The sequence below is a fragment of the Mycolicibacterium madagascariense genome, assembly GCF_010729665.1.
GTDB lineage: Bacteria > Actinomycetota > Actinomycetes > Mycobacteriales > Mycobacteriaceae > Mycobacterium > Mycobacterium madagascariense.
The window spans coordinates 1,711,624-1,768,375 of the sequence record NZ_AP022610.1 but is presented as its reverse complement, the minus strand read 5'-3'; the positions used below and the strand labels follow the sequence as shown (position 1 = coordinate 1,768,375).

Sequence of the window (56,752 nt, the reverse complement as noted above, 5' to 3'; positions counted from 1 at the left end):
GAGCCGACGGAACGCCGCCCGTGCGCCCGACGCCGGCCCGAAGTAGCCCACCAGTCGCGCCAGGTCCTCGGGGAACGCATCGACGAGTTCGGACTCGGAGGCGCCCCGGTCGCGGCGGTCCTCGAGGTCGTTGAGGGCGTCGTCGAAACCCATCCGCCCGAAGTGGCCGCGGTACCCCAGGGTCTTGTTGACACCCGGCCGGGCCAGCGCATATCCCATCAGGGCCCTGACGTAGGCCCGACGGGCGACGTCGACGTCGTCGTCCACGCAGATGCGGACGTACTCGATCATCGCGACCTCGCTGGGATCGCGTCCCGCCGTCCGAGCGCCCGCGGCCACGGTGTCGCGGCTGGCGCTCACCTGCTCGGGGGTGCACCAGTTGAGGGCGGCGGCGTCCGCGGCCTCGCCGGCCAAGGTGAGCATGTTGGGGCCGAGGGCGCCGAGGGCCACGGGCACGCGAGGGGGCGGTGCGCCCAGATCGACGCCGTGCAGCGTGATGGCCCTGCCCTCGTGGTCGACCGTCTCGCCGGCGAGCAACCCGCGCACGGTGGTCAGCCACTCGCGCATGGTGGCGATCGGTCGCAGCCGGTCGTCGAGGCCCAGGGAGTGCCGGAAGGCGCGGTCCTGCAGTGCACCCGCACCCAGACCAAGGACGAACCGACCGCCGGAGATCTCGCCGACCGTGGCCGCCGCGGAGGCCAGCGAGGCGGGTGACCAGTAGCCGACCGGGATGACGGAGACGCCGGTGCCGATGCCCCCGGGCACGACGTCCGCGGTGGCCACCGACCATTGCGCACAGACGTGCATGGCATCGCGCCCGTTCGACGCGTTGGTCCACACACTGTCATATCCCAGGCGGGCGGCGTACCTGCCGAGGTCGCGATACTCGTCCCACGACAGGCCCAGGCCTCGGTCGAGTCCCACTCCGATCTGCACGTCCAGCCCCCTCGTCGCACGCCGGTCCCACGGGCCGACTCCGAAAGTCCTTGCACAGGATAGCTTTTGAGGGCGCCCTCGGTGGCACGTGGGCGGAACCACCAAGGGCTTGAGACGAAGGCAGTCCGGACTGTCTGCGTCCCGGCAGGATAGGTACCCGCTCGTGGTCGATGTACTCCTCTCACCGCGGGGTGATGATCGCGACGCGGCAGCGGGTTTGTGGCGGGAGCACCCGGGTATGCGACTACGACCGCCAGTCGTCCGCATCGTTCGGGCGACCACGATCGCGTCGATGCCCCGGCGGATCGTCCCCGAAGAAGGACTTCACCATGCGCATCGCCATCACCGGAGCGAGCGGAAACGTCGGAACCGCGCTGCTGCGGGCACTTCCGGCCGATCACGACGTGGTCGGCGTGGTGCGCCGACCCCCGGCTCCCCAGGGCATCTATGCACGTGCCGAATGGCACTCGGTCGACCTGTCCGATTCCGAGGCCTTGGCGAACCTGCGTCGGGTGTTCGACGGCGTCGATGCCGTAGTGCACCTGGCCTGGGGGTTTCAACCCACCCGCGACACCCGGTATCTGACCCGGCTCGGCGTCGGCGGGACGTCGGCGGTGCTGCAGGCCGCCCACGCCAACGGCGTCGGCCAGCTGGTCCACATGTCCTCGGTCGGCACCTATGCGGCCGGCTCCTACGGCGCCAGGGTCGACGAGTCGTGGCCGACCACGGGCATCCCGACCTCGGCCTACAGCCGCGACAAGTCCGCGGCCGAGACGCTGCTCGACGAGTACGAGAAGCGGGTCGGCGACGAGGCGATCGCCATCGCCCGGATGCGGCCGGGCTTCATCCTGCAGCGGGCCGCGGCCGGCGGACTGATGCGCTACGGCCTGCCGGGATACGTTCCCATGCAGATGATTCCGAAGCTGCCGGTGCTGCCGCTCGACAGCCGACTGTGCATACCGCTCATCCACGCCAACGACGTCGCCGACGCCCTCGTGCGCGTCGTCGAACGGCGTGCCTCCGGGCCGTTCAACCTCGCCTCCGAGCCGCCGATGGGACGTGACGACGTCGCAAAGGTGCTCGGCGCCAAGCCGATTCACCTGCCCGCCAAGCTGCTCGGCGCCCTCGTCGACGTCAGCTGGCGGGCCCGCCTCCAGCACATCGACAGGGGTTGGCTCGACCTTGCGTTCAGCGTGCCGCTGATGGACTGCTCGCGGGCACGGCAGGAGCTCGACTGGGCGCCGTCGTGGTCGGCGCCCGAGGCACTGGCCGACCTGCTCGACGGCGTCTCGCACGACGCCCACACCGACAGCCCACCGCTGCGGCAGCGCTCCATCGTCGACTCGCTGCGCCGCGACGTCACCCAAGGCCTGATCTCCTCGCGCCGGCTGCCCTGACCCCAGGTCGGCGTCCAAAGTTCCACTCCGAGAACCGAATCGAGAGCAGCCCGACGTGGTCGACACTCCGCCAGACATCGGTCCGCAGGTGCGCGCGATCGTGCGCAAGCTGCTGACCATCCTCGGGCCGCTGCTCGAGAGCGGCGCCGCGTTGATCCCGGGGGCCGACGCGCCACGGGGCCGATGCCAGCAGACGTGGTGTCCGGCGTGTGCCGTGGCGGCCGTCGCGGCGGGCGAGCAGCACCCCCTGGTCATGATCATCGCCGAGCACGGCGCCACCCTGCTGGCCGTGCTGCAGTCGGCATCGCACCCGGCGGAGGCGCCGTCGGCCCCCGCCGCCGGGCCGGTGGCACCCCCGCAGAGTCGATATCAACCGATCCCGGTCACGATCCAGGACTGACGCATCGCGGGACGCCTTCGCGGACGCAGCGTGGATCGTGGTGCAGAATGCCGGGTATTCGGTCACGAGCCCACCGTCGGAATGGAGGCCCCGTCATGCGGAGTGCCGATCGTGCCGCGGAGACGTCGTGGTCCGCCCGGGAATGCGAACTCCTCGCCGTCACGCTGCAGTTGCTTCAGGAGCACGGGTACGACCGGCTCACGCTGGAGGCGGTGGCGACGACCGCGAGAGCCAGCAAGGCGACCCTCTACCGACGATGGCCGACGAAGGCCGAATTGGTGTTGGCCGCATTCGTGGAGGGCACCCGGGAGAACAAGGTCGAACCCGACACCGGAACGCTGCGCGGTGACCTCATCAGCCTGGGTGAGTCCATCTGCGCTCACGTGAACACCCACGCGAGCACCATTCGCGCCGTCCTGGTCGAGACCTCGCGGATCGCCGAGCTTGATGCGATGATGCACGAGCAGTTCCTCGACGAGCGCAAGGCATTCATGACGCACGTGCTGGCCCGCGCCGTCGAGCGCGGCGAGATCTCCGCGAACGCGATCACCGAGGACCTCTGGGACGTGCTGCCCGGGTACCTGATCTACCGCACGGTCCTCACCGGCCGGTCCCCCGGTCCGCAGACCGTCGCACATCTCGTGGACGACGTCCTGCTCCCCAGCCTCACCCGACACGCGTGATGGCGTAGCGGTTGTGGTGTCCGGTCCCGTACCGTACTGTCAACTTGGTTGACATACGCGGGGGGCGGCCTTGAATCCGCGCGCGTCATTCTTTCGTCGAAGGGGTTCACGGATGCGGCGGCTCTCGCTCGGCGGCCTGCTGATCCGGCGGTGGATGATCGTCGTCGCCGTGCTGGTCATCGCGGTGGCGGGCTTCTCGGTCTATCGCCTCAACGGCATCTTCGGCTCGAAGGACGTGACGTCCACCCCCAGCGGTGGCGCCAACGAGATCGTGCCGTTCAACCCCAAGCACGTGGTGCTCGAGGTCTTCGGCGCGCCCGGCACGACGGCCACCATCACCTACCTCGACGTCAACGCCCAGCCGCAGCGGGTCGACGCCGCCGCCCTGCCGTGGGCGTATGACACCACCACCACCCAACCCTCGGTCTTCGTCAACGTCGCCGCGCAGGGCGACACCAACTCCATCGGCTGCCGGATCATGATCGACGACGCGGTCAAGGACGAGAGAACGGCAAACACCTTGAACGCGTACACCTTTTGCCTGGACAAGTCCGGATGAGCAATCACCTGGCAGAACGGGCAACGGTCACCGACCGGTTCGCGAAGTGGATTCGTCGGCTGTGCGTCCCCATCGTGATCTTCTGGGTGGCCGCGGCCGCCCTCACCAACGCCCTGGTGCCCCAGCTGGAGGCCGTCGGCGAAGAGCACAACGTCGCGCTGAGTTCGCCGGATTCGCCGTCGCTGCAAGCCTTTCAGCGCATCGGCAAGGTGTTCCACGAGTTCGACACCGACAGCGAGGCCATGATCGTGATCGAGGGCGACCAGCCCCTCGGCGCGGAGGCCCACCGCTTCTACGACGGCCTGATCAAGCGGGTCGAGGCCGATACCAAGCACGTTCAGCACGTCCAGGACTTCTGGGGTGACCCGCTGACCGCCGCGGGCTCGCAGAGCCCCGACGGCAAGGCCGCCTACGTGCAGGTGTTCCTGTCGGGCAACCAGGGTGAGGCGCTGTCGCTGGAATCGGTCGACGCGCTGCGCAACATCATCGCCCACACACCGGCACCACCGGGCATCCATGCCTACGTCGCGGGTTCCGCCCCGCAGATCGCCGACCAGTTCGAGGTGGGCAACGAGAGCACCGTGACGGTCACGCTGCTGACGGTCGGGGTGATCGCGGTGATGCTGCTGATCGTCTACCGCTCGATCGTCACGATGCTGCTGGCCCTGATCACCGTGCTCATCGAAATGTCCGCGGCCCGTGGGATCGTCGCGTTCCTCGCCAACTCGGGACTCATCGGCCTGTCGACCTATTCGACGAACATCCTCACGCTGCTGGTCATCGCCGCCGGCACGGACTACATGATCTTCCTGCTCGGCCGCTACCACGAACGGCGCAACGAGAGCCTGCACCGCGAGGTCGCCTACTACGACATGTACCGCGGCACGTCGCACGTCGTGCTCGGTTCCGGACTGACCATCGCCGGCGCGGTGTACTGCCTGTCCTTCACCCGCCTGCCCTACTTCCAGAGCCTCGGCATCCCGGCCGCGATCGGCGTGCTGATCGCCCTCGCCGCGTCGCTCACGCTCGGGCCGGCGGTCGTGGTGATCGGCGGTCGGTTCGGGCTGCTGGAGCCCAAGCGCAAGACCGCCAAACGGGGTTGGCGTCGGATCGGCACCGCGATCGTCCGGTGGCCGGGACCGATCCTGATCGCGACGCTGGCGTTGGCCTTCCTCGGATTGACCGCGCTGCCGGGCTATCAGACGAGCTACGACGTGGCGCAGTACATGCCCGCCTCGGCGCCGTCGAACGTGGGATATGCCGCCGCCGAACGCCACTTCTCCAAGGCGCGGCTCAACCCCGAACTGCTGATGATCGAGACCGATCACGACCTGCGCAACCCGACGGACATGATCCTGCTCGAGCGCGTCGCCAAGGCCGTGTTCCACACCGACGGCATCGCCCAGGTGCAGTCGATCACGCGGCCGCTGGGCACCCCGCTGGACCACACCTCGATACCGTTCCAGATCAGCTCGGGCAATGCGTCGTCGATCAACAACCTGCCGTTCCAGCAGGCCCGCGCGGCCGATCTGCTCAAGCAGGTCGGGGTCATCGACGACACGATCACCGTGCTGCGCCAGCAGTACGCCCTGCAGCAGCAGTCCAGCGAGGTCACCCACGAGCAGAGCGAGGCGTTCAAGCAGACCGTCGCGACGGCTCAGGACCTGCGCGACAAGATCGCCAACTTCGACGACTTCTTCCGGCCGCTGCGGGCCTACTTCTATTGGGAGCCACACTGTTTCGACATCCCGGTGTGCGCGGCGCTGCGGTCGATCTTCGACGCCCTCGACGGGATCGACGCGCTGACCGATCAGCTGGCCAACGTCTCGGGCAGCATCTCCAAGCTCGACGCGCTGCAGCCCAAGCTGCTGTCGCTGATCCCCCCGCAGATCCAGAACCAGCAGACCAACCGCGACCTGACGAAGACGAACTACGCCACCACCAACGGCATCTACAGCGGAACTCAAGCGGCCCTGCAGAATTCGACGGCGCTGGGCCAGGCCTTCGACGCGTCGAAGACCGACGACTCCTTTTACCTACCGCCGGAGGCGTTCAGCAACCCCGAGTTCCAACGCGGCCTCAAGCTGTTCCTCTCCCCCGACGGCAAGGCCGCCAGGATGATCATCACCCACGACGTCGATCCCGCGACGCCCGAGGGGATCTCGCACATCGACGCCATCCGGCACGCGGCGCAGGAAGCCATCAAGGGCACGCCACTGGCGGGATCGAAGATCTACATCGGCGGCACGGCGTCGACCTACCAGGACATCCAGGACATGGCGCACTACGACCTCATCATCGCCGCCGTGGCCTCGCTCAGCCTGATCATGCTCATCATGATGTTCGTGACGCGCAGCCTGGTGGCCGCGCTCGTCATCGTGGGGACCGTGGCGCTGTCGCTGGGGGCGTCGTTCGGCCTGTCGCTGCTGGTGTGGCAGTACCTTGCGGGCATCCAGCTGTACTGGGTCATCCTGCCGCTGGCGGTGATCCTGCTGTTGGCCGTGGGATCGGACTACAACCTGCTGCTGGTGTCCCGGTTCAAGGAGGAGATCCACGCCGGGATCAACACCGGCATCATCCGGTCGATGGCGGGCAGCGGATCGGTCGTCACCGCGGCCGGGCTGGTGTTCGCCTTCACGATGGCGTCGTTCATCTTCAGCGACCTCCTGGTGCTGGGGCAGATCGGCACCACGATCGCGCTGGGCCTGCTCTTCGACACGCTGATCGTGCGGTCGTTCATGACACCGTCGATCGCGGCGCTGCTCGGCCGGTGGTTCTGGTGGCCGGTGCGGGTGCGCAACCGCCCGGTGCCGGCGACGTTCGGCGACGAGGACACCCGCCAACTGTCGCTGTTCTAGGGCGGGCGCGTGGGCGCCGCAACGTCGGCGGTGGACAATGATGGACATGTCTCAGTCGCTGTCAGAAGAAGCCAAGGCCATGCTCGCCAAGCCCAACCCCGCGGTCATCGCCACGGTGCGGTCCGACGGGCAGCCGGTGTCGGCCGCCACGTGGTACCTGCTACGCGGTGACGAGGTCCTCGTCAACATGGACGAGGGACGCAAGCGGTTGGAGCACATCAAGAAGGACCCGCGCGTCTCGCTGACGGTCATCGATTCCTCCGACTGGTACACCCACGTCACGGTGATCGGTCACGTCACCCGGATCTACGACGACGAGGGACTCGCCGACATCGACGCGCTGTCGCAGCACTACACCGATCAGCCGTACCCCCGTCGTGACCGCGCGCGCGTGAGCGCACTCATCACCGTGGACCGCGTTCACGGGTGGGGCTCGCAGAAGAACAACAGCCAGCCGGGCTAGCGACCGGCGCCGCGTCACCTCTGGCGACGGCGCTCCCGGGCCAGTTCGAGTGCGCCGATCGCGGCGCCGGATATCGGGGCGTCGCGTCCGAGCGGGCTGGTGCCGACGGTGACGTCGGTCAGCGCGTCGCGCCGGATGCGTGCGCGAAGGGCGTCGACCAGCGAGGGCGACGCGGCGAGCGGACCGCCGAGGACCACCCGACCCGGATCGATCGTGGTGGTGACGTTGACGATCACCCGCGCCAGGTCGTCGAGGATGTGATCGAGCTCGGCGGTCCGGGGTCCGTCGTCGGCGAACAGGCGCAGCGCGCGGGCGGTGTCGATCGACCGGCCGTCGTCGGTGCCGATGACCGAGCTCGCGAGTCTGCGCATCAGGGTCTGGCCACCTTCGAGTGCGGTGAACGCGAGTTCGCCTGCCACGCCGCGGGTTCCGCGGTGGAGGCGATCGCCGAGCAGGAGTCCGGCGCCGACCCCGGCGCCCAGGTACACGTAGAGGAAGTCGCTGACGTCACGCATGGACCCCAGCCGGTGCTCGGCGAGGGTCGCCCAGTTCACGTCGTTGTCGACGTGGACGGACTCGTCCTCGCCGAGGCCCAGCGCCGCGCCGAAGGACGCGACGGTCCCCGTGAACGGAGCGTCCGGCACCTGCACGATCGTCGAGGTCGTGGGATCCACGGGCGCCGCGACCGACACCGCGGTCGCCAGGCGCGGCGTCCTCAGGTGCCGGCAGTACTTCGCGACGAGTCCACGGGCGTCGGCCAGGGCGGTGAACAGATCGCCGTCGGCGGGCGTGTCGAGCTGGTAGTCGCAGACGATCTGGCCCCGGTAGTTCAACACCCGCACGGCCACGTGCCCCCGCTCGAGGGCCACCCCGAGGGCGTGGCCATAGTGGGGGTTGATGTCGTAGAGCTGGGTCGGACGGCCGCGGTGGCCCGCGCTCAGCCCGAGGTCGACGATGATCCCCGCGGCGAGAAGCCGTTGTGCCGCTTCGGAAATGGTGGGCTTGGAGATGCCGGTGACCTTCGCGACGTGTGCGCGTGACACGGCACCCTCCGCGGACAGCACCCCGAGGAAGGCGTCGTCGGTCAGGTGGGCCAGGCTCGCGGGCAAGGCTTTACGCGTTGACTGTCGCGACACGGGCCTCCTCTCGACCCGTCCCATTCTGGCCTACCCCGCGCGCTAAGACCGCACCCCCGACCGCATCGGTCGAATGGCGCTGCGCTCAGGCGTCGTTCGTCGCGGGTCGGCGCGAGGAGGGCTAGAACAGCAGCAGCGCCGTGGTGATCAGCATGACGGCCGCGGTGCTCCCGTGCACACCCCAGGCGATCGCCCTGGACCCGCCGCTGCGCAGCACGATGGTGGCATCGGCGAGCGGAATGATCGTGGCGGCCAACATCACCCACCCGACGAGGTGGGTGGCGCCGGCGATCATCAGGATGCCGACGAACAGGCCGGTGGCGATGTCACGCACGCCCTTGACGCTGAGGTAGGCGCGCACGGCGGTCTCGTCCACGTCGGGGACTACGCCGTAACCGGCGGCGGCGACGCCGGGCGCGACGAGAAATCGTGCGCCGATGAACACGATGCCAGCGGCGAGCAGACCGGCGAGCACGTACCCGACGGTGGTGATGGTGGTCATGGCGGCGTCCTTTGGTCGTTGGTGTTAGCAACGCTAACCTTGTACCCGACCGCCGTCAATAGCGGCGCTAGATTTTCTAGCTGCGGTAACGGCTCGACTCTGCGGCCATGGCGCAAGAGTGCGGGAGGGACGGGGCGAATGGCGCCCTGTGCGCAGAGTCGAGCCTCGCCGATGGAGAGCCTGTCGCGAGAGCCATGGCCTCGACAGCGTCATCATTCGTTGACGACGTCGACAGACGTGTGCGAGGCGAGAGGCGTTGGCGTGCTACTTCTTGGTCCGGCGGCTCCCGCCGTGCCAGTCCTCCTCGACGCCCGTGGCCGCGGGGTCGACGCCGAAACTCGCGAGCTGCGGCCGTTCCCGCAGGCTGCGCTTGAGCTCGGCGAAGCCGGGGAAGCTCGCCAACCCGACGACGTGGTCCCAAAGGTGCACGGCCTCATCCGGTTTCGGCAGTCGGCTGATGACGGGCCCGAAGAACGCCACTCCGTCGGGCGGCTGGAAGTGGAGGATCGGGGTGCCGACGTCCTTGCCGGTCAGGCCCAGCGCGTGGTCGGTCTCGGCGCGCAGCACGTCGTCGAGGGCGTCGTCGTCGAGGGCGTCGGCGAGCTCGGTGGGCAGACCGAGGTCGGTCAGGATGGGCTCGAGGAATTCGCGCGAACCCTGGTGGGCGCCGGTCGCGGGACCGTCGGACGCGGTGTCGAAGATGCGACGCCCCAGCGCGAGGTAGAGCGGTCCGACCGCCTCGGGCCCGTGGTCGGCCCGGACGCGCGCGGCGACGCGGAGCAGTTTGAGTCCCGCGGTGTGCCCCGCCTCGTAGTCGGGTGGGAAGTGCGCGTCATAGTCGATGTGCGCGTTGAGTATTCGCAGCGAGATGAACCGCCAGTCGACGGTATAGTCGCGCTGCTCGGCCACCATTCGCACCCACTTGCTGGTCATCCAGGCGAAGGGACAGACGGGATCGAAGTAGAAGTCGAGATCGGCGCTCACCGTCACTGGACCGCCGCGTCGACGGCACGGAGGATGTCGGGCACCTCGCTCCTCGTGGTGTAGTTCGGATGCACGTCGATCCAGCGGATCACGCCCGCGGCGTCGACCACCACGACGGTGGGCATCGGCAGGGCCGCACCGCCATCGGCATTCACCTCGGTGACGTCCAGCCCGATCTTACGTTGTGCGGCAAGGGATTCCGCCGACGATTGGGTCAGGATGCCCAGAGCGCCCGCCAATTGGTTGCCCGGATCCGACACGACCGCGAACGTCAGTTCGTTCGACTCCGCGGCACTCAGCGACCCGTCGGGCTTCTGGGGGCTGACGGCGATCAACTCGACGCCGCGATCGGCGAGTGCCGGGACGAGTTGATCCTGGTAGGTCCGCAGCGCGATGTTGCAGTACGGGCACCACGCCCCACGGTAGAACACCACGACCGCGGGCTTGCCGTCGCGCACGCGCGCCAGCGACGTCGGCGCACCGTGGACGTCGAGCAGGTCGCCGTCGGGCATGCCGGTCCCGGGGACGGCGACGCCGGCGGGCACGCCGCGGGCATCGAGCTCGGCCTGATCGGCGGTGAACGCGGCCACCACGTCCGCGGGAAACCTCTCGGCCGCGCCCGCCGCCGTCGCTCGTGCCTGCTCCTCGATCGTGGGGGTGTGTGCCGTCATGGGCCTCGCCTTTCGCTGCAGAGTGGACTGATCACTCCACAAAACCCCCTTCGTTTTGGAATGTCAACTCCACTATCGGTACGCTGGTGCGATGTTCACCCGAAAGGGCCAGCTCACCCGGGACCGCATCGTGGCCGAGGCCGCCGCCCTCATGTTCGAGCGGGGGGTGGCCGGCACCAGCACCGAGGACGTCCAGTCGGCGGCCGGCGTCAGCGCGTCGCAGATCTACCACTACTTCGGCGACAAGCGCTCGCTCACCCGTGCCGTCATCGAATTCCAGACCGACGCCATCCTCGGCTTCCAGGAACCGCTCCTCGCCCGCCTCGACGATCTCGACGCGCTCCGCAGTTGGGCCGACGTCATCGCCGACCTCCAGCGCACCAACGGTTACCACGGCGGCTGCCCGCTGGGGTCACTCGCCAGCGAGTTGGCCGAAACCGATGCTGCGGCACGGGAAGCCCTCGCTCAGGGCTACCGGCGGTGGCAGCACGCCATCCGCGACGGCCTGCAAGCCATGAAGGACCGTCGCGAACTGCGGCCGGACGCCGACGTCGACGTGCTCGCCACGACGCTGCTGACCACGGTGCAGGGCGGGCTCCTGCTGGCCAAGACCCTGCGTGACGGCGAACCCCTGCAGACCGCACTGCACGCCGTGATCGATCACGTCGGGTCCTTCGCCACCGATCGCCAGCCTGCCGAAGGTTCGGCGACCTCGAGGCGCTGAGCGCGCCGCGGGGTGCGAGTCCCCTTGTCAGGCAAGGAAACTGTCGACCTCCAGGGTCGCGGCCCGCTCCCCACCGGCGTCGGTGAACGCGGTCAGCGCCCGAACCAGTCCCCGTCGCTCCCGCGGCGGCATCGTGCGGACGACCTCGGCGATGCGGCGACGCCGGTGCCCGGTGACGCCGGCCACCACGTCCAGGCCGCGGACGGTCAGGTCGACGACGACTTCGCGGCGCGAGTCGGGGTTGGGCTGGCGGTCGATCAGCCCCGCCGACACCAGGCGATCGACCATCCTGCCGATGGTGGAGGGAGCCACGTCGAGCAGGCCGGCCAGGGTGGCCAGGTTGACCGGGCCGCGGGCGGACAGGATCACCATGGTGCGGAACTGCGGAATGGTCAGCGTCTCATCGACATTCGCGATGGACTGCGCCGAGATCGCCACCAGCAGCCGTGAGGCCGTCAGGAGGGCGTCGGTGATGCCGTCCACCGTGTCGTCGGCGGCGGCATCGGAGTGATCGGGCATGGATGTCCTCTCGGCGACGGGAGCCCCGATTCGACCAGTACAGTGCAACTATTGCACACTGCAATGACGGCCGCGGTCCGGTCGCGATGGACACTTCTGGCTACTCTCGATGAGGACACCACGGCACACCCCAACACCGAGTCGGAGCCCGCGTCATGACGATGGATAGCCCGCCACCCATAGGCTCGGCATGGCTGACGACCTGGACGTCCTCCCCCGTGGCCGACCTGCTCATCGCCCTCGCACTGGTCGGCTACCTCGTCCTCGTCCTCCGACTGCGGCGCCAGGGGCAGTCGTGGCCACCGCTGCGCATCGTCTCGGCGCTCGCCGCGATCCTGATCCTCGTCCTGGTGGTGAACAGTGCCCTCGCCGTGTACAGCCACCACCTGTTCTGGGTGCACATGATCGTGCACCTGCTGCTGATCACGGTGGTGCCCGCGCTGCTGGTGTGGGCGCAGCCGATCCGGCTGGTGCGCGACGCCAGCGGAGAGGCGGTGCGCGCCCGCATCGACACCATTCGGGCCGGGCGCCTGTTCCGCGGGTCGATCTCCCCGCGCATCACCGTTCCGCTCTACGCCGCGGTCCTGATCCTGACCCACATCACCGGGTTCCAACAGGCCATGAGTGAGCACATGTGGATTCACGACGGCGAGATGGTGCTCTACCTCGTCACGGGATATCTGCTGCTGCTGCCCCTGGTCGGCAACGAACTCACCACCGAGCCACCGATGCCTCACCTGCTGCGGTTCGTCGTGCTCGCGATCTGCATGTTCCCCGACACCCTGGTCGGCATCGTGCTGATGATGACCAGCACACCGATCGCCCCCGCCTACGCCGCGTCGCGGGACTGGGGCCCCTCGGCCCTGGTCGACCAGACGACCGCCGGAGCCATCATGTGGTTCGGCGGGGACGGGTTGATGATGGTCCTGATGGTCATCGCCGGCGGCCGCTGGATCTCCGGGGGCGACGCCGGCGCCAGCCTCGGACCGTGGCTGGACCGCATCCGCCGACAAGCCACCCTCGGGGCCGACGACGACGGCTCGGTCGACCTCGACGACGACGAAGCGGCCCTGGCCGCCTACAACGCCCGACTGGCCGCACTGCACGAACGGAGCGCCCAGCCACGCCCGACGATCCGTCCCGGCGGCTGACGCCCGCTGCCGGCGGGTCGCGTCCTAGAGGGGGTAGACCGCGAGGACGCCGGTGGGGTCGTACCTGCGGCGCAGCTCGCGAAGTCGAATCAAGTTGGGGCCGAAGGCGGATGCGGTTTCGCGTTCGGTCTCCTCGAACCCGGGACGCACCTCGACGCTGTAGACGCCCATCGTCTCCGGGGCGAGCACCCGCAGCGTCCGGCGCGCCCACTCGTAGCAGGCGTCACCGTCGGACGCGTCCGACCAGATCGCGTTGAGCGGGACGTTCCATTCCCCGCCCCGCCCGAAGAATGCGGTGTCGCTGTCACCGACGTCGCCGAGCGCTCCGCCGGTGTGCTGAAAGTCGATGCGGCAGAACTTCGTTGGAGCACACCCGATCGCCTCCACCAACCCGTCGGCCAGTACCGGCCCCAACGTCGGACCGGTGAACACCGACTTGCCGTAGAACCATCCGCGGTCGGCCCCCGGTTCGGGCAGCGTGATCGGCGCGGGTTCCTCGCCGTGCGGACCGGGGATCGAGAACTGAGGCAGCCCATCGAGGTATCGCCCGCTGGTCTCCGACCTGAACGCACCGACGGACGTACTGGATTCGGCCACGCGGGACGTGGCGGCGCGGGCGACGTCGATGTCGGCGGGATCCTGGCTGCGACATGCGGTGTAGACCAGCAGCACCGGCTCGTTCGACCCACCGGGCACGTATCCGAGCACGGCGCCCATCGTGGTGTGCCGCGGCAGCTTCGGCGCCTCGGCGAAGTACGTCGCCAGGGCGTCGGTGCCGGTGACGAGCCGGTCGACGAAGACCGGCCCCTGCTCGACGGTGCGCATCACCACCGACGTGACGACCCCGAACGGCGGCGCACATCCGCGCACGGCCCACCACAGGTCGGCGTCCTCCCCGACGCTGTCCTGCGACAGCCGTACGACTCTGCCGCCGGGCAGGACGAGCTCCACCTCCACGAGCTGGTCCAGTGCCAGACCCACCTCGCGGGTCAGGTAGCCGACTCCCCCGCGCGTGATCAGACCCATGCCCGCCAACCCCACGATGCCCACGGGAATCGCGCGGCCGTGTGGCGCGACGGCCGCCAGTGCCGCGCCCACGGTGGCGCCGCCCTGGACCACCACGCGATCACCGCGCACCGCGACGTCGGCCATGTGCACCGACAGGTCGATCATGACCGCGGAGTCGTCCACGCAATTGGAACTGAGGCCACCGCCGCGAACGGTCACCCGGTCACCACTGTGCGCAGCGGTCCTCATGACGGAGGCGACGTCCTGCACGTCGCGCGGATGGACGACGGCCACCGGCGAACGTCGTGATGCGTCGGGGAAGAACACCCCGTCCAGCGATGCCCGGTATCCGGGCGTCCCGGGTCGGTGGACGCGTTCGCCGAGGACCGAGACGAGCCGGTCGGTGACGTCGTCGACGCGCGGATCGACGCTCACTGCGCCATCCCCAGTGCCCGCCGCACGTCGTCGTCGAATTCCTCGATGACGCGGCCGAATTCGTGGGCCAGAAGTGGTTTTCGCAAGATGAGCTCCTTCATGTCTCTGCGTTGGATCTGTAGGACGGTGACCTCTCCGACGGCGTACGCCGCGGTGGTCGACGGCTCGTCGGTCAATGCGGAGGCGCCGATGAGGTCGCCCTCCCTGAGGGTGCGGACGTCGACCATCGCGCCGTGCGCGTCGAGCGTGGCGACTCGAATGTGTCCGGTGACGATGAACGTCACGCGGGTGGGTATGTGGCCCGGGGCCTGAATGGTCTCGTCGGCCCCATAGCGCGCCAGGCGGGCCACCGCACTCAGCACCCGCCGATCGTCGTCGTCGAGATGCAGTGTGGGCGTGAACAATCGCAGTGCCGTGGTCATTCGGGTGGGGGTGGTGAAGTGGTCGTCGGCGTCGTCGAGGTGCAGCCCCGCGCGGCGGGAGGCGTACCAGATCCAATGCAGGAACGTCGCTTTGGCCGGGCTGCGCTCACCCGCCGAGGTCAGCGGTATCGACGTCCGGTACTTGCCCTCACCCACCGCGACACAGGCGGACGTGGCGCCGGGAGCCAGCTGAGGCAGGGAGTTCGCCACCTTTTCGAGCACTTCGCAGACGTCATTGGGAGGATCGTCGAAGCCGAACTGAACCACGACCGGCATGACGTGCTGACCCGCGGGTCGGCTGAGATTGTTGAAGGACGCCAGGGCCAGTACCGAATTGGGGATGATCTGGAGACCGCTGCCGGTGTCGATGTGGGTGGCCCGCCAGTTGACCTCCACCACGCGCCCCTGCGCCGACGGGGTGTCGACCCAATCGCCGATGCGGAACGGCTGTTCGAAGAGCAGGAACAGACCGGAGATGATCTGGCCGAACGAATTCTGCAGCGCCAGACCCAGGACGATCGACGTGACGCCCAGCGCGGTGAACATGCCCCCGACGTTGGCGCCCCAGATGTAGGACAGGATGAGCGCCAGACCGATGGCGATCACCACGAACCGGGCGACGTCGAGGAATATCGACGGAATTCGCTTGCGCCAGGACCCTTCCGGCGCCCCCTGGAACAGCGTCGCGTTCAGACCGGACAGAGCCAGCAGCAGCAGCACGAAGCCGAACGCGGTGGACACGATGCGGATCGGGGTGGCGTGCGCCGAGATCTCCGTCGCCTTGAGGAGCACCAGGAGCAACGCCCCCAACGGGAGGAGATAGTTGCGCACCACGCTCACCGGCAGCGCCAACGAGCTGCCCCGTCGCTGCAGCGCTGCCCGTACCTCCGTGAGGATCACCAACGCGATGGGTAGCCCGATGGCGACGCCGATCGCCCAGGCGAACCACGACGCATCCCACGTCGAGGTCACGACGACACCGCCAGACGCCACGTCGGCTGCGGGTGACCGGCGACGGTGATCGGGTCGGCTTCGGTGAACGACGCGCTGTCGTCCATCGCGTCATGAACGGTGGAGGTGACGAATACCCCCGCGTCCGGTGTCTCGGCCTGGACCCGGTAGACGAGATCGACTGTCTCGCCCCAGATGTCGTAGACGGGGCTCGCTCGACCGACCAGACCGCTGCTGACGGTGCCGCTGTGAATGGCCGCCTTGAGTTCGAGGGACGTCCCATCGGTCCCATTGAAGCGAACGACGATGCGATGCATCTCCAGGGCGAAGTCCACCGTCCGCCGGACCTGGTCGATGCGCGGCACGTTCAGGCCGCAGGTCGCCAGGTACCCGTTGCGCAGTGAGCGGACCCGTTCGATGCCCAGGCGTTGGGCCGCCAGGTCGAACTGATGGACCAGCTTGTTGACGATGAGCAGTGACTCCTCCGACGTCAGGTCTGCCGAGACGTCGTCGAGTCCAGCGACCTGGGCGAAGATCACCGTCACGTCCTGGTGGTCACTGGCGATGGTCTCCTCGCCGTCGCGGTAACGCGTCATCACCGTCTCGGGCATCATCGACGCCATCATTCGGTCGATCTCGCGCCTGTGCTCCTCGAGGAGGTCCTCCTTGATCGCCAGATTGCGGCTCATCTCGTTGAAGGCCACGGTGAGATCGCCGAATTCGTCCCGGGTTTCGACGGGAATGGTCGTCCCGTAGACGCCGGTGCTGACCTGCTCGGCACCCGCTTCCAGCCGTCGGATCGGCCGGACGAACAGACGGGCGAGCAGGAGGGCGGCCACCGACACGGCGAGGATGATGAGCACCGTGGACACCACCAGTTGCTTGGTGAACGCCGTCACGGGCGCGAACGCCTCCGACGTGTCTATCTTGGCGACCACGCCCCAGCGCAACCCGGGAATGTGGACGGGAGCGTAGGCCTGCAGCGACTCGTTGCCGAGATAGTCATCGGCGATCAACGTGCCCTGCTGGCCCTGCTCCGCGTACTTCGCCGATTGCGTCGCCACGGGTTGGACGAGCGTCGTGCCGTGTTGTCGTATCGCGTCGTCGGCGATGTCCGGTGGGGTGCCGGCTTCGACGACCTCGCGCCGGTACTCCTCCGGATTCTCGATGAACAGCCGGGTGTTGGAGCGCATGAGGTCGTCGGGCCCGACGATGATGGTCTCCCCCGTGTCGCCCATGCCGGCGTCCTTCCAGTGCCCGCCCATCGTCATCATCTCGTTGATCTTGGACACCGGAAATTGCAGTGCCATAACGCCTTTGACCTGTCCCGGCGGCCCCACCGGCGCCACGAACCACGCCGTCGGCTCGGTGGAGGGCCGATATTCGCCGAAGTCGGTGACCCCCACGTAGTCCTTGGAGCCGGCGTCGATGGCTCGTTGGAAGGCGCCGTTGAGATCGCTGCCCTTGTAGGGCCCGGTGAGGATGTTCGTCCCCAGATCGACACCCTTGTAGGCGGTGTAGATGACGTTGCCCCTGGTGTCGAGCAGCAGAGCGTCCTCGTACTTGAACCGCGTCACGAGCTCCCGGAAGAAGCCGTTGTACGCGGCGTTCGCCGCGGACCACGAACTCCCGTCGTGGGCATCGTCGTTGGCGATCACCGCATCCCAATCCACCTCGGGCTGATCGAGATAACCGAACGGCGCGGTGTAGTGCGCCTGCAGGTAGCGCGCCGCCGGCGTCGTCGGCACCAGCCCGGTGACGTCGAAGTCCTCGCCGGTCTGCTCCTTCTTGTCCTTGGCGAATCTCTTGGTGTAGTAGTCGTCGAGCGCCTGCTGCTGGGCCGGGCTGATCGTGGCGGAACTCAGGTCGTCGAAGCCGACGGTGAAGGCTTCGACCGCCTCCGTTGCCGTCGTCCCGCGTGAATAGACCACCAGCGAGTTCTCCAAATCGCTGATCCCGCCCTCCAGTTGCCGGGTCTGGGATTGCCGAATCTCGGTCAAACGGTCGAACACCGATGCGCGCAGCGAGCTCCGGCCGGACTCGTAGCCGATCACACCCACCACTGCCGAGGACAGCACGCTCGTCGCCAGCAACATGACGAGCAGCTTCGACTGAATGCTCACGCGCAGCCGGCGCCGCCGCGTCGGGGGCTCCGGCTGCGCCGGAGGCTCCCGCAGCATCGAATCACTCACCGAGCCGGGAGGGTCGTGACTCACCATCGTCATGGCAACGCAGCGTAATCGCACGAGGGGAATGTCGACCGTCTTCATGCAAGACGTAATGAGGTGCTCGACCATTCTCGGGGAGCAAATTTACAAAATAATTGCATTCCGTCCTTACAGTGGTTGCCGAACCCCGGCGTTCGGTGACCGGTCGCCTCAGCGCGTCGTCGCGCTGAGCACACCGGGTGCTCGAGTCGGGTAGGCGCGCGTGGACGAGTGGACGGAAACAGTGTCGTGAATCATGATCGAAACAAGGCACTTGCGAGCACTACGCCTCGAAGGACCGACACGACACCCGGCGTACGGTGACGGCGACCGTCGGCGGTGACGTGGGCACGCCCGCATCGGCGCGACCATCGGCGACGAGCGCACTGGCCCGCGCCAGTAGCTAATGTAATTCCCTCGGCGCCATGAGAATTATCGGAGCAAATCACGACCGCTTCGCGGATCGCCATTCCGCCGACGGTCCGACCCCCCCTGCCGAAAGGGCGCGCCCATGACCGAAGACATTGCCTCCAGCGCCGGCGCGGCTACGCGATCCGAGGGCGCGGCGACGCTGTTGATCGGGCAGTGCGTTCGGCCGGGGCGCGAAGAGGACTACCTGGCATGGCAGAAGAAGCTGGGTGCGGCGGCGGCGCGCTATCCGGGTTTTAGGGGCGTGGAGCTACGTCGACCGACCGAGGGGCAGCCCGAGTGGGTGGTCGTGTACCAGTTCGACTCTTCGGCCAACATGCAGCGCTGGGTGAACAGCGCCACCCGTCAGGAATTCCTCGATCGTGGTGCGGACCTGTTCGACGGTCCCGGCACCCAGCAGGTGATCGCCAGGGACGGGAGAGTCGACGACGAGCTGGTCACCGTGGTGGTCAGTCACCGGGTGGACCCGGATCAGGTCGAGGACTTCCTGGCCTGGCAACGGCAGGTCGACGAGGTGGAGAGCCGCTTCGACGGGTTTCGGGGGTCGGAGATCTTCCGCCCCGTGCCCGGTGTGCAGCAGGAGTGGACGATCTCCTACAAGTTCGACACCGCCGCCCATCTCGATGCCTGGCTGACCTCCGAGCAGCGCCAGAAGTTGTTGGCCGATCAACGTTTCTCCGACTTCACCCTGAGCCGCATCGAGCATTCCTTCGGCAACTGGTTCGACTACGGCGATGCCCAGAGCGCACCGCCGTCGGACTTCAAGACCTCGATCGCGGTGTGGATGGGGCTCTATCCGACGGTGGTGTTCCTGACGTTGTTGACCGCGCCGCTGGGCATGCCGCTGTGGTTGGGCATGCTGGTGGGAAATCTGTTGTCCAGCTTCGTGATGAGTTACGTGACGATGCCGTTCTACGGCATGCCGATCCTGCGCTTCTGGATGTCGCCGGCCAAGGACGCCCGCCAGCCGTGGACGAACGTCAAGGGGCTAAGCGTGGTGTTGGCGATCAATGCGGCGTGGGCGGTCGTCTTCTACCTCCTCACCGTCAAGTTCTGGACCCTGCCGTGACCGCGGGGCAGGACGCAGCGCCCCGCTTCGTCGTGCCGATCCTGCTGTGCGTCATCCCGCTGAGCCAGATCCCGCTGGACGTCTACACGCCCGCGCTGCCGCAGATGGTCACCGACCTGGGGTCGACGCCGGCCGCGCTACAGGCCACCGTGACCGTCTACATGCTGGGGTTGGCGATCGGGTTCATCCCGGTGGGCGTGATGGCCGACGCGTGGGGTCGCACGCGGGTGCTGGTGACCTGCCTGGCCGTGGTGGTCCTCACCAGCGTGCTGTGCGCGCTCGCACCCGGCGTGACGTTCCTCCTGGCCGCCCGCTTCCTGCAGGGACTCGCGGCGTGCGCGTGCATGGTGCTGTCCTACGCGGTGGCCGCCGATTGCTTCAGGGGTGCGAAGCTCACCTCGGTCTCCGGAATCCTCGGTGCGGCTTGGGGTTTGGCACCGGTGAGCGCACCGGCGGTCGGTGGCGTGCTGGTTCAATTCATGTCGTGGCGCGCGGTGTTCGCGTTGGTGGCCGTGCTCGCCGGTCTGGTCCTGACGGTGGTCGTCCTCGCACTCCCCGAGACGCTGGCACCGGCGGATCGGACGCAGATCGCCGTGCGGGCCACCTCGCACGCCGTCGTCCAGACGCTGCGTCATCCGGTGTTCGGATGCTTCGTGCTGGTGTTCGGGCTGCTGGCCTCGGCGCAGCTGGCCTTCGGCGTCGCGGGTCCGTTCCTGTATCAGGAGCAACTGAGCTTCGAGCCCGCCGCCTACGGCGCCATCGCGTTGGCCGTGGGGGCGGCAAACCTGGTGGGCGAGTTGGCATGTGGCTACTTCGCGGTGCGCACCAGCACCAGGCGGCTGGCGTTCAGCGCGTTGGCCCTGTTCGGCGCGGGCACCGCCGTGCTGGTGATCACCGGACTGACCATCGGCATCGACGCCTGGGCCTTGACCGTCGGCGCGGCGCTGGCGCTGGCCGGGTGCGGCGTACTGTGCCCGCAGGCCTACGGCCTGGCGCTGGGGCTGTTCACCAGGAACCTCGGGTTGGTCGGCGGAATCGCCAGCGCCGGCTGCTATCTGATCGTCAGCGCCGCCCTTGCGGCGGTGGGCGCCCTGCCCGAGAATGATCAGACCACCCTGGGCTGGCTCTACGCCGTCTGCGGACTCGTCGCCCTGGTGCTGCTGGCGTGGGCGACGTCTGCTCGTCGTGGCTCGAATACCGTTGTCCGGCAAGTCGATTCACTACCATCAATGAGGGAGCAACGTTCATGACGCAGGTCCATCTGGGGCACGTGTTCCACATCGCCGGCGCACCGCGGGTGACCGAGGCCGCGCAGGCCCTGGTGTCGATTCCCCACGGCGCGCTCGTCGTCGACGACGACGGCACCATCGTCTACTGCGGTCCGCACGACGAGCTGCCCGCCGAGTACGCCTCGGCGGCGGTCAACGATCACTCCGGGGGATTCCTGCTGCCCGGCTTCGTCGACACCCACATCCACTTCCCCCAGACGTTCGCCGGGGACTCCTACGGCGGCGGGCAGCTGCTGGAGTGGCTGAACCTGTGCATCTTTCCCTCCGAGAGCAAGTTCGAAGACCCCGACTTCGCCGCCCGGGCCGCCGTGGAGTTCTGCAATCGCCGCATCGCGGCGGGCACGACCGCGGCGATGGTGTTCGGCTCGGCCTTCCCCCACGCCCAGGACGCGCTGTTCGAACGCACCCGGGAAGCCGGGCTGCGGGTGGTCAGCGGCCGCGGCATCCAGACCGTCGGAGGGGACACCGCCAAACCCCTCATCACCTCCGAGGACGAGGCGATCCGCCTGACCCGCGCCGAGATCGACAAGTGGCACGCCGCCGACACCGGTGACGTCGCCACCGCCCTGCTGCACGTGGCGATCGTGCCGCGGTTCTCGCTGTCGGTGACCACCGAGACGCTCAAGAATCTCGGCGAACTCTACGACGAGGTCAAGGACCGCGGGGTCTACGTCCACAGCCACCTCAACGAGAACAACCGCCCCGGCACCGGCGAGGTCGACACCACCAAGCAGACCTACCAGGTGGACTCCTACCTCGACACCTACGACGGCAAGTTCCTGCCCGGCTCCACGGTCGGGGGCAAGAGCCTGCTGGGCCGGCGCACCATCCTGGCCCACTGCGTGCACTGCCAGGACGTCGAACTGGCCCGGATGGCCGAGACCGGCACCTCCATCTCGCATTGCCCTGTGTCGCAACTGTTCCTGGGCTCGGGCACGATGCCGTGGAAGCGCACCGTCGCCTCGGGGGTCAACATCTCCTCGGGCACCGACTTCGGCGGCGGCGACGAATGGCTCATCCCCCGCGTACTCGGCGACGCCTTCAAACAGCACATCACCGAACCCGGTGACGACGGCGTGTCCATGCACCCCGCGGAGATGTTGTTCGTGGGCACCCTGGCCGGCGCCCGTGCCTTGGACATGGAGGACCGCTTCGGCAACTTCGACACCGGCAAGGAAGCCGACTTCGTCGTCGTCGAGCCCGCCGAGGCACTCCAGGGCCTGCTGCACAACGCCTACCGTTCGGAGAACTCCGACCTCGCCCGCGACCAGACCCTGTTCGCCCTCCTGATGGGCCTGCGCGAGAGCTCCATCGCCGAGGTCTACGTCCAAGGACGAAAGCTCAACGCGCTGGCCGACATTGGGTGACCACCCCGTCACCCACCGAGGGTGCCGTGACCGCCGCCGGTCGACGACCGCGCGCGGTCAGGAGGCCAGTCCGTGGGCCGCGGCGACGGCGTCGATGCGCCGACGCACGGCGGTGGCGCCGACGTCGTCGGCCAGATGACGGGCGCGGGCGACGGCCGCGACCGACGGCCGCCCGTCCCGTCGTGCCTCCAGCAGCGCTTCGAGGTAAGCGGTTTCGGCGAACCAGCCCATGAAACCGCGCCGCTGATGTTCGGCGAGGGCCTCGTCGAGATGGACCGCGGCATGGTCGTAGCGGTCCAGCGCGATCGCCAGTTCGGCGAGGTGATGGTGGACGACCCCGAAGACCGCGGCCCACGAGATCGTGTTCTCGTCGGCGTGATCGACGAGCAGGTCGTAGACGATGGCACAGACCTCGGTGTTGCCCACCTGCGCGGCGACCCGGCCGATCGTGACGATCGTGCTCAACCACAGGTTGTTCACGGGTATCTCGTCGATGCGACGCCGGTCGTACCAGCCGACCAGTTCGACCGCCGCGTCGAGGTCGCCGACGTCGGCGTACGCAGTCGCGAGACACGCGCGGTAGGTGGCGACGACGTCGAACCGTCCGATGATGTCCTGCGCCACGGCCACGATCTCGCCCATGTCACCGCGCAGCGCCCGCAGGGCGAACAGCTGTCCCAGTAGGCGCCCGTAGGAGTAGGTCACTGCCGGTGAGGCCGGAATGTCGCGCAGCGCATCGAATTTCGGGTCACACGCCCGGAGTCGGCCGACAGCCAGCTCGATCCCGAAGTCGACGTTGCCCACCATCCAGGCCAACTCGGGATCGCGCGACACGCGGGCCTCGGTCAGGGTGGACCGGGTCTGCGCCGCGGCGGCGAGGTGTCCGTACTCGATCTGGTTGCGCGCGATCCACACCGCCACCAGGGAATCGACCCGCCGCGTCGGCGACTCGAGCAGTCCCATCAGCTCGACGTAGCACGCCCTGCGAAACTCGGCGTGCGACGGCACCCGCAGCACGACCAGCACCGCGAACAGGGCGGCGACGAGCGCATCCTGATCACCGCTGTGCCGCGCCGCCCCGATGGATCGGTCGAGCAGGTCGCGCAAGACCCGGGTATCGGCTACCCAGACCAGCTCGATGGCCAACTGCGCCAGCAGGTATGCCGCAGCCGGCCCGTCGCCGCGTCCTGCGGATTCCAGGACGCGGAGTGCGTCGTAGAGGGTATCGGTCCGCTCGTGGTCGTAGTGGATGTGGGCGTACAGGGTGCCCGGCTGGTCGTTCGCCAGCGTCGCGGTCACCTGTAATTCCTCGTCGCCCAACCGTTTGGCCATCGAGACCGCCTCGAACAGGGTGGGACGGAAGGCCGGGTCGCGCGCCTTGCGTTGCGCGCGACCGAGATCGATCAGCAGCCGACAGCGCGCGGCGGAGTCCCCGCGCGGAACCATCTGTTCCGTCGCGCTCGTGTAGAACACCACGGCGTCCTCGTAGGCGCCGATGGACATCGCGCTGTCGCCCGCCCGCTGGGAGAACACCGCTGCGCGTGGACGTTCGGAGTCCAGACCACGACTGAAGTGGTATGCCAGGCGCGAATGGTCGTCGGCGGCCGCGACGCTACCGAGGTGCTCCATCACGTGCGCGACGCGGGTGTGCAGCTGCGAGCGCCGTCTGCCGCTGATGCGCGCATAGACCGCTTCCTGCACCAGCGGGTGGCGCAACCGGATCTCGACGCCCGACGGCGTCTCCGTCACCAACCGGTTGCGCACCAACACGTCGAGTGCGTCGGCGAAGGCGATGTCGTCGACGTCGTCTGCGATGGAGCGCAACAGGGCGCGCGGCGCGGTCATGCCGATCACCGAGCACAATTGCAACAGCGCCAGGGCCGTGGGCGGTAGGAGGCGTTCGCGCTGGGCGACCGACTCGGCGACCGACGCCGGAAACGTCTCGACCGAACCCGACTCGCTGGAGTTGATCAGCGAGACCACGAACAGCGGCAGACCGTGGGTGCGCTCGTGGAGCGTGGCCGGATCGAGCGTGGTGTCCGCCGCGTCGACCAGCGCGCCGACCTCGGCCAGACTCAGCCCGCCCAGCTGAAGTCGTTGCACCCCACTGGATCGCGTCGGCGCCGACAACGTCGCGCGCAGATAGCCGACGTCGGCGTACTCGTCGCGGACCGTGGCGATCACGCACAGCCGGCTCTGCTCGGAGGCGTGGATCAGGTACCGCAGCACCGCCAGCGTGGCGGCCGAGGACCAGTGCAGGTCGTCGATGACCAAGACCGCGGGACCCGTCCTGACCGGCGAGGTCAACCAGTCCAGGACCGCGGTCATGACGACGTCGCGCTCGTCGACGTCGGACCGGGCCGGCGGCGCCTCCCCCAGGCGCCGCGCGACGCCGGGGACGAGACGCAGGATGTCGGTTCCGTTGACCTGCAACCACTCTCGGGCCTGCGCCGCACCCAGCGCGTCCAGTTCCCGACCCACGGCCTCGACGAACGGCTCGAAGGGCACGACCGCCTCGTCACTGCACCGACCGAAGAGGACGTGCGCCCCCGCGGCGCGGGCGCGTGCCACGACCTCGCGCGCGAGTGTGGTCTTGCCACTCCCGGCTTCCCCGGTGACGACGACGAACTGTCCGCGGCCCCGGTCGGCGCGCTCGATCGCTTCGCTGATGGCCCGCAACTCGGCACTGCGGCCGACGAATTCGGGATCGACGTCGGTCGCCTGCCGTGGCGCGACGGGGCCAGGTTCGTCGGCCCGCAGGATCTCCAGATAGAGCGCTTCCGTCTCGGCCGATGGCGCGACCCCGAGTTCGGTGTCGAGCACGTGCCGACAGCGGGCGGCGACCTGCAGTGCCCGTCCTCGTTCGCCGAGGGCCAGATAGCCGCTCATCACCGTCCGATAGGCGCTCTCGCGCAGCGGATCCAAGGCCAGCAGGGCCTCGGCCGATTCGACCGCGCGAGCGGGCTCGCCCAGGGTCAGCGATCCGCCGGCATCGATCTCCCACGCGCGTCGGCGAAGCTGGTCCAGTTCCGCGCGCACGTCGTTGGCCCACGATCCGGTGGCGCCGACCAGCGCGGGTTCGGCGGTGAGGGCCAGCGCCCGCCGCGCATCCGCGACCGCCGCGGCCAGGTCGCCGCCGGACGGCGCGCAGTAGCGCCGGACCAATTCGATGTCGGTGACCAGTCCGTCGGGCAGCGCCATCCGGACGCTGCCGCCACGGGACCGGACGCTGCCCGGCGGCATCGAGGCCAGCTCCATGGTGTCGCGCACGCGGGAGAGGACCCCCCGCAGTGCGGCGTACCAGGATTGGGGGCGATTCTTGGGCCAGAGGACGTCGGCGATCTCGTCCTGCGGAACGTCGCGATGTCGGTTCACGGCCAGGTAGGCCAGGACCTCGACGCACCGCGCGCCACCGACCGCTCGCGGCTGGACGACGTGTCCGCGGTGTACGACGCGCACCTCGCCGAGCAGACGAATCGCGGCGGTCTCGTCCAATCCCATCGTCATCAGACTAAGTCGTTGCTGGCGTCGACGGAGACCGAGCGGGTACGGGTCGGAACGTCTTCGCGGCGGACGCCGGCGCACGGAGCCGCGCGGCGTCTCGTCAGCATGGCTTCACGTGGTTGCCTCGAGCGTCGACGCGCTGGATGAGTTCTTTGCCCGTTTCGATGGTCGCGGCTAGCTCGTCATCTCGAGGACCCAGTGGGTCAGCGGTCCGCCAGCGGCGAAGCCCGGCCCCGGTCCGGACCCGACGACGCGGAACGCCGCGTCGGCCGCCTCGCGACCGACTTTGTTGCGCGCCTCGTCGGTCGCAGCGCCCTCGTCGGTGTTGAGCGAATCGAACTCGATGATCGTCTTTGCCATGGCTACCTCAGTTCGGTCGTGACGTACGAGCTCAGGTGTTGCCGACTCGTCAATTTTCGAAACCCCGGGCCGGTATGCGTTCGGGCACGTCCGTGAGCCCGCGGAGCGTCCTCGGCGCCTCCCGTAGTGGGCCCGCACCCTGACCTGCCCTTCCGTCCGCGACGGGATCGACGTCGGCGGTCGAACTAGTTAGCTCAGTTATCGATTGTGTGCTAAGTCACGGCGGCCGCGGTGTGCGGAGGGCGGAACCGGGTATAGCCTCGCCGTATAACTGAACTAAGTTCACATACTCCTGAGAGTGAGGTCCACCATGCACATCACCATCGACGAGACCAAGTGCTGCGCCGCCGGTCAATGCGTCCTCGCCGCACCAGACCTCTTCGACCAGCGGGAAGACGATGGAATCGTCATCCTCCTCGATGCCGATCCGCCCGCGGACCAGTACGACGCCGCCCGGCAAGCGGCTGCGGTGTGCCCGGCGGCGGCGATCGAGGTCGACGAATGACGGTTCGGCCCGGCGTCGTCGTCGTGGGCGCCTCAGCAGCCGGCCTTTCGGTTGCTGAGACGCTGCGCCGCGATGGCTACGACGGGACCGTCACACTCGTCGGCGACGAAGACCTCCTCCCCTACGACCGACCGCCGTTGTCCAAGGAAGTGCTCGCCGGGACGTGGCCCGACGGCAGGGTCGCGCTCCGAACCCCGGAGCGGATCGCCGCTCTGGACGTCGACTTCAGACTCGGTGTCCGTGCCGACTCGGTGGATACCGCAGGGCACTCGGTTCGACTGTCCGATGGGTCCGACGTCGCATACCGGGATCTCGTCGTCGCCACCGGAGTGCGGCCCCGGCGCCTGCCGGACACCGATGGCATCGCCGGTGTGCACCTGCTGCGCACACTGGAGGACGCCCGACGGCTGCGCTCCGAACTGACGGGAGGACCGCGGCTGGTGATCGTCGGCGCCGGGTTCCTCGGCGCGGAGGTGGCGTCGGTGGCCAGCACCCTCGGCGCATCGGTGACCCTGGTCTCCGACGTCGACGCCCCACTGTCGGACGTCCTGGGCGCGGAGCTCGGCGAATTGCTCGTCGGCGTGCACGCCGAGCATGGCGTCTCCGTCCGTGCGGGCGTCAAGGTCACGGGCATCGCGAGCGAGGGTGACCGCGTCACCGGTGTTCGGCTGGCCGACGGGACCACACTGCCTGCCGACGTCGTCCTGGTGGCGATCGGCTCCGTTCCCAACGTCGAATGGCTTGCCGGAAGCGGGGTTCCGACGGCGAACGGCGTGCTGTGTGACGAGTTCTGCCGGGCCGCACCCCACGTGTGGGCCGCGGGCGACGTGGCGTCGTGGTACCACGTCGGGCTCGGCGAGCGGATCCGCCTCGAGCACCGCACCAATGCCGCCGAGCAGGGCATGGCGGTCGCGCGCAACATCCTCGCCGGGGCCGACCCCGTGCCGTTCGTCCCGGTCCCCTACATCTGGTCGGACCAGTACGACCTCAAGATCCAGATTCATGGCCTCCCCCGCGGCGCGGATTCCTTCACCATCGTCGACGGCAGCCTCGACGACCGCGCCTTCGTCGCCGTCTACGGAAGCCACGGCAAGGCGCGAGCAGCGGTCGGCGTCAACATGATTCGTCCACTGCGTGCCGCCCGATCCCTGGTGGCAGAGCAGGCCGACCTCACCCAGATCCTCGAGCAAGGAGCAATCGCATGACCACCGACAGCGACATCGCAGCACCCGAGTCCAGCCCAACGGCGCTGCGGGCGGGCGTCATCGGGCTCGGCATGATCGGCGGCGGCGTCGCCGTCAGCCTGGCGCGCCACGGCCGCACCCCCGCGGTATACGACATCCGTCCCGACGCCACCGACGGACTACCCGGCGTCGAAGGCATCGCGCCGTCTCCGGCCGACGTGGCGCGTGACAGCGACGTCGTCGTGCTGGCGGTGGTCGACGCCGACCAAGCTCGAGAAGTTCTCTCCGCCGAGGACGGCGTGCTGGCGGCTGCCCACCCCGGTCTCATCGTGGTGCTGCTGAGCACCGTTGCCGTTCCCGTCGTGTACGAGCTGGCTAGGGAGTGTGCGAATCACGGTGTGACCCTGCTGGATTGCGGTGTCACCCAGGCGGTGCCGCAGGGCCTGGTGGCCATGCTCGGAGGAGATGACGCCACCGTCGCCCGCGCCATGCCGGTGCTGTCGGACTTCGCCAAGGACGTCGTGCACTGCGGCCCACTGGGGGCCGGGATGGCGACGAAGATCGCGCGCAACGTCATCACCTACGGTACGTGGCGCGCCGTCCACGAGGCCGCCACGCTCGTCGAGTCCGCGGGAGTGGACCCCCGCCACCTGATCGAGGCCGTGCACGCCGCCGACCCCGAGGGCAGCACGCTGTTCTCCTGGCTGCGCAACCAGCTGGCAGGTGAACCGGATACCGCCGCGATGGTGCCGCAGGTTCAGCGCCTCATGGACAAGGACCTCGCCGCCGCCCAGGAACTGGCCGCGCGCAGCGACATTCGCGTCCCACTCGTCGACGCCGCCCGGGCCAACGGTCGGGACACCCTGACGATCTCGCTGAAGGAGACCCCATGAGCGAGACCACCGAACTGGGACTCGAGACCATGGACGCGGTCTACGGTCCAGGTTTCTCGGCCACCATGCCGAAGGAGTCGAATCCCATGCTGCAGGACACGATCGACCATCTCTTCGGCGAGATCTGGAGCCGGCCAGGGCTCTCCATTCGCGATCGACGGCTCCTGGTGATCGGAGCCACCGCCGCCCTGGGTCGCGCCGACCTGATCGAGATCCAGGTCCGCGGCGCGTTGACGAACGGGGAGCTGACCCCCGGCGAACTGCGTGAGGCCGTGCTGCAGCTGCACTACTACGTCGGCTGGGGAAACGGCACACAGGTGAACAACGGCGTCGAAGCCGCCATCGCTGCGTACGAGAACGAGACCACCACGACCAATCACGAGGAGATCGACTCATGACGAACGACATTCGCGACATGCCCGTCGAGCGAGAACGCCTTCTCGATCCGCCGTTGGCGTACGACCAGCTGCGCGAAGAACAGCCCATCACCCGGGTCCGATTCCCCAGCGGCCGCATCGGCTGGTTGGTCACCCGTTTCGAGGAGGGCAGCCAGGTGTTCTCCGACCCGCGGATGAGTTCGCAACGGCCACGCCACGACGTCGCCGACGAGGACGACGTCGACCCCGACGCCAACGAATCGGCCGAAGCCCTTCCGCCGACGTTCAATTCGATGGATGCCCCCGACCACGGCGCCTACCGGCGGCTGCTGTCCGGGAAGTTCACGCCGAAGTCGGTGCAGGCCAACCTGCAGCCCTACATCGACACCATCGTCACCGAACACCTGGACGCCATGGCGGCGCTCGGGGCCGACGGCGCACCGGTCGACCTCATTCACGAACTGGCCCTACCCATTCCGAGCCTGGTGATCTGCGAGCTGCTCGGCGTGCCGTATGGCGATCGAGACCAGTTCCATCACGCCACCGAGGTCATGATGGACACGAGCAAGCGGCGCGCCGAGCGTGACAGCGGTGCGCACTGGCTCGTCGAGTACATCACCAAGCTCACCGCGGAGAAGCGAGCCGACCCGGCGTCGGAGGGCCTGCTCGCGGAGCTGATTCGCAAGAGCGAGGAGGACGGTTCGATCCTCACTGACGAGGACCTCATCGGCATCGGGGTGCTACTGCTCTTCGCCGGCCACGACACCACCATGGCGATGATCGGCCTGTCGGTGCTGACGCTGCTCACCCATCCCACCCAGCGTCGGGACCTCGCAGAGCACCCGGAGAAGATCGGCGCCGCGGTCGAGGAGCTGCTGCGGTACCTGACCATCGTGCAGTTCGGTTTGGGCCGTACCGCCAAGGAGGATCTGGAGATCGCCGGCCAGCCGATCGCCAAGGGTGACCTCGTCGTGGTGGCGATGCCGGCGGCCAACCGCGATCCCCGGGTCTTCGACAACCCCGACGAGCCCGACTTCGACCGCAAGATGACCAGACATCTGGCCTTCGGGTACGGGGTGCACCAGTGCCTCGGCCAGAACATCGCCAGAGCCGAGCTGAAGACGATCCTCCCCCAACTCTTCGAGCGCTTCCCGGGTCTGAGGTTGGCAACCCCTCTCGAGGAGGTCGAGATGGACACCTACGGAACCAACTACGGCGTGAAGAAGATGCTCGTCACCTGGTGACGGGTGCTGCTACGGGTGGGCTCGCCCTATGGTGGTTGGCGTGGCCGGCCACTCGGAGGAGCAACCAGCGCGGCGTCGTAGCCGACGTGGTGAGGGTGAGCAGCTGCGCGACGAGGTGCTGGCCGCCGTCAATCGGCTGCTCGACGAATGGGGTAGCGACGAGAAGCTGACGATGCGTGCGGTGGCCCACGCCGTCGGGGTCACTCCGGGCAGCATCTATCTGCACTTCGCCGACAAGACCGAGCTGGTCTGGGCGGCACTGGCCGACAAGTACCGGCAGCTGGCCGATCAGATGGCCGCCGCGGAGGCCGCTTCGGCCGCTACGGGACCCCGCGACCGGCTGCGTGCCCAGGTGCACGCGTACTGCCGATTCGCCATGGAGAACCCCGGCCACTACCGGCTGATGTACGAGGTGCGGCAGCCGGTCGTCGAGCGCGAACGGATGGGGCTGCACCCGGCGCGGTTGGTGTCGGCCAGGTTGCGCCGCGCCCTGGCCGCAACCGCCGACGCGGGCTACCCGTTGTCGCTGCCGCTCTATCAGGCCACCCACACGCTGTGGACGGGTCTGCACGGCCTGGTCTCGGTGCAGCACAGCCTGGCGATCGAGGGCTCGCCCGACCAACTCGCCGGAATGGCCGACGGGCTCCTCGACGTCGTGGTCAGCCCGCAGCGCCGCGAGGGGCCCGCCTACCCACCCGAGACCGACGTCGACCGGTACATCGCCGCAACGGTCATCGAGGTGAGCGACCAACCCTGACGACGCCTCCTGGCTAGGCGAGTCGACCCTCGACGAACACGCTGTCCGGGAAGGCCTCCTCGAGGTCGCTGTCGACGCGGCGACCGAAGCCGGCCATCAGATCCTCGGCGCCGATCCCGGTGGCGTCCCAACCGTGTGCCTCCAACCAGTCGGTGACCTCGGTGCGTTCCTCCTCGTAGAGCAGGTTGCCGGATTCGGTGATGTCCTTGCCGCCCAACTTGTTCGCGATCTCGCGATATTGCTCCATCTGGGCCTCCCGCCGGCTGAAGCTCTCGGCGCTGAAGAAGGCGTTGGTGAAGGCCTCCACGGAGATCCGACTGCCGGGAGCGCTCAGTGACTGCACGCGGTCGAACAGCAGGTCCTGCGCATCGGCCGTCAGGTAGGGCAGCAGTCCCTCGGCCGACCACGCCGTCGGCTGCTTCGGGTCGAACCCGGCCTCCACCAACGCCTTTGGCCAGTCCTGACGAAGGTCGATGCCGACGCCGACGTGCGTGGCGATCGACGAGACGCCATGGGAGTCCAGCGTGTCGAGCTTGAACGCGAGCACCTTGGGTTGGTCGATCTCGTAGACAACGCTGCCCTGCGGCCACGCCAACCGCCAGGCGCGGGAGTCGAGTCCCGCGGCCAGTATCACGCTTTGGCGGATGCCGGCGGCCGCCGCGGCGAGGAAGAAGTCGTCGAAGAACTTCGTCCGCGAGGCCATGTAGCTCTTCATCGACACCATCCGCTCGGCGAAGTGGGGATCGATCTCGGCGAGCTCGGCGGGCGGTTCGTCCTGGAGGTACATCTTCCAGATTCCGTCGCCTGCCGCCTCGAGGAACAGCTGCGCATAGGGGTCCTCGATGAGGGGGTTCTCGCTGTTGGTCTCCGCTGCCCGGCCACCGGCCACGCCGAGCGCGGTGGCGCCCACGCTCTCGTTGATGTCCCAGGTGTCGTCGTCGGTTCTGGCCACTTCGGTTCCCTTCATCGCCGGGTTACGGACTGTCTGCAACTAGCTTACCGGTCGTAAAGTAAGCTAGGGCGGCCGCCGAAGGAGCATGGATGGACCTACGCCGAACCGACACCCGTTCCCAGCTGCAGTCGGTAGCGCTGTCGCTGTTCGCCGAGAAGGGTTACGACGCCACGTCGTTGCGGGAGATCGCCGACGTGCTGGGAATCACCAAGGCCGCGGTGTACTACCACTTTCGCTCCAAGGACGAGATCCTGGTGAGTTCGATCGAGGACTTCCTCGGCCGACTCGACGAACTGCTGCGCTGGGGCACGTCGTCACCCGCCGGTGCCGACACCCGCGTCGAGGTGCTGCGCCGCTACGACGCGCTGCTGTCCGGGCCCACGGCGCTGCTCGCCCGGCTCGTGCGCGAGGGACTTCCGGCGATCCGGGATGACGCGCTGCGAACCAGGATCAGCGACTGCTACCTCGCGCTGTTCGATCTGCTGAGCCCCCCTGGTCCACACCTGGAGGGACGGCTGCGCGCCCGCGTCGCCCTGTCCAGCCTGCACCTCGGCACGACGAGCGACCCGGAGCACGCCGACGAGTCCGAGCGCCGGGCGGCGGCGTTGGCCATCGCCGAGGAGGTGCTCTCCCCGCGCCGTGGTGCTACTTGACGTTGGCGATGAGGTCTGAGGACATCACGGCCAGTTCCGGACCCCACGACGACCACCCATGATCACCGGTCGGCGGGAACTCGAAGTGACCATTGTGTCCATTGGCGTCGTTGTAATGGGCGAAGAACGCCCGATTGGTGCCCTGCGCCTGATCCGGATAACCGATCATCCCCGCCGGATCAGAGGTGGTCAACGTCGTCGGACTGAACACCCACAACCGAGTGTTGTTGTCCGCCAACGACTGAACGTGCGCATTCGGCGAATGCCACTTCCACCTCCCCAACTGCGGCAAACCCCACATGTTGCGCGTGTCCACCCCCGTACTGCATCAACCCCGCCGTGATCGCACCATCGATCCCCGTCCGCTCCGGCGTCAAGAACCCCGACATCGACCCCGCATACCGAAACCGATCCGGATGAAACGTCGCCAACGCCAGCGCCGCATACCCACCCTGCGACGCCCCGACCACACCATGACCCGCCGGCGCCACCACCGAAACCCCCCTACCACCAAGGGTTCCCATCGCATTGCCCTGCGTCACCCAATTACTGACATCCGGAGCCGCATCGAAGGCATCCAACAGGTACACCGCATGCGGCCCACCCCCAAGGAAGGCCACCGGGATGTCACGCCCCATCGCCGCCGACGGCACCATCAACGACTCATAACCCGGCGCGGCCCCCGCCACCCCCACCGACGAGCCCACCCCCACCGCCACCAACACCAACACCACCGTGCACGCCAACCGCACCAACACCGAAACAGCCCTCACACCAACTCCATCCGTCCACCCACGACACCCCGCGCGAGATGCAACTCGCGAAGCCTGGTGCGCAACACCGTCGCCCATCGATTCGCCGACAGTGACCGACCTGACTGTAGACGAGACCGATGAATGCGGTAACTGTTTAGCTGCTTAGGCTGGCGCCGTCCAGGGTCGGCGATCGCTCGTGCCGAAGGGCGATCGGGGACGGTGCGCCACCTACCGTTCGAGCCCTTGCTCGACGTCATGGCCTGGCTGCTGCATGGCGTCGATCATGGTGCGCACGCTACGACGACAGCGGCCACATTCGGCCCCGGCTCCGCAGGCCTCGGCGATCTGCCGTGACGTCGACGCGCCCGCGGCGATCACGTCCCTGACCGTCTGTGACGTCACGGCTCGACACAGGCATACGTACATCGCTACGGCTCACCCGGCCGCGTCGATCGACAGCACGTCCACCAGCCTGCCGACGAACGGCGGCGGGTATGGGCCCGATACGAGGCGCGGCATCCAACTCGCCGCCGCCACCGGGCAGGTGATCCAGTCAGCGGCGTGCGGGGCGTCGTTGAATTCGTGGAGAACGAACATCTCCCGGGGGGAGTCGAGCGCGCGGTAGGTCCACAGCTTGCGGACACCTGCACTTCGCAGGGTGTGCGTGGCGGTGCGGATCACGGCGCCGACTCCTTCGACCGATTCCACCGTGTTCACCACCGCCACGACGACGCCGGGCGGGACGTCAACCGGGGCAAGGAGATTGATCTTCTCCACCATCTCACCGGCGAAGACCATGGGGTAGTCTTCTACGCCCGCGACGTCGAACCACTCACGAATCGCCGGCGAGCGCATCAGCTTCGTCACCGGCTCGCGATGCCGTACGCCGATCGTGACCAGCACCAGGCCTGGCTGCTGCGTCGAGTGGTAGACCACGGCGTGGCGGGCTCCCAGCATCGCGAGCTGAGCCCGTCTCTCCTTGACCTGAGCCCACATACGCTCCGGATCACGTACTCGATAGATCGAGGCCAATACGAGCGAATGCGCGGCGCCGGGGTCGCTCATGCCGTGCTCCCCGCCATCGACTGGAGCCGATGAGGTAAGCGATGACGCATGGGGGGTCAATTCGCCGCGAGGGAGCGGCTGATGACCAGGCGCTGAATCTGGTTGGTGCCCTCGAAGATCTGGGTGATCTTGGCTTCGCGCATGTACCGCTCCACCGGAAAGTCGCGGGTGTAGCCGTAGCCTCCGAGCACCTGAACCGCGTCGGTGGTCACCTTCATCGCCGCGTCGGTGGCCACGAGCTTGGCCACCGAGGCCTGGCGGGAATAGGGCAGGCCGGCATCCCGGCGCCGGGCGGCATCGAGATAGGTAGCCCGCGCGGAATCGACGGCCGCAGCCATGTCGGCCAGCAGGAATCCTAGACCCTGGTGGTCGATGATCCTGCGGCCGAACGCAGTTCGCTCCTGCGCGTAGGTCACCGCCGTGTCGAGGGCGGCCTGGGCAAGGCCGACGGCGACCGCCGCGATGCCCAGCCGCCCGGAATCCAAAGCGCTGAACGCGATCTGCAGGCCCTGGCCCTCCTCCCCGATCCGGCGCCCGGCGTCGATCACCGCGTGGTCGTAGTGGGCGGAGGTGGTGGGCACGGCGTGCAGACCCATCTTCTCCTCGGGTTTGCCGAAGCTGAGACCGGGAGTATCGCTGTCGACCAGGAAGCAGGAGATGCCTCGAGACCCCTCGCCGGTGCGCGCGAAGAGGGTGTAGAAATCGGCGATGCCGCCGTGGGTGATCCATGCCTTCTCACCGGTCACGACATAACCCGCCGCACCTGCCACCGCCTTGCACGCCAGTGCGGCGGCATCGGATCCGGCCTGCGGTTCCGACAGACTGTAGGCGCCGATCGTGTTGCCGCCCAGCATATTTGGCAGCCAGGTGCGTTTCTGCTCATCGGTCCCGTAGGCGAACAGCGGATGACACGACAGCCCGTGCACGCTCACCGCGACCGCCACCGCGGCCCACCGGGCGGCGAGTTCCTCCAAGACCTGCAGATAGACCTCGTAGGGCTGTGCGCCGCCGCCCCACTCTTCGGGATAGGGCACGCTCAACAAACCAGCTTCACCAAGGGTGGCGAACAAGCCTTCGGGGTAGGTCTCAGACTTCTCGTGCTCATCGACGATGGGCGCCAAGAACTTATCGGCAACGTCGCGGGTGAGTTGGATGAGCTCACGCGCGTCGTCGGTGGGCAATAGTCGATCGACGGCCACGAATCCCCTCCGGACTGCAGTACTACGGCCCTCGTCACAGTACTGCGACGCGGACAGTACAGCAAACGTCCCGTCAGTACTATGCAACCCATGGAACGCCTGGTCCGACCCGACCTCACCCCGCGGCGCGTCACGCTCTTCGACGCGCTCGTGGACCTGTTCCTCAGCCGGGGCTTCGCGCATCTCACCCTCGAGGACATGGCGTCTCGGCTGCGCTGCTCCAAGTCGACCCTGTACACGTTGGCCGACAGCAAGGAGCAGCTCGTGCGCGTGGCCACCGTGCACTTCTTCCGCCGTGCGACCGAGGACGTCGAGGCTCGGGTCGCGGCGGAGTCCGGCGCACGAGAACGGATCACCGCCTATCTGTCGGCCGTCGGCGTCGCGCTGGGTGCGGCGTCGGATCGGTTCATGTCCGACCTGGATGCCTTTGCCCCCGCACGCGAGGTCTATCAGCAGAACACCCACATCGCGGCCCGCCGGGTTCAGGAGTTGATCGACGAGGGCGTCGCCGCGCGGGAGTTCCGCTCGGTGCACGCCGGCTTCGCCGCGGACCTCGCGGCGACCATGATGGTCCGAATACAGCAGGGCGGTGTCCGCGCTGCGACCGGTCTCGACCATGCCCACGCCTACCACGAGCTGGCGGCCCTGCTCACCGCCGCGCTCAGCGACGGAACCCACGACGCGACGAGGGTTTAGCGAGAAGGCCTGACCGCGATCGACGTTCGACGCCAGGCCGAAACGGCACGGACGCTACCGGCTGCTCAGCAGCATGGAGCCGGCCACCGGACCGCCTCCGACGCCGACGGCGACGACCTCCGGCGTCGTGGGCGCCTGCCGCTCGCCGCCGTCCCCCCACATCTGCACGCACGCCTCGTGCAGGAATCCCATGCCATGCAGGCGGCCACCCGAGAGCTGACCACCGCTGGTGTTGATGGGGAGTGCGCCGTCGAGCGCGATCCGCGCACCGTCGTCGAGGAATTCGCCGACCTTGCCGTGGTCGCAGAACCCCAGGGCCTCCAGCCACATCACGGTGAGGAACGAGAAGCCGTCGTACAGCTGCGCCATGTCCACGTCTGCGGGGGTCAGGCTGGTGTGCTGCCACAGCGTGGCCGCCGAATCGTGCGCGGCCATCGTGGTCACGTCGGCACGCTGGTCCCAGGTGGCGCGTTCGAACATCCCGGGGCCGACGGACTCGACCGTCAGCGGATGCCTCGGTAGGCCGTTGGCGGCGTCGCGGCGGGACACGATCACTGCGGTCGCTCCGTCACAGGGGACGTCGCAGTCATACAGGCACAGTGGCTCGGAGATCATCCTGGCGCCGAGGTAGTCGTCCATCGTCATCGGTTCGCGGTAGACGGCGTCGGGATTGAGGCCCGCGTTGGTGCGCGCGTTGATGGCGATGCGGCCCAAGTGTTCTCGCGTCAAGCCGTAGTCGTGCATGTAGCGCTGGGCGGGCATCGCCAGCCAGTTGGCCGCCGACAGCGCTCCGAACGGGGCCGTCCACTCCAGGTGCGGCGGAAGCTCGCCGCCGCCGAAGAGCACCGAGGCCCGACCGCCGCCGGCCTGCTGCGCCGCGGTGGACTCCCACACCGATCGATACACCACGACGTGGTTGGCCAGGCCGAGGCTGACCGCCATGCACGCCTCGATGGCGGGGCCGATCTGTCCCGCGGTCTCCATCGCCGAGACGTACCACCGCGAGCGCAGACCGAGTGCGTTGCGGACCTCTTGGACGGTGGCACCGGAGAAGCCCGCGTCGGGCACGCCCGGCCCGGGATAACTGGCGATGCCGTCCACGTCGTCGACGCTCAGCCCGGCGTCCTCGATGGCGCGCAGCACGGCTTCGAGCGTGAGGTCGAGGCCCGTTCGGCCCAGTCTGCGTCCGACCTGCGACTTACCCGCCCCGGTCAGGACGGCTCTGCCCTCGAACGGTCCGCTCATCGCGTCGTCTCCTCGTCTGCAGTGGTCATCAGAACACGAACCGGGCGATGAGTTCGGCGATTGCAGCCGGCTTGTCGGAGCCGTCGAGCTCGACGGTGTGCCGGACGGTCAGGTTCACGGTGTCGTCGGCGACCTTCGTGGCGTCCGCGAGTTCGGACCGGACCCGGACGCGACTGCCCGCCGTGACGGCGGAGAGGAAGCGCACCTTGTTCAGCCCGTAGTTGATGCCCATCTTGGCGTTCTCGACGCGGTAGTTGTCCTTGCTCACGCCGGGAATGAGGGACAGCGTCAGGAAGCCGTGCGCAATCGTTGCGCCGTAAGGACTCTCGGCCTTGGCCTTCTCGACGTCGACGTGGATCCACTGGTGGTCCATCGTGACGTCGGCGAACGCATCGATGCGGTCCTGGTCGACCTCCACCCATCGACTCGTGCCGAGTTCCTCGCCAATCGTCGCCATCGCGTCGTCGACCGACGTGATCACCTTCACCAGACGTCTCCCGTCACTGGACCCGCTATTCCGATATCTATTTAACGGTATAGACTGGCCCCGCTCGCTGGGCAACCACCCCACCCCGATGATCCTTGGGAGACACATGGCCACCGTGCCGCACAACCCGTCGCTCCGCTCGCCCCAGACGCCGCACACCCCGTCGCTCCGCTCGCCTAAGACTTCGCGTGCCGCGATCGTCGCCGCCGCCCGCACCGCGATCGGCACGTCCCGCCGCGGCACGCTGGCGAACGTGCCGGCCATCGAGTTGGCCAAGCCCGTGGTCTCGGCGGTCATCGAACGCTCCGGGCTCGACCCCGCCGACTTCGACGACTTCGTCCTCGCCGAGAGCATGCAGGGCGGCGGCGACAGCGCCCGCTACATCGCGGTGGCCCTCGGCCTCGTCGACATTCCCGGGATCGCGGTCAACCGCCAGTGCGCGTCGAGCCTCTCGGCGATCGCCGTCGGCGCGGGTCAGATCGCGTCCGGGATGAGCGGCGCCATTCTCGCGGGCGGGATGGAATCGATCTCGACCGGACCCATCATGCAGAAGCGCAAGCCGTTCACGACCGGCAAGTCGCCGGAGGACTACGCGCAGTGGTTCCCCGAATCGCACCCTCCGACCGCCGAAGCGCCCGCGATGGACATGTCGATCACGGTCGCCCACAACTGCAACGTGCAGTACGGAATCACCCGCGAGCAGCAGGACGAATGGGCACTGCGTAGCCATCAGCGCGCGATCAAGGCCATCGACGCGGGCTCCTTCGTCGACGAGATCGTCCCGATCGAGGTCCCCCAGGCCGACGGCAGCACCATCACCTTCGCCGTCGACGAGCATCCCCGGCGCAGCACGTCGATGGAGTCGTTGGCCGGGCTCAAGGTGCTGCACCCCGAGATCGACGGCTTCACGGTGACCGCGGGCAATTCCTCGGGCATCAACGACGCCGCCGCGGTCGTCGCCCTCGCCGCGCCCGACACGACCCAGGAGGTGCTCGCACACGTCCTGTCGTGGACGCAGGTCGGGCTCGACCCCACGCGTACCGGCAGCGGGCCGATCAAGGCCATTCCCAAGGCTCTGGAACTCGCCGGCCGCAAGCTCGAGGACGTCGCGCTGTTCGAGATCAACGAGGCGTTCGCCGCGCAGGCGGTGGCGTGCGCGCGGGAGCTCGAACTCGACGAGGAGATCGTCAACGTGTACGGCTCGGGCATCAGCCTGGGGCATCCCATCGCCGCGACCGGCGCCCGCATGGTCACCTCCGCGATCCACGAATTGCGTAGGCGCGGAGGCGGTATCGGCGTGCTCTCGATGTGCGCCGGCGGCGGCATGGGGGCCGCGATGGTCATCGAGGTGGCGTGAGATGACGACGCTCATCGCCGAGGGCCTGTTCCGGATCGACGACGACCGCGCGGTGCTCCAGGCATCGCGGCGGCGTTCGTCGGGCGTGGTGAAGTTTCCCGCCGAGCGGCCAGAACTCTTCGACGGCGATCCCCAGGTCCAGGAGGACATCGAGGCGGTCGAACTCTCCACCGAGGGGACACTGTTCACCTACACCACCCAGCAGTTCCCACCTCCGCTGCCCTACAAGGGGATTCGCGATCCCAAGGTCTTCACACCGTACGTCGTGGGTTTCGTCGAGCTGCCCGAAGGGGTGCTCGTCGAGTCGTTGATCGTCGACACCACCGCCGACGAACTCGCCATCGGCCAGCGACTGGTGTCGACCACCACGACGTTGGAGACCGAGGACGGCCGGTCGTTGACGACCTTCGCGTTCCGCCCGCAGGGATAGCCGTCGCGGCGTGACCGATCTGGGCGTCCCGTCGTTCGGCCTGCATCCGCTGCACGGCAGGCACGAACCGACGACCCACAACCCGCCCCGGCGTCCGCGATCGGCGCGCCGTACCACGTCGATCGACATGACCCGCAGCGACGGGTCACTGGATCCGGTTCACCTGAGTGGTGCGGCGCGTGACGTCTGGACCGAATCCGACGGCAGTGCAACGCCATTGGCCACCTCCGGGTTGTCGGCGACCATCGAATTGATCGCGCGGGTCGTGCGTCGGGTCGAGGTCACCCCGCCGGTCGACGCGGTGTCCTTGCTCTGCGGCGCGCCGGCGATGAGCGGGTTCCGAGCCGCCGCCGACGAGGTTGCGCCGTGGCTGCGGGCAACCCGGGATCTGCGGTACACGCTGCTCGACGACGTCCCCGTGGCCACCTTGATCTCCGGTCACGCACTGTCGGCCTCCGGCGTCCTCGAGGACGTCGCGACGTCGGGCTATCTCCCCGTCGCAGACCAGTGCGCCGGCTTCGCCACCGGTGGATTGCTGATGAACTCGTTCGAGGCGGGCGATCCGGTGGTCGTGACCGGCCCCGAGGCACCCGATCTCGACCACGACGACGACCCAGACGCCTGGCACCCCATGGCGGAACTCCCGCGCCACGGCATGCGCCGACTGCGCCGGATCGACGTGTTCGACGCCGTGGACGGCAGCATCGGCATCGACGCGATGTTCCGGGATACCTACGTGCGAGCCGACGGGGTCGAGACGATCATCCACGAGTACACCCTCGACGTCGCCGTCGATCCCGAGACCGCGGTCATCCTGGACTCTCGCGCGATCCCACGCGTGCTGCCGTGGCAGGAGTGCCCCGGAGCGGTCGCCAGCGCCGAGCGCATCGAAGGAATGACGTTGAGCGAACTACACTTTCGGGTCCGGCAGGAACTGTCCGGCACCAGCACGTGCACGCATCTCAACGATCTGCTGCGCAGCGTCGCGGACGCGGGCGCGTTGATCGGCGTCCTGCAGAAGGCGTAGCGTCAGCGCGGGCCGGGTGTGGCGTCGCCGAGTTCGTCGGGATCGGCAGGCGGCGTCGACGCCTCGGGTTCGGTTGGCGTGGCCGCCTTCGTGGCGTCGTCGGCCTCGTCGAGGGACGCCTCGTCCGTGATCGGTTGGCTGGTGTCGAAACCTGACATGTCGCACTCCTCTACGTGTGGTGGTCCGCCGTGCAGTCATGGGATATCCACAATTCCCCAGTCCAATCCCCTTGGGAGGAACTGGGATTCCCGTCAGCGCGCCATGGCGGTGATCATCTCGGCGACGACGGCGACCATCTCGTGACGTTCGACGGCGACCGTCTGGCGGTGGACCGTCTGCCACGCGCGGTCCAACAGCCCCATCACCGCAACGCCGACGACGTCCGGTGAGTGCGCATCGGCACCGGCAATCGCATGGCCCAACTTCCACGACGCCCGGCTCACCATTCGGTTGCGAGACAGGCGGAATGCCTCGTCGTCGGGTGCCGACTGGGCCGAGGCGAGCACGAATGCGCCATGGCGGTCCATGTAGTCGAAGTAGTGCCCCACCCAGTTTCGGACGTCGGCGGGCGTGAACGGCTCCTCGGCATTCGCCCACTCCGCGATGACGGCGAGGACGTCGTGGTACGCCGTCTCGCCCAGGACGTTGAAGATCTCGCGCTTGTCCTTGAAGTAGGTGTAGAAGCCGGCCCGCGAGATGCCACACGCCTCGGTGATCGCGTTGATGGGGGTGCCGGCATAGCCACGTTCGAGGAACAGCCTGCGACTGGCCTCGAGGATTGCCGAACGGGTCCGCTCACCGCGTCCGACGTCGGCAGTCCGAGCTGCCAGGTCGCCCGAGGTGGTGGTCATGGCAGCCACAGTAGATGACACTGCCGTCAAGTGCAATCGGTGCAGATGGAATCACTTTCGGGCGCACTCCGAAATCGTACTTGACACAACTGTCAAGTTGCCGCATGCTCGATTTCGGCCCCCCTGTCAGGAAGCGAGAGGCACCCCGATGACCCAGTTCACCGACGCACCGATCTTCGATGCCGACCAGCACATGTACGAGACCCCCGATGCGCTGCTGAAGTACCTGCCCGAGAAGTACAAGTCCAAGGTTCAGTACGTGCAGATCGGTCGGCACACCCGCATCGCGATCCTCAACAAGATCACCGACTACATGCCCAACCCGACGTTCGATCGGGTGGCCGCGCCCGGCGCGCACGAGAGGTTCTACTCCGGTCAGAACCCCGAGGGCCTGACGATGCGGGAGATGTCCGGCCGCGGCATCGACACGCCCCCGGGTGCGCGCAATCCCGAGGATCGCATCGCCGAACTCAACGGACAGGGCGTCGACTCCTGCATCAACTACCCGACGCTGGCCAACCTCGTCGAGCACTCCTCGGCCGAGGATCCCGAGCTGACGGCCGCCATCATCCACTCGCTCAATCAGTGGATGCTCGAGCACTGGGGCTTCAGTTACGAGAATCGGATCTACTCGACCCCGGTCATCAACCTCGGCATCGTCGACGAGGGCCGCCGCGAGCTGGAGTACATCCTGGAGAACGGCGCCAAGGTCGCGCTCATCAAGCCGGCTCCGGTCAAGGGCTACAAGGGGTGGCGCTCCCCGGCGCTGCCCGAATTCGACCCGTTCTGGCGCGACGTCGAGGCCGCCGGACTGCCGATCGTCCTGCACGCGAGCCAGCCTCCGCTGCAGGAGTACATCGAGATGTGGGAGCCCGCCGACACGAGCAACGCCTTCGAGATGTCGGCGTTCAAGTGGACCGCACTGGGCCACCGCGAGATCGCCGACATGCTCACCAGCCTGATCTGCCACGGCACGCTGACGAGGTTCCCCAAGTTGCGCATCGCGAGCGTGGAGAACGGAAGTGCTTGGATCAAGCCGCTCTTCGACGATCTCGAGATGACCTACAAGAAGATGCCGCAGAACTTCCCCGAGCACCCGCACGACGTGTTCCGTCGCAACTGCTGGGTGAGCCCGTTCTGGGAGGGTTCGGTGGCCGACGTCGTCGAGACCGTCGGCTGGGACAAGGTCATGTTCGGCTCGGACTGGCCGCACCCCGAAGGCCTGGCCACCCCGAAGGGCTACTGGAAGTACGCCGAGGGCATGGACGTGCGTCGCACCTATGACTTCATGGGTGACAACGCCCGCCGCTTCATGGGACTGCCGCTGGCCAACCCCGATCCCTCCGCGGTCAAGCCCCCGGAATTCGCCCACGCCGGCGCCTGATTCCATCCGCGAGCAGACGCAAAAGCGCCGTGAGAGGGCCTATTTCGGCGTATTTGCGTCTGCTCGCGCGGTCGAGGCCGCGTGCCGGATGAGCGCGAAGGCGTCGACCATCGCGTCGGTGACCTCGTGGGGATCGTCGAACGTGGCGTCGTCGGCCAACACCGAGACGTTGAGCTGGTCGACGTAACTCCAGACGGTGATGTTCACCCCGACCCCGAAGGTGAGGGGCCCGACGGAGAGGATCTCGGTGACGGGCGCCCCCGCGATCCGACCCGGCTCGCGCGGTCCCGGCACGTTGGACACCGGCACGTTGATCAGTTTGTTGGGCGACTCACCGGTGCCGATGCGCCGAAACATCCACTCCGTCAACGTCGGTGGGGCATAGCTCGACCATCGGCTGACGAGCTCGGGACCGAGCAGCGTGGCGTTCTCCTTGCCGATCGTCGCCCCGATGCGCGCCAGCCGCACCCACTCGAGCGGATCGTCGACCTGAACGGGCAGCGACACCACGACCGTCCCCAGCTCGTTGCCCGAGATCCGGTCCGGCGAGGCGTCGATGCTCATCGGGACTCCGCACAGTAGGGGCTCCTCGGCCTGGCCGTCGTACGTCATCAGCAGCGAACGAAGCGCCCCGGTAGTGACGGCGAGCACCATGTCGTTGATGGTGACCCCGAGTCGTTTGCCGATGCTCTTCACGTCGGCGAGCGGGAGCGTGACGCTGGCGAAGGTGCGACCGGGCGCGACCACGTGGTTGAGAAACGTCCGAGGCGGATGGAAGTTACGGGCCAATCCGGTTGCCGACCGCGACTTTCGGCGCACCCGGCGTATTCCGGCCGCGGTGTCCCACACCAGTCGCGGCAGTTCCACGAGGTGGTCGACGTGGTCACGCAGCGCCGACCCGACGAGTCGAGCCTGCGACGGGGTGGGATCTGCGGAGTAGTCGTCGCGCTCGGACTGCGGAGCATTCGGCAGATCCAAACCGAGCGCCATCAGATTGGCCGAGGCGACCCCATCGGCGAGTGCGTGGTGAACCTTCCCGATGATGGCGAATCTGTTGTCCGCCATACCCTCCACGAAGTGGAACTCCCACAGCGGACGGCTGCGGTCGAGCGGAATGCTGGCAACGGCTCCGATCGCGTCGTCCAGCTCGCGCCGCCCACCGGGCGGGCCCACCTGCAGGCGACGGAGGTGATAGTCGAGATCGACGTCGCAGTTCTCCAACCACATCTCACGATGGAGGCGACCGGGAATGGTGACGAGGCGGTACCTCAGCGGCTCGAGCAGGTGCAGTCGTCGCGCGAGCGTCTGGCGGAATCGGTCGAACCCGAAGTCGTCGCATTCCGATGCATCCACGACGGCGATCTTCACGGTGTGCTGGTGCAGGTTGGGCGTCTCGTTGTAGAGCAGGACCGCGTCCCAGCCGCCCAGTCGCTTCACAATTCCTCCCGACCCCAGCTCCACCCGTAGGTACGGGAGTACCCGCCCTGTGGCGTGGGTAACATCTAAACATCTATCGATATCGAGGGCAGGAGGCCCGAGTGACCCCGTCTGACAGGGACTCGTCGGTCATCGCCACGTGGGACCCCGTACTCACCGAACGGTTGAGGGGCATCATCCGACCGGTGATCGAGGGCCGGCACCGCGCGCAGGTCCGCGGGCGGGGTTGAGCCCGTGGGTATCGCCGATCGCGTCAGGACGACCGCGGGACTTCTCGGAACGCTGGTGAGCGCAGGGCTCATCGCACCGATGCGACCCGATAGATATCTGCGGATGGGGCGCGCCGTGCGACGCGAAGGTGTCTCTGCCGCTACGGGATTCGCCATCAGCGCGCAACGGTGCCCGGACCGTCCGGGGTTGATCGACGAGCGCGGCACACTGACGTGGCGGGAGCTCGACGAGCAGAGTAACGCGCTGGCCGCGGCACTACAGGACCTGCCCGCAGGCGCGCCGCGAGTGGTCGGCATCATGGCGCGCAACCACCGCGGGTTCGTGCAATCCCTCGTCGCGGCGAACCGGATCGGCGCCGACGTCCTGCTCCTCAACACGTCCTTCGCCGGGCCCGCCCTGGCGGAAGTGGTGGCGCGCGAGGAGGTCGACGCCGTCATCTTCGACGAGGAGTTCACACCCTCGATCTCCGAAGCTCTTTCGGAGCGGCCCAACGCCGCGCGCATCGTCGCCTGGACGGACGAGCCCGGCGCGCACGCCGTCACGGTCGACGGCCTCATCAGCGGGCACGCCGGCCAGCGCCCGTCACCGACCGACCGCCAGTCGAAGCTCGTTCTGCTGACCTCGGGTACCACGGGATCACCCAAGGGGGCCAAGCATTCCGGCGGCGGTCCCGACGCCCTCGTGTCGATCCTCGACCGGACCCCCTGGCGCGCAGAGGAGGTCGTCGTCATCGTGGCCCCGATGTTCCACGCGTGGGGGTTCGGTCAGCTGGCCTTCGCCGCCCTGATGGCGTGCACCGTCGTCACCCGCCGCCGGTTCGACCCAGAGGCCACCCTCGCCCTCGTCGACGAGCACCAAGCCACGGGGTTGTGCGTCGTGCCCGTCATGTTCGACCGCATCGTCGAACTCCCCGACGACGTGCGCGCCCGATACAGCTGCCGCTCTCTGCGATTCGCCGCCGCCTCCGGTTCACGGATGCGCCCCGACGTGGTCATCGCGTTCATGGACCAGTTCGGCGACGTCATCTACAACAACTACAACGCCACCGAGGCGGGCATGATCGCCACCGCGACGCCAGCGGACCTCCGCGCCGCCCCGGACACTGCGGGCACCCCCGCAACCGGCACCGAGATTCGCATCCTCGGCCCCGACTTCCAGGATCTGCCCGCCGGCGAGACGGGCACCATCTACGTTCGCAATTCCACCCAGTTCGACGGCTATACCTCGGGCGCCACCAAGGACTTTCGGGACGGTTTCATGTCCTCCGGCGACGTCGGCCATCTCGACGATGCGGGCCGCCTGTTCGTCGTGGGCCGCGACGACGAGATGATCGTCTCCGGGGGCGAGAACGTCTACCCCATCGAGGTGGAGAAGGCGCTGTCGGGGCACGCCGACGTCCACGAAGCCGCGGTGCTCGGCGTCGACGACGCGCAGTACGGGCAACGGCTGGTCGCGTTCGTCGTCCTCGCCGACGGTGCGGCCGCGACGCCCGAAGACCTCAAGGCTCACGTCCGGAGGAACCTCGCGAACTACAAGGTGCCAAGGACCATTACGGTGCTCGACGAACTCCCGCGCGGCAGCACCGGAAAGATCGTCCGCCGAGAGCTCCAGGCTCTCGTCGAGCCGGACTGACCATCAGTCGCTGGCAGGCAGTGGCTTGGCTTCCTTGATCACCAACGGCGTGGTGCCCACGCTGAGGGAACCGGCCCCCGCCTTCGTGACGAGGACTTCGGCGTCACCGTCGTCGACGTAGCGCTTGCCCATCGTCGTGCCATCGGCGAAATTCGCGTCGGGGGTCAATCCCTCGGGCCGGTCGGCGTCGAGCGCCAGCATCGGCTGCCCGCCACAGCGAAGGTCGTCGAGGCTGGCGGCGGCTTTGACGACGATGATCTGGGTGTCGCAGACCTGGCTGCGGAGTCGCGTGCCGTTCTTGATCATGCTGTGTTCCTTTACTTCTCGGCACGTGCGTCGTGCAGGCTGGCGATGATGTCGCGCCGGAGGAGCTTACCGGTCGCATTGGTGGGCAACTCGTCGCGAAACACGACCCGGTCCGGCGTACGGGATCCGCGCAGCAGCGTGCGGACGTACTCGCGCAACTCGTCGGCATCGGGCTCGACGCCTTCGGCGGGAACGACGACGGCGACGATCGCCTGGCCCCACTGCGGATCCGGAACTCCGACCACGGCAACCTCGTGAACGTGCGGATGCTCGACGAGGACGTCTTCGAGCTCGGCGGGGGCGATGTTCTCACCGCCGCGGATGATGGTGTCATCCGAACGCCCGGTGATGAACAGATAGCCCTCCTCGTCGAGCATCGCGATGTCCTTCGTCGGGAACCACCCGTGCTCGTCGAGCACCGATCCGACGCCGGTGTACTTGCCGGACACCTGCTCTCCGCGCACGAAGAGTTCGCCCGGCTGACCGGGGCCGAGCACGGCACCGGTGTCGTCGCGGACCTCGACTTCGATGCCGGGCACGGTCTGACCGACTGAGCCCAGCCGCCGGGCGATGGTGGCGTCCTCATTCCCGTGCGCGGTGCGATGGTCCTCGGGTGTCAGCACCGCAATCGTGGAACTGGTCTCCGTCAGGCCGTAGGCGTTGACGAATCCCACCTCGGGCAGGAGTTCCAGCGCTTTGCGCACCAGCGGTAGACCAACCTTCGAGCCGCCGTACGCCAGGTTGCGCAGTGACGGCAGGGCCGTCGGCTCCCGCTCCAGCGCACGGACGATGCGGTCGAGCATGGTGGGCACGACGGTCGCCGTCGTCACCTTCTCGCTGGCGACCAGCCGCACCCATTCGCCGGGGTCGAAGTTGGTCAGGTACACCATCTTTCGGCCGGCGTACAGATTGGACATCGCGGCGTTGACCCCGGCGATGTGGTAGGGCGGAACACAGATCAGCGCCGCGTCATCGGGGTCGGCCGCGCCATACTCGACGGTGCCGGTGATGTAGCTGGTGAGGTTGCCGTGCGACAGCTCGACCGCCTTGGGCTTGGACGTGGTGCCCGAGGTGAACAGGACGATCGCGACGTCGTCGGGATCGGCGAACTCGACGACCGGTTCTGCCGTCCGTGCGGCGGCCAGGAACTGCTCCGACGTCTGCAGCCGATCGTCGCTCGCCACCATGTCGCGGTAGCGATCGTCGACGATCACGAACGGATCGGGCAGCCGGTCCACCAGTTCTCGAATGGCCTCCGCGCTGAGGCGGTAGTTGATGGGCGTGTAGGGCTTGGCGGCACGCGCCGCGGCGAAGATCAGCAGCGGCTGCATCACGCCGCCCGCGCCGACGTAGACGACGTGCTGGGCGCCCGAGGCCGCGATCACGCCCGCTCCCCCGTCGGCCAGGCCGCTGAGCTCGCTCGTGGTGAACCGTCGATCACCGTCGACCACCGCCACGCGATCGGGGTCGCCGGACTCAGCCATCTCCAGCAGTAGCGAAATACTCAAGGGTCCTCAGCCTTCATTGCGACGGCGCCGTCTCGGGCGCCCGATGATTCTAGCGTCACGCCATCGAATCAGATATATAGTTATAGGCTTAGAGACATCGTCGTCAACGCGGAGCAGTCCGGAGGGAACCCCATGAGCAGCGCGCCCGACATCGCCATCATCGGCGTCGGACTCCATCCTTTCGGGCGTTACGAGGACAGATCGGCGCTGGAGATGGGCGCGGTCGCCATCAGTCGCGCGCTGCGCGACGCCGGGGTGCAGTGGTCTGCCGTCGGCAGCCTGTACGCCGGTTCTCTCGAGGTGTCCAACCCCGAGGCCGTGACCGGGCTCGCGGGCATGACCGGGATTCCCGCCAGGGCGACGCTCAGCGGGTGCGCGACCGGCAACTCGCTGCTCACGCTGGCGGCGCGCGACGTCCAGTTGGGCGAGGCGGACATCGCGGTGGGCGTGGGGCTGGACAAGCATCCCCGCGGCGCCTTCGGCGCGGACCCCTCGGTATCGGGGTTGCCCCAGTGGTACGGCGATCAAGGCATGTTCCTGACGACCCACTACTTCGGCACCAAGATCATGCGCTACATGCACGATCACGGCATCAGCGAGGAGACCCTCGCCCGCGTGGCCGCCAAGAACTTCGACAACGGAGCCCTGGCGCCCCACGCCTGGCGGCGCAAGCCGATGAGCGTCGAGGCCATCCTGAGCTCTCCGTTGGTGAATGCTCCACTGCGCCAATTCATGTACTGCAACCCCAATGAGGGCGCGGCCGCCGTGGTGGTGTGCCGCGCGGACAAGGCCACGCAGTACACCGACCGTCCGATCTACCTGCGCGCCACCGCGTTGCGCTCCCGACAGGAGGGTGCCTACGAGCTGTTGCGCACCTCGATCGAGCTGCCCATCGTGCCGGGGACGACGGCGCAGGCCGCCCATGCCGCCTACGAGATGGCCGGGATCGGACCCGAGGACGTCGACGTCGCGCAGCTGCAGGACACCGACTCGGGTTCGGAGATCATCCACATGGCCGAAACCGGCCTGTGCAAGGACGGCGAGCAGGAGGCCCTCCTCGCCGACGGCGTGACCACGATCGGCGGCCGGCTCCCGGTCAACACCGATGGCGGACTGCTGGCCAACGGCGAGCCGGTCGGCGCCTCCGGCCTTCGCCAGGTCTACGAACTCGTACAACAACTTCGGGGTACCGCAGGTGACCGCCAGGTACCCAACGATCCGCGGGTTGGGCTCGCCCAGCTCTACGGGGCGCCGGGCACGGCCGCGGTCGCCATTCTTTCGAGATAGGCCGACGAGGGGAGCACCACCGATGACCGACGTTCACGCCGACTCACGACCACGTGCCGAGGTGGACCTCGACCACCACTCACCGGCGTTTCGCGAGGATCCTCACGCCCGCTTCCGGAGCATGCGTGAATCGGGTTGTCCGGTGGCGTATTCCGATCACTATGAGGGCTTCTGGGCGCTCGTCGACTACGCCTCGGTGTTCGACGCCGCACGCGACGACGCGCTCTTCAACTCCTTCCCGTCGGTCGGCGTACCCGCCAGCGAGATGCCACTGCCGATCCTGCCGATCGAGTCGGATCCACCGGAGACCCAGGAATTGCGCGAGGTCACGCTCAAGCGTTTCTCACCAGGTTCGGCGGAGCGGTTCCGCGAGGCCGCGATCGAGATGACCAACGAGGCGATCGACGCCTTCATCGAGCGCGGTGAGTGCGATCTGGTCGGTGAACTGACCACACCCCTGCCCGCCCGCCTGATTCTGCGCCTGCTCGACTTCGACGAGTCGCGGCACATGGACTGGGTGCGGTGGGTGCACAGTACGGTGCACGACCGCGCCCACGATCCGGAGAAGGCCGGAGTCGCGGGCATGGAGATGTTCGGCGAGATCGTCAAGCACATGGAGCGGCGTCGCGCCGACGGGCTCGGCGACGACCTGTTCAGCGACATCCTGCGGGGCACCCTGAACGGCACGCCGCTCGATGACGGTCAAATCACGATGTACACCGTGTTGATGATGCTCGGCGGGATGGACACCACCAGTGGCTTCACCGGCAACGTGCTGCGGCGACTGTGCGAAGACCGCGCCCTACGTGAGCAATTCATCGCCGACCCGGGCCTGATCAAGAAGGGTACCGACGAACTGCTGCGGCTCTACACGCCGACTCTCGGACTGGCACGAACGGTCGCGCGGGACGCCGAATTCCACGGTCAGCCGCTGTGTCGGGGTGACCGGGCGATTCTGATGTGGGCGGCGGCCAACCGTGACCCCGCGGTGTTCGAGAACCCCGACCAGTTGGACCTCGCGCGTGCCAATGCCAAGAAGCAGATGGCCTTCGGCGTCGGCATGCACCGCTGCCTCGGTTCGCACTACGCCAAGATGATGTTCGACGTCATGCTGACCCAGATCCTGCGACGACTGCCCGACTTCGAACTGGCGGAGGAACCCCAGCTGTTCGACGACGCCGGCGAGGTCTATGCCGTGCGCGCACTGAAGGTCCGATTCACTCCCGGCCGACGGATGAACTGAGACCGCGCAGCCCGACTGCGGCAAAAGTTGGAGCGCGCGCCATCTAATTGGTTAAATGTTTAGAACTTAAGAGCGTATGACGGGAGATGCGGTGACGGCAGGCACGATCGCCGAGCTGCTGGACGAGTGCGCCGACACGCGACCGGACCGCCCCCTGCTGCTCGACGTCACGGGAGCGGCGCTGACGACGTGCGAGGTCGCCGCGCTCTCCTCCGCCGCCACGCGCTGGCTGTGGGAGGCGGGCGTGCGACCGGGCATGACCGTCGCCTGGCAGTTGCCGTCGACGGTCAACGCGGCGCTGCTGATGTTGGCTCTGGCCCGCGCACCCGTCGTCCAGGCGCCGGTGCTGCACCTCTACCGGGCGCGGGAGGTGCACGTCACCCTCGACGTCGCTGGCGCGGACCTGCTGCTCGTCGACGTGTCGACCGCCGCCAACGCCCCGGCGGGCATCCGCACCGTCGTGGTCCCCGACGACCTCGTCGAGCGCCTCGAAGTCTCGATGCGATCACCACATCCCGAACTCAGCGGTCCGCTCGATGCCCACGAACCCAGTTGGGTGTACTTCACCTCGGGGACCATGGGCACTCCCAAGGGGGTCCGACACACCGACGTCAGCCTGCTGAGCGCCTCGCGCGGATACGTCGCGCACGTCGGGTTGGGCTGGCACCCCGAGGAAGTCGGCACGATCGCGTTCCCGATCGCCCACGTCGGCGGAATGGTGTACCTGGCCGCCGCGCTGCTCGGCGACTTCCCTGTGCTCCTGGTTCCGAAGGTGACCGCCGACGAGCTGCCCCGGCTGCTCGCCGAGCACCGCGTCACCGTGACCGGCGCCAGTACGGCGTTCTACCAGATGCTGGTGTCCGCTCAAATGTCCACGGCGACAGACGAACTGCTGGTGCCCACACTGCGCATGCTGATCGGCGGCGGCGCGGCGTGCCCGCCCGAGGTGCACCGGCAGGTGCGCGAACACCTGAAGATCCCGGTCGTGCACGCCTATGGCATGACCGAGGCACCCATGATCTGCGTCAGTGAGGCCGCAGACACCGAGGAGCAGTTGGCCAACAGCACCGGTCGCCCCATCCCGGGCTCCGACGTTCGCATCAGTGCGACCGGCGAGATCGAGTTGCGGGGCGGCAATCTCACCCCGGGGTATCTGGACCGGGCCCAGTGGGAGGCCGCCAGGACCGAGGACGGCTGGTTTCGCAGCGGGGACCGCGGCTACCTCCGGCCCGACGGGCGGATCGTCGTCACGGGTCGCACGAAGGACCTCATCATCCGCAAGGGTGAGAACATCGCGCCCGACGAGATCGAGAACGAACTGCTGGCCCACCCCCTCATCGACGAGATCGCCGTCGTCGGCCAACCGGACGAGGTGCGCGGCGAATTGGTGTGCGCGGTCGTGCGACGGTCACCCCGGCACCGCGACGTCACGCTCGACGAGGTCTGCGCGTTCCTCGACGAACGCGGGCTGATGAAGCAGAAGTGGCCGGAGCGGTTGGTCGTCGTCGACGAGTTCCCGATGACCGGACTGGGCAAGGTCGCGAGGTCCGAACTCGCCAAAACCATTGCAGGAGGCGGCACATGACGGCGTTGGCAGACGACGAACGCCGGGAGCTGGCGCAGTCCGTGCGTTCCGCCTGTGAACGTCTGGCACCCGAGGAGAGGGTGCGCGCCGTCGCCTACGCTGACGGTGCCGGCTTCGACACCGCGCTGTGGGACGTGCTCTGCAATCAGGTCGGCATCGCCGCCATCGCGCTGCCGGAGGAGTTCGGCGGCGCGGGCTACGGCACGTCGGCGCTGGGCGTCGTCGCTCACGAATTGGGGCGCGTGCTCGCGCCCGTGCCCTTCGTCAGCTCCACGGTGCTGGCGACCGGGCTGCTGCTCGATCTGGCCGACCACGACCCCGATGCGGAGAAGCGGCTCACCGCGCTCGTCGAGGGACGGCGCACGGCAGCAGCCGCACTCACCGGAGACGGCGGCGTGTGGCGCAGGTCGGCAATCACGCTGCACGCCAAGCAGTCCGCCGGCCAGTGGCGCGTCGACGGCACCGTGCGCCACGTGCTCGGTGGCGCCGCGGCCGACGACGTCGTCGTCGTCGCCAACGCCGACGGCGAGCCCGCGGTCTTCCTCCTCGACGCCGGGGGCGACGGCGTCGACGTGCACTCCGAACGGGTACTGGACGGCACCCGACCGATGGCCACCATCACGCTGAGCGGGGCGTCGGCCACCCGCATCTCCTGGGACGGGCCGATCGACGACGTCGTGCAGCGCAACGTCGACGTGGCTCTCGCGGTGCTGTCGGCCGAACAGGTCGGCGCCTGCGAGCGGGTGCTCGAGATCGCCACCGCGCACGCGCGCACCCGCGAGCAGTTCGGTCGTCCGATCGGCGGCTTCCAGGCCGTCAAGCACAAGTGCGCCAACATGCTCGTCGACCTCGAATGGGCACGCTCGGCGTCTCAGGCCGCACTCCAGGCGTGCGACACCGACGACCCCACCATCGCCGAGGAGGCGCCGTGGCGCGCCAGCATGGCCAAGGCGGTGTGCTCGGAATCCCTGCGCAACGCCGCGGCCACCAACGTGCAGATTCACGGCGGCATCGGCTTCACCTGGGAGGACCCCGCACACCTCTACCTCCGGCGGGCGCGAACCGACGAAGTGGTGCTCGGCTCCCCCGCCCAGCATTGGGACCGGCTGGCCGCGGTGACCAACCTCCTCGGCGGACGGTGACCAGTGGCCAGCTCTTCTGAAGGAGTCTCGGTGACGGCCTCCCCCGACCTCGTCGAGGACATCGGCGCCCTCCGCGCGCAATTTCGCGAATTCCTCACCAGCGCACCGAAACCCGCCGGGTTGCGGAACTACGGACCCACGCCCACTGCCCACGACGTCGAGCCGGGCCGTGCGTGGCACCGGTATCTCGCCGATCACGGTTACACATGCCTGGACTGGCCGCTCGAATTCGGCGGTGCCGCAGCGTCGGTTGCGTATCAGGCCGTCTTCGCCGAGGAGTGCGCCCGCGCAGGTGTGCCCCGCCAACTGAACATCACCGGCGTCGATCTGGTGGGTCCGGTACTGATCGCCTTCGGCAGCCCCGAGCAGAAGGAGCGCTATCTGGAGCCGATCCGGCTCGGCGACGCCGTCTGGACGCAGCTGTTCTCCGAGCCGGGCGCGGGCTCGGACCTCGCCGGCCTCCGCACTCGCGCCGAGCGTACGGAGAACGGTTGGCGCATAGAGGGTCAGAAGGTGTGGAGTTCGGCGGCCGCCTCGGCGGACTACGGCTTGCTGCTGGCGCGCACGGGTCCCGACAGGTATCGCGGCCTGTCGATGTTCGTCCTGCCGATGGACACCCCTGGCGTGACGGTGCGGCCGCTGATCCAGATGGACGGTGAGAGCAAGTTCAACGAGGTGTTCTTCGACGGCGCCGAAGTCGGAGACGACGCGCTCGTGGGTGACGTGGGGCAGGGTTGGGCCGTCGCCATGGTGACGCTCGGCCGCGAACGGTTGACGCTGGGCACCCAGGCCGTGTCGATGTTTCGACTCCACGAGCGCATGGTGGATGCGGCGCGCGAACACGATCTCCTCGACCCGGTGTTGGGGCGGTCGATGACGAAGCTGTGGTCTCGAATGTGGCTGCTGCGCTACACCTGGCAGCGCGCGATCGCGTCGGGTGATCTGACGTCACCGGCGTTCTCGGTGCTCAAGCTGATGACCTCGGAGACCGATCAGGACCTCGGCGACATGGCCACCGAGGTGCTCGGGGTGGACGCCTGCGTCGACCCTGCGGACGACGAACTGGTGCACCACATGCTCGTCGGTCGAGCCCAGACCATCCTGGGCGGCACCAGCGAGATTCAGCGCAACATCCTCGGGGAGCGGGTCTTGGGGCTCCCCAAAGAACCGCGATGAGCGCTTGCGCGAAGAGCCGAGTATCCCGATGAGCGCTTGCGCGAAGAGCCGAGTATCCCGATGAGCGCTTGCGCGAAGAGCCGAGTATCCCGATGAGCGCTTGCGCGAATAGCCGAGTATCCCGATGACGATGCGATTGACGGCTACCGCCCTGGAGGGTGCGCTGCGGCGAGCGTTGCGCCCCGGGATGACGCTGGCACTCGGTGATGGCGTGGGCACGCTGTGCCGCCTCGACGACGACGCATCAGTGGGAGCGTCGCTGAGCGCGGTCGCGCGCGAGGTGGGTGGGATCCGTCTGATCGTGGGTTGGCTGCCGACGCCCGTCGACGGGTTGGACGCCGACGCCTTCGCCGAGGTGGTGGCGCTGATGCCGGGGTGGGGCGTGCGCGACGTCTTGCGCAGCCCCACCGCGCGCTTCCTGCCGACGCGGTTGGCCGCGATCCCTGCGCTCGTGGCCGACGTGTTGCGGCCCGACGTGCTGCTCACCCGACTGGTGCGTCGTGACGGCCGGTTGCAGTTCGGCAGCGAGGTGTCCTGGCAGCGCGCGGTGTTCGACTCCGGCACGCGGACTTTGGGTGTCGTCGACGCCAGGGCGCCCGCTGCGGCCGCCGGACCCGCGCTCGACGACTCCGAGGTCGAGGTGCTCGGCACGGTGCGATTCGGCCTGACGAAGGTGCCGCAGCGCGATCCCGAACCGCTGCACGACGCGCTCGCCGATCACGTGTTGCGGTTGATCCCGGCTGGTGCCCGTCTGCAGTACGGGCCGGGTCAGCTCGGGACGGCGCTCTTGCGACGCGCGCAGGTGCCGTTGCGGATCGATACCGGCATGCTCACCGACGCCGTGGTCGACCTCGACAAGAACGGTCTGCTCGAGGGAACGCCGTCGGCGACGTACCTCTTCGGTGGTGACGAGCTGTATGACTGGGCCGACGGCCGCGCCATCCTGCACGGCGTCGAACACACCCATGACCTCACCCGACTGTCGCGCGGAGTGCCGTTCGTCGCGGTGAACACCGCCATCGAGATCGATCCCTACGGCCAGGTCAACGTCGAAGGCATCGGCGAGAAGGTGTTCGGCGGCATCGGCGGTCACCCGGACTACTGCACCGCCGGCCGACTCAGCGAAGGCGGCCTGTCGATCATCGCCGTGCCGTCGCGCGTCAACGGAAGGCCACCCCTGGTCGAGCGACTCAGCCGACCGGCATCGACCCCGGCACACGACGTCGACGTCATCGTCACCGAGCGCGGTCACGCGGATCTGCGCGCGGCCAGTTGGTCGGAGCGTCAGCGCCTGATCGCCGAATTGTTCTCGTGATGAAGGAGATTGCCGAAGATGTCTGAAGGTCCGCTGACCGGCAAGGTCGTCCTGGTCACCGGGGGCGGTCGCGGGATCGGCCGTGCACACTGCCTCGAGCTGGCGCGCCAAGGCGCCGCGGTCGTCGTCAACGACCCGGGGGTCGGCACCGACGGCTCCAGCGGTGACGGCTCGGGGCCGGCGGCCGACGTCGTGGCCGAGATCGAGTCGACCGGCGGAAAGGCCATCGCGCACACCGGTTCCGTCTCGGCCTGGGCCGACGTCGCCGACATGATCTCGGCGGCCGTCGACACGTTCGGGTCGCTGACCGGGGTGGTGAACAACGCCGGGATCCTGCGGGATGCCATGGTCGCCGTCGCCACCGAGGCCGACTGGGACGCCGTCATCGCGGTACACCTCAAAGGCACGTTCGCCGTCACCCGGCACGCCTGCGAATACTGGCGGGCCCAGTCCAAGGCGGGCAATCCGATCGACGCACACGTCGTCAACACCGTGTCGGGAGCCGGGCTGTGGGGCAACGTCGGGCAGAGCGCCTACGGCGCCGCCAAGGCCGCCATCGCCAATCTGACCGTGGTGACCGCGCTCGAAGCGCAGCGATACGGTGTTGCGGTCAATGCGATCTCACCGTTGGCGGCCTCCCGGATGACCGCCGACGTGTTCGCCGACCGCGCCGACGATCCCGCTCTGGATCCCGCCCGCAGCTCGGCAGTGGTCGCCTGGCTGCAATCCGCGCAGTCGTCCTGGTTGACGGGACAGATCCTACGGATCAACGGTGGCAAGCTGACACGCATCCAGGGCTTCACCG

General features: G+C 68.1%; 54 protein-coding genes and 1 pseudogene (2 of these 55 running past the window's edge). 32 read left to right on the top strand and 23 right to left on the bottom strand.

Annotated features, from left to right (window positions below; all coding sequences use genetic code 11):
* Window positions 1-936, bottom strand: partial view of an LLM class flavin-dependent oxidoreductase gene (locus tag G6N60_RS08315; RefSeq protein ID WP_163735124.1) — the 5' portion only. Its footprint begins 96 nt before the window's first position; only the first 936 of its 1,032 coding nucleotides appear in the window; it begins with the start codon at window positions 934-936; its stop codon lies beyond the left edge, outside the window.
* A gap of 329 nt (window positions 937-1,265) precedes the next feature.
* Here G6N60_RS08315 and G6N60_RS08310 point away from each other — a divergent pair, with 329 nt between their 5' ends.
* The 6 genes from G6N60_RS08310 (at window position 1,266) to G6N60_RS08285 (ending at window position 7,296) form a co-directional block, all read left to right on the top strand.
* Window positions 1,266-2,333 (top strand): NAD-dependent epimerase/dehydratase family protein, encoded by a 1,068-nt coding sequence (locus tag G6N60_RS08310; RefSeq protein WP_163735120.1) that lies wholly within the window; start codon window positions 1,266-1,268, stop codon window positions 2,331-2,333.
* A 55-nt stretch (window positions 2,334-2,388) separates the two neighbouring features.
* Window positions 2,389-2,733, top strand: a complete 345-nt coding sequence (locus G6N60_RS08305) for a hypothetical protein (protein ID WP_163735118.1) — start codon at window positions 2,389-2,391, stop codon at window positions 2,731-2,733.
* A 95-nt stretch (window positions 2,734-2,828) separates the two neighbouring features.
* On the top strand, window positions 2,829-3,416 hold the full coding sequence (locus tag G6N60_RS08300; RefSeq protein WP_163735115.1) for a TetR/AcrR family transcriptional regulator: 588 nt from the start codon (window positions 2,829-2,831) through the stop codon (window positions 3,414-3,416).
* 112 nt (window positions 3,417-3,528) lie between these two features.
* Window positions 3,529-3,975, top strand: a complete 447-nt coding sequence (locus tag G6N60_RS08295) for an MmpS family transport accessory protein (RefSeq protein WP_179969665.1) — start codon at window positions 3,529-3,531, stop codon at window positions 3,973-3,975.
* Window positions 3,972-6,833, top strand: a complete 2,862-nt coding sequence (locus G6N60_RS08290) for an MMPL/RND family transporter (RefSeq protein WP_163735112.1) — start codon at window positions 3,972-3,974, stop codon at window positions 6,831-6,833. The genes G6N60_RS08295 and G6N60_RS08290 overlap by 4 nt, the downstream gene beginning before the upstream one ends.
* Window positions 6,834-6,879: 46 nt before the next feature.
* Window positions 6,880-7,296 (top strand): PPOX class F420-dependent oxidoreductase, encoded by a 417-nt coding sequence (locus tag G6N60_RS08285; RefSeq protein ID WP_163735109.1) that lies wholly within the window; start codon window positions 6,880-6,882, stop codon window positions 7,294-7,296.
* A gap of 14 nt (window positions 7,297-7,310) precedes the next feature.
* Here G6N60_RS08285 and G6N60_RS08280 read toward each other — a convergent pair whose 3' ends face one another.
* From G6N60_RS08280 to G6N60_RS08265, 4 genes are all read right to left on the bottom strand, one after another.
* Window positions 7,311-8,405, bottom strand: coding sequence for an ROK family transcriptional regulator (locus G6N60_RS08280; RefSeq protein WP_163735106.1), 1,095 nt, complete (start codon window positions 8,403-8,405; stop codon window positions 7,311-7,313).
* A gap of 148 nt (window positions 8,406-8,553) precedes the next feature.
* Window positions 8,554-8,934, bottom strand: coding sequence for a DUF4267 domain-containing protein (locus tag G6N60_RS08275; protein WP_163735104.1), 381 nt, complete (start codon window positions 8,932-8,934; stop codon window positions 8,554-8,556).
* Between the two features lie 264 nt (window positions 8,935-9,198).
* Window positions 9,199-9,867 carry a mycothiol-dependent nitroreductase Rv2466c family protein gene (locus tag G6N60_RS08270; RefSeq protein WP_163743655.1) on the bottom strand — a complete coding sequence of 223 codons (669 nt, stop codon included), beginning with the start codon at window positions 9,865-9,867 and terminating at the stop codon, window positions 9,199-9,201.
* Between the two features lie 53 nt (window positions 9,868-9,920).
* Window positions 9,921-10,589, bottom strand: coding sequence for a peroxiredoxin-like family protein (locus tag G6N60_RS08265; protein WP_163735101.1), 669 nt, complete (start codon window positions 10,587-10,589; stop codon window positions 9,921-9,923).
* 91 nt (window positions 10,590-10,680) lie between these two features.
* Between G6N60_RS08265 and G6N60_RS08260 the strand changes: the two genes are divergently transcribed.
* A complete protein-coding gene (locus tag G6N60_RS08260; protein ID WP_163735096.1) occupies window positions 10,681-11,313 on the top strand; it encodes a TetR/AcrR family transcriptional regulator in 633 nt (210 codons plus the stop codon).
* A gap of 27 nt (window positions 11,314-11,340) precedes the next feature.
* Here the strand turns inward: G6N60_RS08260 and G6N60_RS08255 are convergent, their stop codons facing one another.
* Window positions 11,341-11,832: a MarR family winged helix-turn-helix transcriptional regulator gene (locus G6N60_RS08255; protein WP_163735093.1), complete on the bottom strand. Its 492-nt coding sequence runs from the start codon at window positions 11,830-11,832 to the stop codon at window positions 11,341-11,343.
* A gap of 155 nt (window positions 11,833-11,987) precedes the next feature.
* Between G6N60_RS08255 and G6N60_RS08250 the strand changes: the two genes are divergently transcribed.
* Window positions 11,988-12,983, top strand: a complete 996-nt coding sequence (locus G6N60_RS08250) for a cytochrome c oxidase assembly protein (protein WP_246240457.1) — start codon at window positions 11,988-11,990, stop codon at window positions 12,981-12,983.
* 24 nt (window positions 12,984-13,007) lie between these two features.
* On the opposite strand, the gene G6N60_RS08245 is transcribed toward G6N60_RS08250, so the two are convergent.
* From G6N60_RS08245 to G6N60_RS08235, 3 genes are read right to left on the bottom strand one after another with little or no spacing between them, the layout of a single operon-like run.
* Window positions 13,008-14,426: an FAD-binding oxidoreductase gene (locus tag G6N60_RS08245; protein WP_163735090.1), complete on the bottom strand. Its 1,419-nt coding sequence runs from the start codon at window positions 14,424-14,426 to the stop codon at window positions 13,008-13,010.
* Complete coding sequence (locus tag G6N60_RS08240) at window positions 14,423-15,820, bottom strand: mechanosensitive ion channel domain-containing protein (RefSeq protein ID WP_163735087.1); 1,398 nt, start codon at window positions 15,818-15,820, stop codon at window positions 14,423-14,425. The genes G6N60_RS08245 and G6N60_RS08240 overlap by 4 nt, the downstream gene beginning before the upstream one ends.
* Complete coding sequence (locus G6N60_RS08235) at window positions 15,817-18,024, bottom strand: adenylate/guanylate cyclase domain-containing protein (protein ID WP_246240454.1); 2,208 nt, start codon at window positions 18,022-18,024, stop codon at window positions 15,817-15,819. Before G6N60_RS08235 ends, G6N60_RS08240 begins: the two co-directional genes overlap by 4 nt.
* Window positions 18,025-18,517: 493 nt before the next feature.
* On the opposite strand from G6N60_RS08235, the gene G6N60_RS08230 reads away from it, so the two are divergent.
* Genes G6N60_RS08230 through G6N60_RS08220 form a run of 3 tightly spaced genes read left to right on the top strand, consistent with a single transcriptional unit; the run spans window position 18,518 to window position 22,160 of the window.
* Complete coding sequence (locus G6N60_RS08230; protein WP_163735083.1) at window positions 18,518-19,504, top strand: antibiotic biosynthesis monooxygenase; 987 nt, start codon at window positions 18,518-18,520, stop codon at window positions 19,502-19,504.
* A complete protein-coding gene (locus G6N60_RS08225; protein ID WP_246240451.1) occupies window positions 19,501-20,754 on the top strand; it encodes a multidrug effflux MFS transporter in 1,254 nt (417 codons plus the stop codon). The genes G6N60_RS08230 and G6N60_RS08225 overlap by 4 nt, the downstream gene beginning before the upstream one ends.
* Window positions 20,751-22,160, top strand: coding sequence for an amidohydrolase family protein (locus G6N60_RS08220; protein ID WP_163735080.1), 1,410 nt, complete (start codon window positions 20,751-20,753; stop codon window positions 22,158-22,160). Before G6N60_RS08225 ends, G6N60_RS08220 begins: the two co-directional genes overlap by 4 nt.
* 57 nt (window positions 22,161-22,217) lie before the next feature.
* Here G6N60_RS08220 and G6N60_RS08215 read toward each other — a convergent pair whose 3' ends face one another.
* Together G6N60_RS08215 and G6N60_RS08210 are read right to left on the bottom strand one after the other, a co-directional pair.
* Complete coding sequence (locus G6N60_RS08215; RefSeq protein ID WP_163735078.1) at window positions 22,218-25,661, bottom strand: ATP-binding protein; 3,444 nt, start codon at window positions 25,659-25,661, stop codon at window positions 22,218-22,220.
* Between the two features lie 177 nt (window positions 25,662-25,838).
* The gene (locus tag G6N60_RS08210; protein ID WP_163735075.1) at window positions 25,839-26,024 is read right to left on the bottom strand and encodes a hypothetical protein; all 186 of its coding nucleotides are present in this window, start codon (window positions 26,022-26,024) and stop codon (window positions 25,839-25,841) included.
* Between the two features lie 310 nt (window positions 26,025-26,334).
* Between G6N60_RS08210 and G6N60_RS08205 the strand changes: the two genes are divergently transcribed.
* Genes G6N60_RS08205 through G6N60_RS08185 form a run of 6 tightly spaced genes read left to right on the top strand, consistent with a single transcriptional unit; the run spans window position 26,335 to window position 30,984 of the window.
* Window positions 26,335-26,529 (top strand): ferredoxin, encoded by a 195-nt coding sequence (locus G6N60_RS08205; RefSeq protein WP_163743647.1) that lies wholly within the window; start codon window positions 26,335-26,337, stop codon window positions 26,527-26,529.
* Window positions 26,526-27,734, top strand: a complete 1,209-nt coding sequence (locus G6N60_RS08200; protein WP_163735073.1) for an NAD(P)/FAD-dependent oxidoreductase — start codon at window positions 26,526-26,528, stop codon at window positions 27,732-27,734. The genes G6N60_RS08205 and G6N60_RS08200 overlap by 4 nt, the downstream gene beginning before the upstream one ends.
* Window positions 27,731-28,606, top strand: a complete 876-nt coding sequence (locus tag G6N60_RS28370; RefSeq protein ID WP_197746923.1) for an NAD(P)-dependent oxidoreductase — start codon at window positions 27,731-27,733, stop codon at window positions 28,604-28,606. The genes G6N60_RS08200 and G6N60_RS28370 overlap by 4 nt, the downstream gene beginning before the upstream one ends.
* Entirely contained in the window at window positions 28,603-29,004 is a 402-nt protein-coding gene (locus tag G6N60_RS28365; protein WP_197746922.1) for a carboxymuconolactone decarboxylase family protein, read from the top strand. The genes G6N60_RS28370 and G6N60_RS28365 overlap by 4 nt, the downstream gene beginning before the upstream one ends.
* Complete coding sequence (locus G6N60_RS08190; protein WP_163735069.1) at window positions 29,001-30,227, top strand: cytochrome P450; 1,227 nt, start codon at window positions 29,001-29,003, stop codon at window positions 30,225-30,227. The genes G6N60_RS28365 and G6N60_RS08190 overlap by 4 nt, the downstream gene beginning before the upstream one ends.
* Window positions 30,228-30,267: 40 nt before the next feature.
* Window positions 30,268-30,984, top strand: a complete 717-nt coding sequence (locus tag G6N60_RS08185; protein ID WP_246240448.1) for a TetR/AcrR family transcriptional regulator — start codon at window positions 30,268-30,270, stop codon at window positions 30,982-30,984.
* 13 nt (window positions 30,985-30,997) lie between these two features.
* Here the strand turns inward: G6N60_RS08185 and G6N60_RS08180 are convergent, their stop codons facing one another.
* A complete protein-coding gene (locus G6N60_RS08180) occupies window positions 30,998-31,936 on the bottom strand; it encodes an SAM-dependent methyltransferase (protein ID WP_163735065.1) in 939 nt (312 codons plus the stop codon).
* Between the two features lie 89 nt (window positions 31,937-32,025).
* On the opposite strand from G6N60_RS08180, the gene G6N60_RS08175 reads away from it, so the two are divergent.
* Window positions 32,026-32,589 (top strand): TetR/AcrR family transcriptional regulator, encoded by a 564-nt coding sequence (locus tag G6N60_RS08175; protein ID WP_163735062.1) that lies wholly within the window; start codon window positions 32,026-32,028, stop codon window positions 32,587-32,589.
* On the opposite strand, the pseudogene G6N60_RS08170 reads toward G6N60_RS08175, so the two are convergent.
* From G6N60_RS08170 to G6N60_RS08155, 4 genes and pseudogenes are all read right to left on the bottom strand, one after another.
* Window positions 32,582-33,362 (bottom strand): annotated as a pseudogene (locus G6N60_RS08170) (alpha/beta hydrolase-fold protein). The gene G6N60_RS08175 and the pseudogene G6N60_RS08170 sit on opposite strands and share 8 nt — an antisense overlap.
* A gap of 210 nt (window positions 33,363-33,572) precedes the next feature.
* Entirely contained in the window at window positions 33,573-33,770 is a 198-nt protein-coding gene (locus G6N60_RS08165; RefSeq protein ID WP_163735060.1) for a (2Fe-2S)-binding protein, read from the bottom strand.
* Window positions 33,771-33,779: 9 nt separating this feature from the next.
* On the bottom strand, window positions 33,780-34,409 hold the full coding sequence (locus tag G6N60_RS08160) for a fatty-acid--CoA ligase (RefSeq protein ID WP_163735057.1): 630 nt from the start codon (window positions 34,407-34,409) through the stop codon (window positions 33,780-33,782).
* 56 nt (window positions 34,410-34,465) lie between these two features.
* Window positions 34,466-35,608, bottom strand: coding sequence for an acyl-CoA dehydrogenase family protein (locus tag G6N60_RS08155; protein WP_163735052.1), 1,143 nt, complete (start codon window positions 35,606-35,608; stop codon window positions 34,466-34,468).
* A gap of 90 nt (window positions 35,609-35,698) precedes the next feature.
* Here G6N60_RS08155 and G6N60_RS08150 point away from each other — a divergent pair, with 90 nt between their 5' ends.
* Entirely contained in the window at window positions 35,699-36,304 is a 606-nt protein-coding gene (locus G6N60_RS08150; RefSeq protein ID WP_163735049.1) for a TetR/AcrR family transcriptional regulator, read from the top strand.
* Window positions 36,305-36,358: 54 nt separating this feature from the next.
* On the opposite strand, the gene G6N60_RS08145 is transcribed toward G6N60_RS08150, so the two are convergent.
* Both G6N60_RS08145 and G6N60_RS08140 read right to left on the bottom strand, forming a co-directional pair.
* Window positions 36,359-37,549 (bottom strand): thiolase family protein, encoded by a 1,191-nt coding sequence (locus tag G6N60_RS08145; RefSeq protein ID WP_163735046.1) that lies wholly within the window; start codon window positions 37,547-37,549, stop codon window positions 36,359-36,361.
* Between the two features lie 28 nt (window positions 37,550-37,577).
* Window positions 37,578-38,036, bottom strand: coding sequence for a MaoC family dehydratase (locus G6N60_RS08140; RefSeq protein WP_163735043.1), 459 nt, complete (start codon window positions 38,034-38,036; stop codon window positions 37,578-37,580).
* 106 nt (window positions 38,037-38,142) lie between these two features.
* Here G6N60_RS08140 and G6N60_RS08135 point away from each other — a divergent pair, with 106 nt between their 5' ends.
* From G6N60_RS08135 to G6N60_RS08125, 3 genes are read left to right on the top strand one after another with little or no spacing between them, the layout of a single operon-like run.
* Complete coding sequence (locus tag G6N60_RS08135) at window positions 38,143-39,393, top strand: thiolase family protein (protein ID WP_246240445.1); 1,251 nt, start codon at window positions 38,143-38,145, stop codon at window positions 39,391-39,393.
* A 1-nt stretch (window position 39,394) separates the two neighbouring features.
* A complete protein-coding gene (locus G6N60_RS08130; RefSeq protein WP_163735040.1) occupies window positions 39,395-39,823 on the top strand; it encodes a Zn-ribbon domain-containing OB-fold protein in 429 nt (142 codons plus the stop codon).
* Between the two features lie 10 nt (window positions 39,824-39,833).
* Window positions 39,834-40,850 carry a DUF2889 domain-containing protein gene (locus G6N60_RS08125; protein WP_179969664.1) on the top strand — a complete coding sequence of 339 codons (1,017 nt, stop codon included), beginning with the start codon at window positions 39,834-39,836 and terminating at the stop codon, window positions 40,848-40,850.
* 2 nt (window positions 40,851-40,852) lie between these two features.
* On the opposite strand, the gene G6N60_RS28120 is transcribed toward G6N60_RS08125, so the two are convergent.
* Together G6N60_RS28120 and G6N60_RS08120 are read right to left on the bottom strand one after the other, a co-directional pair.
* Window positions 40,853-41,008 carry a hypothetical protein gene (locus G6N60_RS28120; protein ID WP_170312550.1) on the bottom strand — a complete coding sequence of 52 codons (156 nt, stop codon included), beginning with the start codon at window positions 41,006-41,008 and terminating at the stop codon, window positions 40,853-40,855.
* 93 nt (window positions 41,009-41,101) lie between these two features.
* A complete protein-coding gene (locus G6N60_RS08120) occupies window positions 41,102-41,701 on the bottom strand; it encodes a TetR/AcrR family transcriptional regulator (protein ID WP_163735035.1) in 600 nt (199 codons plus the stop codon).
* A gap of 148 nt (window positions 41,702-41,849) precedes the next feature.
* Here G6N60_RS08120 and G6N60_RS08115 point away from each other — a divergent pair, with 148 nt between their 5' ends.
* The gene (locus G6N60_RS08115; RefSeq protein ID WP_163735033.1) at window positions 41,850-43,085 is read left to right on the top strand and encodes an amidohydrolase family protein; all 1,236 of its coding nucleotides are present in this window, start codon (window positions 41,850-41,852) and stop codon (window positions 43,083-43,085) included.
* A 39-nt stretch (window positions 43,086-43,124) separates the two neighbouring features.
* Here G6N60_RS08115 and G6N60_RS08110 read toward each other — a convergent pair whose 3' ends face one another.
* Complete coding sequence (locus G6N60_RS08110; RefSeq protein ID WP_163735030.1) at window positions 43,125-44,522, bottom strand: WS/DGAT/MGAT family O-acyltransferase; 1,398 nt, start codon at window positions 44,520-44,522, stop codon at window positions 43,125-43,127.
* A gap of 101 nt (window positions 44,523-44,623) precedes the next feature.
* Here G6N60_RS08110 and G6N60_RS28865 point away from each other — a divergent pair, with 101 nt between their 5' ends.
* Both G6N60_RS28865 and fadD12 read left to right on the top strand, forming a co-directional pair.
* The gene (locus G6N60_RS28865) at window positions 44,624-44,752 is read left to right on the top strand and encodes a hypothetical protein (RefSeq protein ID WP_263992102.1); all 129 of its coding nucleotides are present in this window, start codon (window positions 44,624-44,626) and stop codon (window positions 44,750-44,752) included.
* Window positions 44,753-44,756: 4 nt separating this feature from the next.
* Window positions 44,757-46,385, top strand: a complete 1,629-nt coding sequence (gene fadD12, locus G6N60_RS08105; RefSeq protein WP_170312549.1) for an acyl-CoA ligase FadD12 — start codon at window positions 44,757-44,759, stop codon at window positions 46,383-46,385.
* A gap of 3 nt (window positions 46,386-46,388) precedes the next feature.
* On the opposite strand, the gene G6N60_RS08100 is transcribed toward fadD12, so the two are convergent.
* Window positions 46,389-46,691, bottom strand: coding sequence for a hypothetical protein (locus G6N60_RS08100; RefSeq protein WP_163735027.1), 303 nt, complete (start codon window positions 46,689-46,691; stop codon window positions 46,389-46,391).
* 11 nt (window positions 46,692-46,702) lie between these two features.
* A complete protein-coding gene (locus G6N60_RS08095; RefSeq protein WP_163735024.1) occupies window positions 46,703-48,199 on the bottom strand; it encodes a class I adenylate-forming enzyme family protein in 1,497 nt (498 codons plus the stop codon).
* Between the two features lie 132 nt (window positions 48,200-48,331).
* Here G6N60_RS08095 and G6N60_RS08090 point away from each other — a divergent pair, with 132 nt between their 5' ends.
* From G6N60_RS08090 to G6N60_RS08065, 7 genes are all read left to right on the top strand, one after another.
* The gene (locus G6N60_RS08090) at window positions 48,332-49,486 is read left to right on the top strand and encodes a thiolase family protein (protein ID WP_163735022.1); all 1,155 of its coding nucleotides are present in this window, start codon (window positions 48,332-48,334) and stop codon (window positions 49,484-49,486) included.
* Window positions 49,487-49,508: 22 nt separating this feature from the next.
* A complete protein-coding gene (locus G6N60_RS08085) occupies window positions 49,509-50,729 on the top strand; it encodes a cytochrome P450 (protein WP_163735018.1) in 1,221 nt (406 codons plus the stop codon).
* 91 nt (window positions 50,730-50,820) lie between these two features.
* Window positions 50,821-52,314, top strand: coding sequence for a class I adenylate-forming enzyme family protein (locus G6N60_RS08080; RefSeq protein ID WP_179969663.1), 1,494 nt, complete (start codon window positions 50,821-50,823; stop codon window positions 52,312-52,314).
* Complete coding sequence (locus G6N60_RS28520) at window positions 52,311-53,456, top strand: acyl-CoA dehydrogenase family protein (protein ID WP_246240442.1); 1,146 nt, start codon at window positions 52,311-52,313, stop codon at window positions 53,454-53,456. Before G6N60_RS08080 ends, G6N60_RS28520 begins: the two co-directional genes overlap by 4 nt.
* 30 nt (window positions 53,457-53,486) lie before the next feature.
* Complete coding sequence (locus G6N60_RS28515; RefSeq protein ID WP_246240440.1) at window positions 53,487-54,632, top strand: acyl-CoA dehydrogenase family protein; 1,146 nt, start codon at window positions 53,487-53,489, stop codon at window positions 54,630-54,632.
* 124 nt (window positions 54,633-54,756) lie between these two features.
* On the top strand, window positions 54,757-55,947 hold the full coding sequence (locus G6N60_RS08070) for an acetyl-CoA hydrolase/transferase C-terminal domain-containing protein (RefSeq protein WP_372510940.1): 1,191 nt from the start codon (window positions 54,757-54,759) through the stop codon (window positions 55,945-55,947).
* Window positions 55,948-55,965: 18 nt separating this feature from the next.
* Window positions 55,966-56,752: the 5' portion of an SDR family NAD(P)-dependent oxidoreductase gene (locus G6N60_RS08065; RefSeq protein WP_163735012.1), read on the top strand. Its footprint extends 125 nt past the window's final position; only the first 787 of its 912 coding nucleotides appear in the window; the start codon lies at window positions 55,966-55,968; its stop codon lies off the right edge, out of view.

Excerpts from the sequence above, each read along its gene's own strand:
- G6N60_RS08310 (WP_163735120.1), top strand. The coding sequence starts at position 1,266 with ATGCGCATCGCCATCACCGGAGCGAGCGGAAACGTCGGAACCGCGCTG.
- G6N60_RS08300 (WP_163735115.1), top strand. The coding sequence starts at position 2,829 with ATGCGGAGTGCCGATCGTGCCGCGGAGACGTCGTGGTCCGCCCGGGAA.
- G6N60_RS08295 (WP_179969665.1), top strand. The coding sequence starts at position 3,529 with ATGCGGCGGCTCTCGCTCGGCGGCCTGCTGATCCGGCGGTGGATGATC.
- G6N60_RS08290 (WP_163735112.1), top strand. The coding sequence starts at position 3,972 with ATGAGCAATCACCTGGCAGAACGGGCAACGGTCACCGACCGGTTCGCG.
- G6N60_RS08285 (WP_163735109.1), top strand. The coding sequence starts at position 6,880 with ATGTCTCAGTCGCTGTCAGAAGAAGCCAAGGCCATGCTCGCCAAGCCC.
- G6N60_RS08275 (WP_163735104.1), bottom strand. The coding sequence starts at position 8,934 with ATGACCACCATCACCACCGTCGGGTACGTGCTCGCCGGTCTGCTCGCC.
- G6N60_RS08270 (WP_163743655.1), bottom strand. The coding sequence starts at position 9,867 with ATGACCAGCAAGTGGGTGCGAATGGTGGCCGAGCAGCGCGACTATACC.
- G6N60_RS08265 (WP_163735101.1), bottom strand. The coding sequence starts at position 10,589 with ATGACGGCACACACCCCCACGATCGAGGAGCAGGCACGAGCGACGGCG.
- G6N60_RS08260 (WP_163735096.1), top strand. The coding sequence starts at position 10,681 with ATGTTCACCCGAAAGGGCCAGCTCACCCGGGACCGCATCGTGGCCGAG.
- G6N60_RS08255 (WP_163735093.1), bottom strand. The coding sequence starts at position 11,832 with ATGCCCGATCACTCCGATGCCGCCGCCGACGACACGGTGGACGGCATC.
- G6N60_RS08250 (WP_246240457.1), top strand. The coding sequence starts at position 11,988 with ATGACGATGGATAGCCCGCCACCCATAGGCTCGGCATGGCTGACGACC.
- G6N60_RS08235 (WP_246240454.1), bottom strand. The coding sequence starts at position 18,024 with ATGACGATGGTGAGTCACGACCCTCCCGGCTCGGTGAGTGATTCGATG.
- G6N60_RS08230 (WP_163735083.1), top strand. The coding sequence starts at position 18,518 with ATGACCGAAGACATTGCCTCCAGCGCCGGCGCGGCTACGCGATCCGAG.
- G6N60_RS08220 (WP_163735080.1), top strand. The coding sequence starts at position 20,751 with ATGACGCAGGTCCATCTGGGGCACGTGTTCCACATCGCCGGCGCACCG.
- G6N60_RS08215 (WP_163735078.1), bottom strand. The coding sequence starts at position 25,661 with ATGGGATTGGACGAGACCGCCGCGATTCGTCTGCTCGGCGAGGTGCGC.
- G6N60_RS08210 (WP_163735075.1), bottom strand. The coding sequence starts at position 26,024 with ATGGCAAAGACGATCATCGAGTTCGATTCGCTCAACACCGACGAGGGC.
- G6N60_RS08205 (WP_163743647.1), top strand. The coding sequence starts at position 26,335 with ATGCACATCACCATCGACGAGACCAAGTGCTGCGCCGCCGGTCAATGC.
- G6N60_RS08200 (WP_163735073.1), top strand. The coding sequence starts at position 26,526 with ATGACGGTTCGGCCCGGCGTCGTCGTCGTGGGCGCCTCAGCAGCCGGC.
- G6N60_RS28370 (WP_197746923.1), top strand. The coding sequence starts at position 27,731 with ATGACCACCGACAGCGACATCGCAGCACCCGAGTCCAGCCCAACGGCG.
- G6N60_RS28365 (WP_197746922.1), top strand. The coding sequence starts at position 28,603 with ATGAGCGAGACCACCGAACTGGGACTCGAGACCATGGACGCGGTCTAC.
- G6N60_RS08190 (WP_163735069.1), top strand. The coding sequence starts at position 29,001 with ATGACGAACGACATTCGCGACATGCCCGTCGAGCGAGAACGCCTTCTC.
- G6N60_RS08175 (WP_163735062.1), top strand. The coding sequence starts at position 32,026 with ATGGACCTACGCCGAACCGACACCCGTTCCCAGCTGCAGTCGGTAGCG.
- G6N60_RS08165 (WP_163735060.1), bottom strand. The coding sequence starts at position 33,770 with ATGTACGTATGCCTGTGTCGAGCCGTGACGTCACAGACGGTCAGGGAC.
- G6N60_RS08160 (WP_163735057.1), bottom strand. The coding sequence starts at position 34,409 with ATGAGCGACCCCGGCGCCGCGCATTCGCTCGTATTGGCCTCGATCTAT.
- G6N60_RS08150 (WP_163735049.1), top strand. The coding sequence starts at position 35,699 with ATGGAACGCCTGGTCCGACCCGACCTCACCCCGCGGCGCGTCACGCTC.
- G6N60_RS08145 (WP_163735046.1), bottom strand. The coding sequence starts at position 37,549 with ATGAGCGGACCGTTCGAGGGCAGAGCCGTCCTGACCGGGGCGGGTAAG.
- G6N60_RS08135 (WP_246240445.1), top strand. The coding sequence starts at position 38,143 with ATGGCCACCGTGCCGCACAACCCGTCGCTCCGCTCGCCCCAGACGCCG.
- G6N60_RS08130 (WP_163735040.1), top strand. The coding sequence starts at position 39,395 with ATGACGACGCTCATCGCCGAGGGCCTGTTCCGGATCGACGACGACCGC.
- G6N60_RS28120 (WP_170312550.1), bottom strand. The coding sequence starts at position 41,008 with ATGTCAGGTTTCGACACCAGCCAACCGATCACGGACGAGGCGTCCCTC.
- G6N60_RS08120 (WP_163735035.1), bottom strand. The coding sequence starts at position 41,701 with ATGACCACCACCTCGGGCGACCTGGCAGCTCGGACTGCCGACGTCGGA.
- G6N60_RS08115 (WP_163735033.1), top strand. The coding sequence starts at position 41,850 with ATGACCCAGTTCACCGACGCACCGATCTTCGATGCCGACCAGCACATG.
- G6N60_RS08100 (WP_163735027.1), bottom strand. The coding sequence starts at position 46,691 with ATGATCAAGAACGGCACGCGACTCCGCAGCCAGGTCTGCGACACCCAG.
- G6N60_RS08090 (WP_163735022.1), top strand. The coding sequence starts at position 48,332 with ATGAGCAGCGCGCCCGACATCGCCATCATCGGCGTCGGACTCCATCCT.
- G6N60_RS08085 (WP_163735018.1), top strand. The coding sequence starts at position 49,509 with ATGACCGACGTTCACGCCGACTCACGACCACGTGCCGAGGTGGACCTC.
- G6N60_RS28520 (WP_246240442.1), top strand. The coding sequence starts at position 52,311 with ATGACGGCGTTGGCAGACGACGAACGCCGGGAGCTGGCGCAGTCCGTG.
- G6N60_RS08070 (WP_372510940.1), top strand. The coding sequence starts at position 54,757 with ATGACGATGCGATTGACGGCTACCGCCCTGGAGGGTGCGCTGCGGCGA.